57 protein-coding genes, 1 tRNA gene and 3 pseudogenes (2 of these 61 running past the window's edge) are annotated in these 57671 nt (G+C 42.4%); 35 read left to right on the forward strand and 26 right to left on the reverse strand.

Features of this window, described 5'->3' with window-relative positions:
- The 4 genes from NSQ91_RS12295 to NSQ91_RS12310 form a co-directional block, all read right to left on the reverse strand.
- Window positions 1-258, reverse strand: partial view of a threonine/serine exporter family protein gene (locus tag NSQ91_RS12295; protein ID WP_076129956.1) — the start only. 507 nt of this gene lie to the left of the window's left edge; 258 of the gene's 765 nt are visible here — the first part of the coding sequence; it begins with the start codon at window positions 256-258; its stop codon lies beyond the left edge, outside the window.
- A 157-nt stretch (window positions 259-415) separates the two neighbouring features.
- A complete protein-coding gene (locus NSQ91_RS12300) occupies window positions 416-1678 on the reverse strand; it encodes a DNA polymerase IV (RefSeq protein WP_076189810.1) in 1263 nt (420 codons plus the stop codon).
- Between the two features lie 81 nt (window positions 1679-1759).
- Window positions 1760-2362 (reverse strand): YitT family protein, encoded by a 603-nt coding sequence (locus tag NSQ91_RS12305; protein ID WP_038570150.1) that lies wholly within the window; start codon window positions 2360-2362, stop codon window positions 1760-1762.
- Window positions 2363-4335: 1973 nt separating this feature from the next.
- Complete coding sequence (locus tag NSQ91_RS12310) at window positions 4336-5202, reverse strand: helix-turn-helix transcriptional regulator (protein ID WP_076136035.1); 867 nt, start codon at window positions 5200-5202, stop codon at window positions 4336-4338.
- Window positions 5203-5364: 162 nt separating this feature from the next.
- Between NSQ91_RS12310 and NSQ91_RS12315 the strand changes: the two genes are divergently transcribed.
- From NSQ91_RS12315 to NSQ91_RS12325, 3 genes are all read left to right on the forward strand, one after another.
- Window positions 5365-7332 (forward strand): glycoside hydrolase family 127 protein, encoded by a 1968-nt coding sequence (locus tag NSQ91_RS12315; RefSeq protein WP_256716605.1) that lies wholly within the window; start codon window positions 5365-5367, stop codon window positions 7330-7332.
- Window positions 7333-7656: 324 nt separating this feature from the next.
- Window positions 7657-8292 (forward strand): pyridoxamine 5'-phosphate oxidase family protein, encoded by a 636-nt coding sequence (locus tag NSQ91_RS12320; protein ID WP_076212728.1) that lies wholly within the window; start codon window positions 7657-7659, stop codon window positions 8290-8292.
- 104 nt (window positions 8293-8396) lie between these two features.
- A complete protein-coding gene (locus tag NSQ91_RS12325) occupies window positions 8397-8705 on the forward strand; it encodes a hypothetical protein (RefSeq protein WP_076130570.1) in 309 nt (102 codons plus the stop codon).
- A 99-nt stretch (window positions 8706-8804) separates the two neighbouring features.
- On the opposite strand, the gene NSQ91_RS12330 is transcribed toward NSQ91_RS12325, so the two are convergent.
- Entirely contained in the window at window positions 8805-11240 is a 2436-nt protein-coding gene (locus tag NSQ91_RS12330) for a GH36-type glycosyl hydrolase domain-containing protein (protein WP_036685988.1), read from the reverse strand.
- 176 nt (window positions 11241-11416) lie between these two features.
- Window positions 11417-12472 carry a LacI family DNA-binding transcriptional regulator gene (locus tag NSQ91_RS12335; RefSeq protein WP_036685989.1) on the reverse strand — a complete coding sequence of 352 codons (1056 nt, stop codon included), beginning with the start codon at window positions 12470-12472 and terminating at the stop codon, window positions 11417-11419.
- Between the two features lie 288 nt (window positions 12473-12760).
- Between NSQ91_RS12335 and NSQ91_RS12340 the strand changes: the two genes are divergently transcribed.
- Window positions 12761-13783, forward strand: coding sequence for an ABC transporter substrate-binding protein (locus NSQ91_RS12340; protein WP_339190625.1), 1023 nt, complete (start codon window positions 12761-12763; stop codon window positions 13781-13783).
- Window positions 13784-13904: 121 nt separating this feature from the next.
- Window positions 13905-15497 carry a helix-turn-helix domain-containing protein gene (locus NSQ91_RS12345; protein WP_340917979.1) on the forward strand — a complete coding sequence of 531 codons (1593 nt, stop codon included), beginning with the start codon at window positions 13905-13907 and terminating at the stop codon, window positions 15495-15497.
- Window position 15498: 1 nt separating this feature from the next.
- Here the strand turns inward: NSQ91_RS12345 and NSQ91_RS12350 are convergent, their stop codons facing one another.
- The gene (locus NSQ91_RS12350; protein WP_076130567.1) at window positions 15499-15690 is read right to left on the reverse strand and encodes a DUF6199 family natural product biosynthesis protein; all 192 of its coding nucleotides are present in this window, start codon (window positions 15688-15690) and stop codon (window positions 15499-15501) included.
- A gap of 256 nt (window positions 15691-15946) precedes the next feature.
- Between NSQ91_RS12350 and NSQ91_RS12355 the strand changes: the two genes are divergently transcribed.
- Both NSQ91_RS12355 and NSQ91_RS12360 read left to right on the forward strand, forming a co-directional pair.
- Window positions 15947-16843, forward strand: a complete 897-nt coding sequence (locus NSQ91_RS12355; RefSeq protein ID WP_076141729.1) for an SDR family oxidoreductase — start codon at window positions 15947-15949, stop codon at window positions 16841-16843.
- Between the two features lie 257 nt (window positions 16844-17100).
- Complete coding sequence (locus NSQ91_RS12360; protein ID WP_340917982.1) at window positions 17101-17421, forward strand: hypothetical protein; 321 nt, start codon at window positions 17101-17103, stop codon at window positions 17419-17421.
- Here the strand turns inward: NSQ91_RS12360 and NSQ91_RS12365 are convergent.
- Window positions 17411-18088 (reverse strand): DUF1796 family putative cysteine peptidase, encoded by a 678-nt coding sequence (locus NSQ91_RS12365; protein WP_076189817.1) that lies wholly within the window; start codon window positions 18086-18088, stop codon window positions 17411-17413. The two genes, NSQ91_RS12360 and NSQ91_RS12365, sit on opposite strands and share 11 nt — an antisense overlap.
- A 133-nt stretch (window positions 18089-18221) precedes the next feature.
- The gene (locus tag NSQ91_RS12370; RefSeq protein ID WP_076136059.1) at window positions 18222-18470 is read right to left on the reverse strand and encodes a hypothetical protein; all 249 of its coding nucleotides are present in this window, start codon (window positions 18468-18470) and stop codon (window positions 18222-18224) included.
- 118 nt (window positions 18471-18588) lie between these two features.
- Here NSQ91_RS12370 and NSQ91_RS12375 point away from each other — a divergent pair, with 118 nt between their 5' ends.
- Complete coding sequence (locus NSQ91_RS12375) at window positions 18589-19230, forward strand: uridine kinase family protein (RefSeq protein ID WP_076189818.1); 642 nt, start codon at window positions 18589-18591, stop codon at window positions 19228-19230.
- A 12-nt stretch (window positions 19231-19242) separates the two neighbouring features.
- On the forward strand, window positions 19243-19668 hold the full coding sequence (locus NSQ91_RS12380; RefSeq protein WP_076189819.1) for a GNAT family N-acetyltransferase: 426 nt from the start codon (window positions 19243-19245) through the stop codon (window positions 19666-19668).
- A gap of 118 nt (window positions 19669-19786) precedes the next feature.
- Here NSQ91_RS12380 and NSQ91_RS12385 read toward each other — a convergent pair whose 3' ends face one another.
- Window positions 19787-22348, reverse strand: a complete 2562-nt coding sequence (locus NSQ91_RS12385) for an Ig-like domain-containing protein (RefSeq protein ID WP_081387710.1) — start codon at window positions 22346-22348, stop codon at window positions 19787-19789.
- Between the two features lie 248 nt (window positions 22349-22596).
- On the opposite strand from NSQ91_RS12385, the gene NSQ91_RS12390 reads away from it, so the two are divergent.
- The 3 genes from NSQ91_RS12390 to NSQ91_RS12400 all read left to right on the forward strand — a co-directional run bounded on the left by NSQ91_RS12390 (window position 22597) and on the right by NSQ91_RS12400 (window position 24826).
- A complete protein-coding gene (locus tag NSQ91_RS12390) occupies window positions 22597-23388 on the forward strand; it encodes an AraC family transcriptional regulator (protein ID WP_076189820.1) in 792 nt (263 codons plus the stop codon).
- 5 nt (window positions 23389-23393) lie between these two features.
- Window positions 23394-23984 carry a DJ-1/PfpI family protein gene (locus tag NSQ91_RS12395; protein ID WP_076305235.1) on the forward strand — a complete coding sequence of 197 codons (591 nt, stop codon included), beginning with the start codon at window positions 23394-23396 and terminating at the stop codon, window positions 23982-23984.
- Between the two features lie 407 nt (window positions 23985-24391).
- Window positions 24392-24826 (forward strand): hypothetical protein, encoded by a 435-nt coding sequence (locus tag NSQ91_RS12400; RefSeq protein WP_081386269.1) that lies wholly within the window; start codon window positions 24392-24394, stop codon window positions 24824-24826.
- 33 nt (window positions 24827-24859) lie between these two features.
- Here the strand turns inward: NSQ91_RS12400 and NSQ91_RS12405 are convergent, their stop codons facing one another.
- Entirely contained in the window at window positions 24860-25819 is a 960-nt protein-coding gene (locus NSQ91_RS12405; protein ID WP_081391948.1) for a hypothetical protein, read from the reverse strand.
- Window positions 25820-25953: 134 nt separating this feature from the next.
- On the opposite strand from NSQ91_RS12405, the gene NSQ91_RS12410 reads away from it, so the two are divergent.
- Window positions 25954-26193 carry a hypothetical protein gene (locus NSQ91_RS12410; RefSeq protein ID WP_076189823.1) on the forward strand — a complete coding sequence of 80 codons (240 nt, stop codon included), beginning with the start codon at window positions 25954-25956 and terminating at the stop codon, window positions 26191-26193.
- 67 nt (window positions 26194-26260) lie between these two features.
- Here the strand turns inward: NSQ91_RS12410 and NSQ91_RS12415 are convergent, their stop codons facing one another.
- The gene (locus tag NSQ91_RS12415; RefSeq protein WP_162636725.1) at window positions 26261-26434 is read right to left on the reverse strand and encodes a hypothetical protein; all 174 of its coding nucleotides are present in this window, start codon (window positions 26432-26434) and stop codon (window positions 26261-26263) included.
- Between the two features lie 178 nt (window positions 26435-26612).
- On the opposite strand from NSQ91_RS12415, the gene NSQ91_RS12420 reads away from it, so the two are divergent.
- Genes NSQ91_RS12420 through NSQ91_RS12430 form a run of 3 tightly spaced genes read left to right on the forward strand, consistent with a single transcriptional unit; the run spans window position 26613 to window position 27450 of the window.
- Window positions 26613-26810, forward strand: coding sequence for a hypothetical protein (locus NSQ91_RS12420; protein ID WP_282579736.1), 198 nt, complete (start codon window positions 26613-26615; stop codon window positions 26808-26810).
- The gene (locus tag NSQ91_RS12425) at window positions 26773-27111 is read left to right on the forward strand and encodes a hypothetical protein (protein ID WP_076130556.1); all 339 of its coding nucleotides are present in this window, start codon (window positions 26773-26775) and stop codon (window positions 27109-27111) included. Before NSQ91_RS12420 ends, NSQ91_RS12425 begins: the two co-directional genes overlap by 38 nt.
- Window positions 27112-27123: 12 nt before the next feature.
- On the forward strand, window positions 27124-27450 hold the full coding sequence (locus NSQ91_RS12430; protein ID WP_076279830.1) for a YolD-like family protein: 327 nt from the start codon (window positions 27124-27126) through the stop codon (window positions 27448-27450).
- A 162-nt stretch (window positions 27451-27612) separates the two neighbouring features.
- Here the strand turns inward: NSQ91_RS12430 and NSQ91_RS12435 are convergent, their stop codons facing one another.
- From NSQ91_RS12435 to NSQ91_RS12465, 7 genes are all read right to left on the reverse strand, one after another.
- Window positions 27613-28440, reverse strand: a complete 828-nt coding sequence (locus NSQ91_RS12435; RefSeq protein WP_076189826.1) for a hypothetical protein — start codon at window positions 28438-28440, stop codon at window positions 27613-27615.
- 515 nt (window positions 28441-28955) lie between these two features.
- Complete coding sequence (locus NSQ91_RS12440) at window positions 28956-29486, reverse strand: GNAT family N-acetyltransferase (RefSeq protein ID WP_076183325.1); 531 nt, start codon at window positions 29484-29486, stop codon at window positions 28956-28958.
- 572 nt (window positions 29487-30058) lie between these two features.
- Window positions 30059-30310: a DUF3951 domain-containing protein gene (locus tag NSQ91_RS12445; RefSeq protein ID WP_036686019.1), complete on the reverse strand. Its 252-nt coding sequence runs from the start codon at window positions 30308-30310 to the stop codon at window positions 30059-30061.
- 618 nt (window positions 30311-30928) lie between these two features.
- A complete protein-coding gene (locus NSQ91_RS12450; protein ID WP_340917995.1) occupies window positions 30929-32014 on the reverse strand; it encodes a hypothetical protein in 1086 nt (361 codons plus the stop codon).
- Window positions 32015-32825: 811 nt separating this feature from the next.
- Window positions 32826-33158 (reverse strand): hypothetical protein, encoded by a 333-nt coding sequence (locus NSQ91_RS12455; protein WP_076305221.1) that lies wholly within the window; start codon window positions 33156-33158, stop codon window positions 32826-32828.
- Window positions 33159-33290: 132 nt separating this feature from the next.
- The gene (locus tag NSQ91_RS12460; protein WP_076305220.1) at window positions 33291-33632 is read right to left on the reverse strand and encodes a hypothetical protein; all 342 of its coding nucleotides are present in this window, start codon (window positions 33630-33632) and stop codon (window positions 33291-33293) included.
- A gap of 239 nt (window positions 33633-33871) precedes the next feature.
- On the reverse strand, window positions 33872-34576 hold the full coding sequence (locus NSQ91_RS12465) for an ATP-dependent DNA ligase (protein WP_076305219.1): 705 nt from the start codon (window positions 34574-34576) through the stop codon (window positions 33872-33874).
- Window positions 34577-34754: 178 nt separating this feature from the next.
- Between NSQ91_RS12465 and NSQ91_RS12470 the strand changes: the two genes are divergently transcribed.
- Complete coding sequence (locus NSQ91_RS12470; protein ID WP_036686108.1) at window positions 34755-35057, forward strand: hypothetical protein; 303 nt, start codon at window positions 34755-34757, stop codon at window positions 35055-35057.
- A gap of 152 nt (window positions 35058-35209) precedes the next feature.
- Window positions 35210-35281 (forward strand) — tRNA-Val (locus NSQ91_RS12475).
- Window positions 35282-35644: 363 nt separating this feature from the next.
- On the opposite strand, the pseudogene NSQ91_RS12480 reads toward NSQ91_RS12475, so the two are convergent.
- The 3 genes and pseudogenes from NSQ91_RS12480 to NSQ91_RS12485 form a co-directional block, all read right to left on the reverse strand.
- Window positions 35645-35952: pseudogene (locus tag NSQ91_RS12480) on the reverse strand (group-specific protein).
- A 47-nt stretch (window positions 35953-35999) separates the two neighbouring features.
- Window positions 36000-36167: pseudogene (locus tag NSQ91_RS32035) on the reverse strand (hypothetical protein); the annotation flags it as partial.
- A gap of 15 nt (window positions 36168-36182) precedes the next feature.
- The gene (locus tag NSQ91_RS12485) at window positions 36183-36344 is read right to left on the reverse strand and encodes a YolD-like family protein (protein ID WP_143763934.1); all 162 of its coding nucleotides are present in this window, start codon (window positions 36342-36344) and stop codon (window positions 36183-36185) included.
- A 629-nt stretch (window positions 36345-36973) separates the two neighbouring features.
- Between NSQ91_RS12485 and NSQ91_RS12490 the strand changes: the two genes are divergently transcribed.
- From NSQ91_RS12490 to NSQ91_RS12500, 3 genes and pseudogenes are all read left to right on the forward strand, one after another.
- Window positions 36974-38125, forward strand: coding sequence for a hypothetical protein (locus tag NSQ91_RS12490; RefSeq protein ID WP_076305218.1), 1152 nt, complete (start codon window positions 36974-36976; stop codon window positions 38123-38125).
- 619 nt (window positions 38126-38744) lie between these two features.
- Window positions 38745-39800, forward strand: coding sequence for a cohesin domain-containing protein (locus tag NSQ91_RS12495; RefSeq protein ID WP_076305217.1), 1056 nt, complete (start codon window positions 38745-38747; stop codon window positions 39798-39800).
- Between the two features lie 73 nt (window positions 39801-39873).
- Window positions 39874-39993, forward strand: a pseudogene (locus NSQ91_RS12500) (ATP-dependent DNA ligase); the annotation flags it as partial.
- A 6-nt stretch (window positions 39994-39999) separates the two neighbouring features.
- Here the strand turns inward: NSQ91_RS12500 and NSQ91_RS12505 are convergent.
- Window positions 40000-41190 (reverse strand): copper amine oxidase N-terminal domain-containing protein, encoded by a 1191-nt coding sequence (locus tag NSQ91_RS12505; RefSeq protein WP_340012419.1) that lies wholly within the window; start codon window positions 41188-41190, stop codon window positions 40000-40002.
- Window positions 41191-41392: 202 nt separating this feature from the next.
- Between NSQ91_RS12505 and NSQ91_RS12510 the strand changes: the two genes are divergently transcribed.
- The 4 genes from NSQ91_RS12510 to NSQ91_RS12525 all read left to right on the forward strand — a co-directional run bounded on the left by NSQ91_RS12510 (window position 41393) and on the right by NSQ91_RS12525 (window position 43654).
- Window positions 41393-42466, forward strand: coding sequence for a site-2 protease family protein (locus NSQ91_RS12510; RefSeq protein ID WP_076219152.1), 1074 nt, complete (start codon window positions 41393-41395; stop codon window positions 42464-42466).
- Window positions 42467-42565: 99 nt separating this feature from the next.
- Entirely contained in the window at window positions 42566-42778 is a 213-nt protein-coding gene (locus NSQ91_RS12515) for a hypothetical protein (protein ID WP_076219148.1), read from the forward strand.
- Between the two features lie 107 nt (window positions 42779-42885).
- The gene (locus NSQ91_RS12520; protein ID WP_076136093.1) at window positions 42886-43329 is read left to right on the forward strand and encodes a GNAT family N-acetyltransferase; all 444 of its coding nucleotides are present in this window, start codon (window positions 42886-42888) and stop codon (window positions 43327-43329) included.
- An 85-nt stretch (window positions 43330-43414) separates the two neighbouring features.
- A complete protein-coding gene (locus NSQ91_RS12525; protein ID WP_036686113.1) occupies window positions 43415-43654 on the forward strand; it encodes a DUF3892 domain-containing protein in 240 nt (79 codons plus the stop codon).
- Between the two features lie 62 nt (window positions 43655-43716).
- Here the strand turns inward: NSQ91_RS12525 and NSQ91_RS12530 are convergent, their stop codons facing one another.
- Window positions 43717-44454, reverse strand: coding sequence for an MBL fold metallo-hydrolase (locus tag NSQ91_RS12530; protein ID WP_076305216.1), 738 nt, complete (start codon window positions 44452-44454; stop codon window positions 43717-43719).
- Window positions 44455-44618: 164 nt separating this feature from the next.
- Here NSQ91_RS12530 and NSQ91_RS12535 point away from each other — a divergent pair, with 164 nt between their 5' ends.
- Complete coding sequence (locus tag NSQ91_RS12535) at window positions 44619-45173, forward strand: copper amine oxidase (RefSeq protein WP_036686116.1); 555 nt, start codon at window positions 44619-44621, stop codon at window positions 45171-45173.
- Window positions 45174-45253: 80 nt separating this feature from the next.
- The gene (locus NSQ91_RS12540; RefSeq protein ID WP_036686118.1) at window positions 45254-45565 is read left to right on the forward strand and encodes a DUF1292 domain-containing protein; all 312 of its coding nucleotides are present in this window, start codon (window positions 45254-45256) and stop codon (window positions 45563-45565) included.
- Window positions 45566-45695: 130 nt separating this feature from the next.
- Here NSQ91_RS12540 and NSQ91_RS12545 read toward each other — a convergent pair whose 3' ends face one another.
- Window positions 45696-47171, reverse strand: coding sequence for an aminotransferase class I/II-fold pyridoxal phosphate-dependent enzyme (locus tag NSQ91_RS12545; protein ID WP_036686120.1), 1476 nt, complete (start codon window positions 47169-47171; stop codon window positions 45696-45698).
- Between the two features lie 97 nt (window positions 47172-47268).
- On the opposite strand from NSQ91_RS12545, the gene NSQ91_RS12550 reads away from it, so the two are divergent.
- The 4 genes from NSQ91_RS12550 (at window position 47269) to NSQ91_RS12565 (ending at window position 51900) form a co-directional block, all read left to right on the forward strand.
- Entirely contained in the window at window positions 47269-48558 is a 1290-nt protein-coding gene (locus NSQ91_RS12550) for an MFS transporter (protein ID WP_076129116.1), read from the forward strand.
- 377 nt (window positions 48559-48935) lie between these two features.
- A complete protein-coding gene (locus NSQ91_RS12555) occupies window positions 48936-49532 on the forward strand; it encodes a hypothetical protein (protein ID WP_036686566.1) in 597 nt (198 codons plus the stop codon).
- A gap of 259 nt (window positions 49533-49791) precedes the next feature.
- Window positions 49792-51207, forward strand: a complete 1416-nt coding sequence (gene gndA / locus NSQ91_RS12560; protein WP_038570246.1) for an NADP-dependent phosphogluconate dehydrogenase — start codon at window positions 49792-49794, stop codon at window positions 51205-51207.
- A 144-nt stretch (window positions 51208-51351) separates the two neighbouring features.
- Window positions 51352-51900 (forward strand): shikimate kinase, encoded by a 549-nt coding sequence (locus NSQ91_RS12565; RefSeq protein WP_235219530.1) that lies wholly within the window; start codon window positions 51352-51354, stop codon window positions 51898-51900.
- 4 nt (window positions 51901-51904) lie between these two features.
- Here NSQ91_RS12565 and NSQ91_RS12570 read toward each other — a convergent pair whose 3' ends face one another.
- Window positions 51905-52210: a rhodanese-like domain-containing protein gene (locus tag NSQ91_RS12570; RefSeq protein ID WP_036686126.1), complete on the reverse strand. Its 306-nt coding sequence runs from the start codon at window positions 52208-52210 to the stop codon at window positions 51905-51907.
- 110 nt (window positions 52211-52320) lie between these two features.
- Between NSQ91_RS12570 and aroA the strand changes: the two genes are divergently transcribed.
- From aroA to NSQ91_RS12590, 4 genes are all read left to right on the forward strand, one after another.
- On the forward strand, window positions 52321-53613 hold the full coding sequence (gene aroA / locus NSQ91_RS12575) for a 3-phosphoshikimate 1-carboxyvinyltransferase (protein ID WP_076305215.1): 1293 nt from the start codon (window positions 52321-52323) through the stop codon (window positions 53611-53613).
- Between the two features lie 75 nt (window positions 53614-53688).
- Window positions 53689-54123 (forward strand): CoA-binding protein, encoded by a 435-nt coding sequence (locus NSQ91_RS12580; RefSeq protein WP_076305214.1) that lies wholly within the window; start codon window positions 53689-53691, stop codon window positions 54121-54123.
- A gap of 684 nt (window positions 54124-54807) precedes the next feature.
- Window positions 54808-55476 carry a hypothetical protein gene (locus NSQ91_RS12585; RefSeq protein ID WP_076305213.1) on the forward strand — a complete coding sequence of 223 codons (669 nt, stop codon included), beginning with the start codon at window positions 54808-54810 and terminating at the stop codon, window positions 55474-55476.
- Window positions 55477-56264: 788 nt separating this feature from the next.
- Window positions 56265-57671 carry the 5' portion of a glucose PTS transporter subunit IIA gene (locus NSQ91_RS12590; RefSeq protein ID WP_036686132.1) on the forward strand. The gene runs 480 nt beyond the window's last position, so 1407 of the gene's 1887 nt are visible here — the first part of the coding sequence; its start codon is at window positions 56265-56267; its stop codon lies off the right edge, out of view.

Below are 57671 nucleotides of genomic sequence, written 5' to 3' on the forward strand. Positions count from 1 at the left end.
CGAGACTTTCTGCAGATCTGTTGTCCGCTCGGCAATCCGATATAACTTAACGGGCTCCGTTCTATTGGTGGTGAACATAATAACGGTTGGCGTCACATAACTGTGTGCCCCTGGAAAACCGAGAGAAGCAGCCATACGTGTCATTGTATCTTCTACTCTGTAGGTTTCTGCACCGTTTTGCAGCATGATCTTGCCAGCAAGAAGACAGAGATCAACGATTTCATAATAGGTAGTGTTAGTGTTGCTCGTGCTTTCCAACTTCTCCGGTCCTCCCCTGGAATGTTACATATCTATGTGTATATACTTATGATTGTCGCTTCATTGTGTGAAAATAACAACCTCAATATAGCATTATAAACGATATGGGATATATTTTAATATAGTTTCAGAAATAAAATGTATAAAGATGCACTGTTTATTTATAGTGCCCGCCAATCTTTCCGGATCTGTCCTTAAGTTGTCCGGCATCTGTGAACGATGCGGCGCGTCCGATGATCGATTCCCCGTATTTATTCTTCAGCGCATCAGTGGCCCGTTCGAGCTCGCGGTAGCGGGGGCGCGACTCAAATAAGGTTAGCTGATATTGGCTTTCGTCAGACAGATTGGACAGGCTTAGATGAATTCGGCGCACAGGCTGACCTTCCCAATGCTGTTTGAAAAGAGCGAGGGCGGCCTCGTATACCAGCTGGGTTGCATTCGTAGGATCGCTCATCGTAGTCTGTCTCGAGAAGCCGCTGGGGTCATCAAAGCTGGCGCCTTGGCAGCCAACAGACACGACTGCACCATGCACCTTCAGTTTGCGGCTGCGCCTGCACACCAGCTCTGACAGCTCCAAAATGATGGTCTTGATCTCTTGCAGTGTATAGTAATCCCGTGGCAGTGTCATTTGGTGCCCGACGCTCTTGGGTGCTACTTCATAGGTAGCGGGACTTACAGGGCTATCGTCGATGCCATTGGCAATTCGCCAATATAGCTCGGCATCGATATCGCATTTTTTATGGAATTTCTCCCGCATGCGCCATTTCAGCTCGCTTAGCGGCATCTGTGCCAAATGGCCAATCGTTGTGAGGCCCATGCTCTGGAAGTGCGCGGACATGCGGCGGCCTACCATAAACAACTCACTAATGGGCAGTGGCCAAAGTACATCTGGAAGCTCTTCCTGAGTGAGGGTAAATAGACCCTCCGGGTTCTTCTTGGCCCACAGGTCGCAAGCCATTTTGGCGGTAACCTTGGAATAACCTATACCGATACGTGCGCGCACACCTGTATTTCTGCGGATTAAGTCCTGAATGGTCGTAGCGATCTGTCTTGGGCTTCCGAATAAGCTGAGGCTGCCGGTGATATCAATAAACTGCTCATCGATGGAATAAGGTTCTACGAGGTCACTGAATTTGCGTAGAATGTCCGTGATTTGGGAGGAAACATCGATATATTGCTGCATATGTGGTCTGACGACGATTACTTCGGGGCATTTCGCGAGTGCTTCCTTCAAAGTCTCAGCGGTAGTAATGCCAAAAGATTTGGCTAACGGACAAGCGGCAAGTACAATCCCGCTTCGTCTAGCCGGATCTCCGGCGACAATAAGCGGTTTGTTGCTATATTGCGGATTAGAGGCCTTCTCCACGGAGGCGTAAAAGCTCTGACAATCGGATAACAAAATAACACGCTCTTTATTCATAGATTCACACTCTCCAGGTGAGGTAGAGATACGGTAGATGATTTTCTTATTATTATAATACGAACATATGATCGTGTATATTCATATTTTTTTCCATTTCTCTTCAGTCTCCAAGGTGCAGAGACCTGTGGCCACACCCCCAGCGATAATCGTGAGGATGGAGTGGAAGAAGGTTTCTTTGGAAATCAGGAGTCCCCCCGCGCCGATAATTATAAAATCTGTCAAAAAAATGATGAGTCCAAGGTTAAGCGGGAGATACCTTTTGATATATTGAGCAAGCAGATCCGTTCCGCCTGTACTGGCTTTGAACCGCAGCATAAGCCCAAGACCCGTTCCCATTAAAAAACCGCCAATAATGGCGCTGGAAATGGAGCCGAACTCAAAATAATACAGAAAGTGGTACTGCAAAGGACCGAGAAGCTCAATCAGAAACGATGAGGTCAATAAACCTAATACACTATTGAAAAAGATATCGCGTTCCTTCAGCCAGGCTAACAGGAAAATCGGAAAGCTGCAGAGAAGGACAGCTATACCGATTTTGGCATCGGATAAATAATTGATGATGAGGGCTATTCCTATTATTCCCCCATCTAGGATTTTATATGGGACTAGAAAAAAATTAGTTGCTGCTGCAATGAGCAAGCTTCCGATCAGGATGATCGCGTATCTTAATAATGACTGCATATTAACATCTCCACATTAAAGGCATGTCTTATAAATATGCTTGTCACTTCCAAAAAATTGCATTGAAGCAAAAAAACTGATTTCGGGCCTAATCATGCGGACCCAGGAGCCGCTATTAGGCAGATACAAGGTATTTTTTCGAGCTAACGGACCCAGTTGCAGCTATTCCCACAAATGTGGTCCGATTGCGAGCAAATTATGAGCAATAAGAGCTATACAGTCCGAAATTTCCGAAAAATGGGCCGAAAATCATAAATAGGTGCAATAGGGTCCGCAACGTTCAATAGATTTGAGTAACTCACCGCCCAGCCTCCATGCGGACCCAGGAGCCGCTATTAGGCAGATACAAGGTATTTTTTCGAGCTAACGGACCCAGTTGCAGCTATTCCCACAAATGTGGTCCGATTGCGAGCAAATTATGAGCAATAAGAGCTATACAGTCCGAAACTGCCGCAAAATGGGCCGAAAATCACAAATAGGTGTAAAAGGGTCCGTTACGATCAAGATCGAGCAAAAGGTAGCTGATTTCGAGACGTAGACAGCTAGGTTGTGCAACAGGTAACAAATTCTGCGCACGGAGTAGCTAGATTAAGCCATAGGTAGCTAATTACGCACACGGAGTAGATAGGTTGAGCTATAGGTAGCTAATTCTGCACAGTGTAGCTAGGTTGAGCCATAGGTAGCTAATTCCGCACACGGTATAGATAGGTCGAGCTATAGGTAGCTATTCCGCACAGTGTAGCTAGGTTGAGCCCCAGACAGTTAGTTTAACAATGGCTAGCACGTTTAGGAGCAAATTTGGCAGGCGGCGTTCTTTTCAGCAACTGTTCGGACTCAGTTGCTCTTATTTCCATGATTCCGCTCGTTTTGTCACACTATCGGACGCAGTTGCAGCTATTCCCACAAATGTAGCCTGATTCGGAGCAAATTATGAGTAATAAGCGCTATGCAGTCCGAAACCTTCGCAAAATGAACCCATATGCTGAAATAGCTGCAATACGGTCCGATACGATCAAGTTCTAGCAAAAGGTAGCAGATTTCGAGACGTAGGCGGCTAGTTTGAACAACAGGTAACTAATTTCTCGCAGAGTAGCTAGGTTGAGCCCCAGACAGCTAGTTTAAACAATGGCTAGCACGTTTAGGAGCAAATTTGGCAGGCGGCGTTCTTTTCAGCAACTGTTCGGACTCAGTTGCTCTTATTTCCATGATTCCGCTCGTTTTGTCACACTATCGGACTCAGTTGCAGTTATTCCCACAAATGTAGCCCGATTTGGAGCAAATTATGAGCAATAAGAGCTATGCAGTCCGAAACTGCTGCAAAATGGATCGAAAATCACAAATAGCTGCAATCCGGTCCGCAACGGGGAATGCTATGAATGGATGATTAAGTAGACGCGTCTCCGGGGGATACAGAGAGTAGTGTGATGGCTATACGGTAAGTTACTTGCTGATAAGCTTTGGAGGGTCGAGCCGCATGATCGCCGTTGATCTATGATAAGTATGAGTGCGCCACGCCTAGGAAGGTAAACTGGTAAAATTATTGCAAGAAGCAAGAAGCAAGAAGCAAGAAGCAAGAAGCAAGAAGCAAGAAGCAAGAAGCAAGAAGCAAGAAGCAAGAAGCAAGAAGCAAGAAGCAAGAAGCAAGAAGCAAGGAGCAAGGAGCAAGAAGCAAGAAGCAAGGAGCAAGGAGCAAGAAGCAAGGAGCAAGGAGCAAGAAGCAGCAGAAGGATTTAGGACGGATCACGGGTACACAATAAATGTGCCAAGCGGAGTACTGCTCCATCATAATAGTTACTTAAGTTTCTCCGAGCTAGAGGAGCAACTCGCAACTCGCAACTCGCATCTCGCATCTCGCGTCCAATTAATCCATAGTTGATCACGTAAGCCAGCAGCACACAAGAAAGCTACAGCAGCGCATCGCATTAACAACGAAAACAGCACGCCTCCAATTATGAGGCATGCTGTTTTTGCCGTTATCGGGAATACCGCTTGCGGAAGCGAAGCGGAGAGATTCCGATCTGCTGAGTAAAGCGACGCGAGAAGTAGGCGGTGCTCTCGAAACCGATACGTTCTGCGATCGCAGCTATAGGCATCTCTGTTTTAAGCAGAAGCAGCTTGGCCTGTTCCAAACGGTAATCCGTTAAATACTCCATCGGAGTCAGTCCATATACGCGTTTCATGCAGCGGGCAAGGTAGTTATAATGAAAATGCAGCGCATCCGCTAAAGAGGCATTGGAGAGAGGCTCCGCATAATGATTGCGGATATAAGTCTCTGTCCTCTCGGCGATCTCTACCGCATGACTTTCTGAAGTATCATGCTGCGCTAGATCCATCATCCGCAGCATTTCTTCAAAAATCCTTTGCTGCTCCCAAACTGCACTGGAACGTCTTCCAGTGGACAGCTGTAAAAGCTTCTCAGCTTGTCCACTCCGTTTAAAGGGATCAGGAAGGGGACCAAACTGCGGGATGCGAATGGTATATGGATGAGTAAGAAACTGCCGGAAATGTGTCTCTCGGTTGATATACACAGGCTCGCCTTCAGAGCTTGACCAATCTGCGAGGGTATGAAAATGAATCCAGATAAACGAAGTCAGCTCCTCGCAAGACTTAACGGAATAATGATAGCGGTCAGGCAGCAGAAGCAGCGTATGCCCAGCCGCAACCTCCCATTGATTATGCTCTTCACCGATAAATAGACAACCTTGCTCTACAATAATCAGATCAAATAAGCCGATATGGCTTCTATTTGGATGCTGCTCTCCGGGTTGATAAACAGTGTGATTGCATTCCAGAAAATATGGAAAAGGTGGCGCTGCGAAATGTACATAGGAAGGACTCACTGTGTTCTACCTCTCTTTTTATCGTAGTCCGAGCTCAAATTGTCCTTGGAATTAGGAGTGTGAAATAGTACAAAAAAGGGGTTGCTTCTGATTATATTTTTTATCTATTGTACGCTCTATAATTGTAATTAGCGAGTATAAAATAAGGCTAAGGGGAAGATGATGATGAATAAAACGATCCAGGATCAGCAAGTTGTAAAAGATCAATCCGTTAGCATTAAAGATGATTTCTGGGGAAGTTATATAAAGCTGGTTCAGGATGTTGTAATCCCGTATCAATACGAGGCATTGCACGATAAAGCAGCGGGAGCTGAGCCCAGTCATGCCATTGCTAACTTTGAGATTGCTGCGGGCCGGAAGAACGGTGAATTTTACGGCTGGGTATTTCAAGACAGTGATGTAGCCAAGTGGCTGGAGGCCGTAGGTTATTCCTTAAGCATCAAACGTGACCCTGAGCTGGAGCGTCAAGCGGATGAAGTGATTGACCTCGTTGGAGAAGCGCAGCAGGAAGACGGGTACTTAAATACTTATTTTACGATAAAAGAACCCGGCAAACGCTGGACTAATCTGAACGATTGCCACGAGCTTTACTGTGCTGGGCATTTCATTGAGGCAGCCGTTTCTTATTACGAGGCTACAGGCAAAAGAAAACTGCTCAACATCATGTGCCGAATGGTTGATCATATCGATTCTGTGTTTGGTCCGGAAGAAGGAAAAATGCGGGGATATGATGGCCATCAGGAGATTGAGCTTGCGCTCGTGAAGCTGTATCGGCTCACAGGTGAGGAGCGGTATTTGAAGCTCAGCAGCTTTTTTATTAATGAGCGAGGTCAACAGCCGAATTTCTTAAAGCAACAATGGGATAGTCTGGGGAGTATCAATTTTTTCACAGGTCAGAAGGAGAATTTAGATTTAAAATATTACCAAAGTCATCTTCCGGTAAGAGAACAGGAAGTGGCTGTAGGACACGCTGTGCGTGCGGTTTATATGTATACTGCTATGTCTGATCTAGCCGCACTTACGGGAGATGATACCCTTCGCGAAGCATGCGAGAGACTGTGGAATAACATCACTACTAAGCAAATGTACATTACTGGCGGGATCGGATCTACGCATCGGGGTGAGGCTTTCACCTTCGATTATGATCTGCCTAACGATTCGGTGTACGCAGAGACTTGTGCATCTATTGGGTTGATCTTTTTTGCACAGCGAATGCTGAGAATATCGCCGGATGCACGTTATGCCGACGTGATGGAGCGGGCGCTTTATAACAATGTGTTGGGTTCAATGGCACAGGATGGTAAGCACTATTTTTATGTGAATCCACTAGAAGTATGGCCTAAGGCATGCAGCTGCAATCCAGATAAACATCATGTGAAGTCCGAGCGCCAAGGTTGGTTTGGCTGCGCTTGCTGTCCTCCGAATGTGGCGCGTCTGCTGACTTCGCTTAATCAATATATCTATACGATCCATGGTGATACGCTCTATACGAATTTGTATATTGGCAGTGAGCTGACAACAAAGCTGGGTGGAACAGATATTGCGATTCAGCAAGAGAGTAACTATCCATGGGAAGGTAAAGTCTCGTTGAAGATTAATCCCGCAGCGGAAGCAGAGTTTGGGATTGCCTTACGGATTCCATCTTGGAGCCAAGGAATGGAGATCAGAGTCAACGGTGAAGCAATGAATACTGCTGAGAACATCGAGCAGGGATACCTCGTTATCCGGAGACTGTGGAGAGCAGGAGATGTAATCGAAGTGCATGACCCTATGGAGGCACATCGTATCTACGCACATCCAAGTTTGCGTGCTGATGCTCAAAAAGTAACGATTCAGCGTGGACCTCTTGTGTATTGTCTTGAAAGTATCGATAATGGTGAGCCGTTAAGCTCGATTTCTTTAAAAGAAGGCAGTGAACTTACTGCGGCTTTTGATGAGACATTGCTCGGCGGCGCTGTTGTTGTCAAGGCAGAGGGGCTACGTGTAGATAAAGAGGGCTGGAGTGGTGAGCTTTACAGCAGAGTCAAAGCACCAGTTCAAACCGTAAAGGTTAAGGCGGTTCCGTATTACTTATGGGGAAATCGTGGCAGTGGTGAAATGAAGGTATGGATTCCGGAAGCCAGCGTTTAAGTTATAGGTAGACATAGATCTCGGGAATGGCTGTAGTTTATCAACATTTACCGATGAGGACAGCTGTAATTTACAGTCTGTCCTTTTCTTTTTGCAAAAAGGAGAACACACGCGAAATGGCGAAATTAGAAAAAACATAGAAATATTCTTAAATCCTATAACAGTGGAGGCGGGCTATATTTATAATCATGCTCCAGAGGGTTATACTTGTCCCTTTTGTTTGTTGGTTTCGGGCATTGAAAATGAAGATGTGCATTCTAAGCAAGCGGATATTTGAGCAAAAATAAGAATATTGGGGCTTATTAAGTTGAGAGAGGGAGAAGTATGAAGTCAAACTTTTTCGAAAAAGTTATAGAGTCAGAAGAAGAGCTAAGGTCTTTATTTGGGTACCCAAGCGAATTGGTTAACAACAAAACCATAACTGTTATAGATCATCATTGCCGTGATTATATCTCAAAATCTCCAATGCTTTTTATGGCTACAAGCGGTTCGTCCGGTGCTTGTGATGTCTCTCCGCGCGGGGACGCAGAAGGTTTTGTTCACGTGTTGGATGATAAACATTTAGTGATCCCTGAACGCCCTGGGAATAGACGGTTTGATTCTTTGCGGAATATACTTGAGAACCCAAAAGTCGGATTGATATTCATCATCCCCGGACTTGAAGAAACATTAAGAATAAATGGGCACGCGAGTATAGTTAAGGATGAAGATATATTGAAACCTATGGAAGCGCATGGTAAAGTCCCGATCATTGGAATTGGCGTGGAAGTTGAAGAATGTTATATGCATTGTGCAAAAGCCTTTAAGCGGTCACATTTGTGGGATGACGATCATTGGCTTGCGAAAGAAGTCTTGCCTAATCCATCAAAAATACTGGCGCAGCATGCCCGTAAACTTGGAGTTACTCCAGAGGATATCTCAAAATCACTAAAAGAAAGCTATGAAAAACGGTTATATTAACATTTTTGAATTAGAAATGGAATGGGATTTGCCCTTCATTGTATGCTATATTTGATCTGGATAAGGCAACTGATCATTTTACAGATAATAATGGAGGCATCACAATGAGTAAACGTTATCGGATGACAAGAGCAATGCAGAATGCTGGAGATTCAGCAACAACCCTATCTTTAGAAGAGTGTAAGCAATATTTCGCATCCAAACCTGATTTCACCTATACATCAGTTTTTACAGTAACAGGTGCCACTACCATGTCCATTGAGGGAGATTTCTTTATGTGGAGCTATGGTGATACAACAATCCCATTTAGACATTATCAGGGCGATATTTATGTTTCTGGCGCCAATGAAGCCGTGATTCCTAGAATGCTTGAGGTTGCGAGTGATTTAAGAGCAGATATTGTGGAAGGGTAAAAAAAAGATGCCCCCTGAATCCTTCAGGGGGCATCTACTGTTAATTTTAGATCCGCTCCGCTCAATCGTTCAAACGAACGGTTGAGCGGATTTTTTATATTAACCCAGTTCTACAACTACTTGGTGTACAGCACCGTCTCCAACAGGAGTGATGATGTTACCTTCTACAGCTGCGCCATCCAAGGTAAGACTAGCTACACCTTTGGATACATGGTTCGGGTTCTTGATTTGAATCACATAAGTATCTCCACGGAAGACACGGGTGATTTCAAAGCTGTCCCACTCTGTAGGAATACAAGGATCGATCTTCAGACCATTGAAGTCCGCTTGAATACCAAGGATAGATTGTGTAATCGCTACATAGTTCCAAGCAGCAGTACCAGTTAACCAGGAGTTTTTAGCTTCCCCGTGGCGAACGGCATCTTTACCTGCGATCATTTGCGAGTATACATAAGGTTCAGTACGGTGAATTTCGCTGATGTCCTCCAAGTAAGCAGGAGCAATTTTAGCGTAAATTTCAAACGCTCTGTCGCCATGTCCAAGTACAGTTTCAGCGATCATGATCCAAGGGTTATTGTGGCAGAAAATACCAGCATTTTCTTTGTAGCCCGGAGGGTACGTAGAAATTTCACCCAGGTTCAGATAGTACTTGGAATATGGTGGCTGTTGCAATACGATACCGTATTTAGTATCCAAATGCTCTTGCACGGAAGTCAGAGCTTTTTCAGCTTGACCATCTTCCACACCGATACCGGCCATAACACAGATACCTTGTGGTTCGATGAAGATTTTACCTTCTTCGTTTTCTTTGGAACCGATCTTGTCGCCATAGTGGTCATAAGCGCGCAGGAACCAGTCACCATCGAAACCGTGAGTGAGTGTGATTTCACGCATGTTGTCAATCTTAGCTTCTGCATCCGTAGCTACGTCATTAAGTCCGCGCATCCGGCAGATTTCTGCATAGTCCGGTCCAACGAAGACGAACAGACCCGCGATAAATACGGATTCCGCTACGCGGCCTTCGATGTTGGCAGTAGTTTGGAAAGATTCGCCTGGTTCTGTAGAGAAGCAGTTCAGGTTCAAGCAGTCATTCCAGTCTGCACGACCGATCAGCGGCAAGCCGTGAGGTCCGAGATTGTTAGTTACATGCTCGAAGGAGCGTTTCAAGTGCTCAAACAGAGTAGCTGTGTTATCCGGATTGCTGTCAAAAGGAACCTGCTCATCAAGAATCGATGTGTCGCCAGTTTCTTTGATGTAAGCAGCTGTGCCAAGGATCAACCAAAGCGGGTCATCATTAAAGCCAGTACCGACTTCATTGTTACCTTTTTTGGTGAGCGGCTGGTATTGGTGATAGGCACTGCCGTCTTCAAATTGTGTAGCGGCGATATCGAGAATACGTTCTTTAGCACGTTCAGGAATTTGGTGCACAAATCCGAGCAAGTCTTGGTTAGAATCGCGGAAGCCCATACCACGGCCAATACCGGATTCAAAGTAAGAAGCGGAACGGGACATGTTGAAGGTAACCATACATTGATATGGATTCCAGATGTTAACCATACGGTTCAACTTGTCGTCGCCACTTTGGATTTGATATTTGGACAACAGGTTATCCCAGTGTGCAGCCAGTGCAGCCAAAGCAGCATCCACTTGAGCGTCTGTAGCAAATTGCTCGATCATAGCCTCTGCTGGTTTTTTGTTGATTACGTTCAGAGATTCCCATTTGTCTTCTTCTGGGTTTTCAATGTAACCAAGGACAAAGATGAAGCTTTGCTCTTCGCCCGGCTCCAGAGTAATGTTCAGGGCGTGCGATCCGATAGGGGACCAGCCGCTCGCTACCGAGTTAGTTGGTTCACCTGCAGCAACAGCTTGCGGGCTTTCCAGACCATTGTACATCCCTACGAAAGCTTCGCGGTCAGTATCAAAGCCGGCGATTTCTTTGTTAACAGAGTAGAAAGCGTAGTGGTTTCTGCGCTCACGGTATTCTGTTTTGTGATAGATAACAGAACCCTTCACTTCAACCTCACCAGTGCTGAGATTGCGTTGGAAGTTAGTCATATCATCTTGTGCATTCCAAAGACAGAACTCTGCAAAAGAGAACAGTTTAACGGATTTCTTCGCGGAACCCGTGTTTTTCACTACAAGACGATGTACTTCAGCGTTATGACCCATAGGTACAAAAGCAAGCTGGTTTACAGAGATACCGTTGCGTTCACCAGTAATGGAGGTGTAGCCAAGACCGTGACGGCATTCGTAGAAGTCCAGATCACGTTTTACTGGCATCCAGCCTGGAGTCCAGAAATCACCATCATCATAAAGATAGTAGTAACGGCCGCCAGCATCCATTGGGATATTGTTGTAACGGTAACGGGTCAATCTTCTGAGACGAGCGTCTCTATAGAAGGTATAGCCACCAGCAGTATTAGAAATAAGTCCGAAAAATTGTTCATTACCAAGGTAGTTAATCCAAGGGTAAGGTGTTTTTGGTGTGTTAATTACATACTCTTTACGAGTGTCGTCAAAGGTACCGAATTTCATGTGAGAAAGTCTCCTTTCGATTGTGAACGCGCGTTTATAAGTTTCAGGAAAAATTCCCTCGAGGGAAGGGATTCTTTCCGTTGTTTCTAAAAGATAGTATTAGGCAGTGATTTCGAGACCCAATGATAGCAGCTCCACAGAAAAATATGTATTCTTCAGTGAAGGATGAATCTGTGCTACTTCTTCGGCGGTTGACAGGAATCTCTCTCCACTAAACGAGCTGGAAAGCTGATCGTGCTGAAAGTCGGCTGCTGTGAATCACACAGCTCGATTACTTTTTCCACTGCAGCCTTGGACATTTCATAAATCGGCAAGCGTACAGAGGTCAGCTTAGGCTGAATACGGGATGCCAGCTGAATGTCATCGAAACCCGCAATGGAGATATCCTCAGGGACAATGATTCCATGTTCGGAGAACGCTTCCATCGCTGAAATAGCCATGTCATCGTTGGAAGAGAAAAAGGCAGTCGGCAAAGGTTCACCAGAAGCAAGCAGCTTCTTGACCTCTTCATAAGCCGTCTCTTTCAGAAAATCACCCTTAAGAATAAACTTTTCATTCATAGGCAGACCATGTTTTTTCAGCGTGTCCTCATAGGCCGTGTAGCGTTCTCGACCAGAGTACGTATTCATTTGCCCACAGATGATGCCGATCTCTTGATGGCCTAAGGAGATTAAATGTTCAATCACTTCTGTGGTGCCCTCGTAATCTTTGGAATTCACAATGGCCAAATGATTGCGGTCAAGATGCTCCGACATAATCTCTGAGATATCATAATCAATCAGTACTAGCGGAGAATCGAGTCCCACCATTTCGCGGACGATATTAATATCCTTCTGAGTGCCGACAATTATACCACCGTCAATCCGTTTTTGCAGAAAAGCTTGTTTTACCTTCAGAAAATCGTCCGGAGAGTATACCGTATGAATCAGAACGTAACATCCGCGGGCATTCGACGTGTCGACTACGGCATCGACGAATGGTGCAAAGTAATTGTTCTGATAAATTCGGGTAGTGTTCTCTTTCTCGTTCATACTGATGGCGAACAATCCGATGGTATCGGTTTTCTTACCGGCCAGAGCCCGTGCAAAGCTGTTCGGTTCGTACTGATGTTGCTCAATCACCCGCAGCACTTTGGCCCGGGTTTCTTCAGGAACATTGGAATAGTTGTTGATCACGCGGGATACCGTACTTCGGGAAACCCCGGCCAACTTAGCAATATCTTCGCTGCGCATGTTTCCCCTCTTTTCATAAACGCGCGTTTATGAGTTTATTGTAAGCGAAAGCATCGTATAAATCAATCGTAAAATAAGAAATTTTGCGATTAAATTAATAAAGGATGACATATTTTTAATAGAAGAAGAATCCTACCGAATAATGATAGAGCAGAACAACTAGAAATAGTTTGTATAAGTTTTTTGCGGAGAAAGTGCATTGAAAGCTATGAAAGTCATGCTACTATTGTGATAAAGGTTATTGAGAATGATAATCAATGACAATAAAGCATAGGAGTGAAGGGATCAATGGCAAGATGGGGTCAGAAGTTTTTATGGGCAGCGGTACTTATAATGGCAATAACTGCGCTGGCAGCATGCGGAACGAATAACAATACTGCGAAAGAAAACGTTGCTAAGACACAGAATGCAGAGGAATCTACCTCAGCGAGCACTAGCGCACCAACTGAAGGAAATGGAAATGCCGCAGAAGAGGGTGCAACTCGGACGATTGCCGGGGAATTCGGGGATGTTGAAATTCCAGTTAAACCGCAACGGGTAGCCGGGATCTATGTTGAAGATTATTTGAAGGCATTGGGCATTACCCCGGTGGTGCAGTGGTATCATCCAAGCTGGGGCAAACAGGATTATTTAAATCTTGATGTACCAGAATTTGATATTACCGGTAGTATGGAAGTGTTGTTGGAAAAAGACCCTGACTTGATTATTGTGGATGGAGGTGCGGATGCGGCGAAATATGAACAATATTCCAAGATAGCACCAACCTATCGTCTACCTGAGGCGGTGTTGCAAGACTCAAGACAAGTGCTTACGGCTATTGCAGATGCGCTCGGTATTCCGGAGAAGGCGGAATCTGTCCTTGCAGCGTACGATCAGAAAGTGGCAGAGGGGAAAGCTAAGCTGCAACAGGCCCTAGGTCAGGAAAAAGTAGCAGTGATCCGGCTCAACGTAGCGGATAAAACCTTTGCTCTATTCGGTGTTAAAAACCGTTTCACCGGTGTAATTTATTCTCAATTTGGCCTGACACCTGTGCCTATGGCGGCAGAAATGACCGAATATCAATCTATTATCTCCGAAGAGCTTATCCCTCAGCTCGAAGCGGATCATATCATTGTGTTCCCTGACAACGGGGGCTGGGATACTGAAGGGAATCAGGAAGCGACTCAAATCCTTGATGGCCCGTTGTGGAAGAGCTTGCCGGCGGTGAAGAACGGGAATGTTTATAGAATGGAACGTTCCCACTGGCAGACTGGTGCCATCACAGCCAATTCGATGAAGCTTGATGACTTGCTGAAAGCTATGGTGAAATAAAACGGCAGCCGTCGTAAGGAATAGCATAAAGAAGGTCTATCAGCATAGTTGATAGACCTTCTTTTTTATTCTAAACTATAGTAAAGTGAATGAAAATGGTTCTCAATTGGAGGGCGCTAGAATGGCAGAAGATTTACAAGACAGCAATAAAAAGAGGCTATTCTATTTGATTAACATAGAAGCCCAATCCTTATCGGTGAACGGACAGACCTTAGTGTTTCAAAATCATACCCTGATCATTGTATCGGAAGGACAGGGATGGTTAAAAGCCGAGGAGAAGCGTTTTCCTCTGGAAAAAGGTGTCGGGTTCTTGTTCGAACCTGGGCTAATAAGCAAAATCAATGCCGAGGAGCGAGGACTTAGCTTCTATAGGCTTACGTTTGAAGTCATCGAAACGGGGGGAAGCAGGCAGAGTGGAATGGAAAAGGGGACTAAAGAAGGAATTCTCCAGTCCGGCCCGCTAAGCTGCAGACCTTTTTCACAATGTGCATTACTGCTGGAGGCTATCTATCATAGTCGCAGAAGTACGGAAGAGATTGAATGGTTCGCAGGCCATACCCGCTTTCAAGAGTTACTGCTGCTGATCATGCGGGCAAATTCCTCTGTCATCCAGATGAAAGGAGCCCATGAGGCGGTACAGCGTTCCATCCGCTATATGCAGGAACACTACAATCACGCCATAACCGTCGATCAATTAGCTGAAGTGGCAGGCATTACACGTGCACGCTACACACAGATTTTTAAAGAAGTGACAGGGCGGATTCCCTTAGAGCATTTGAACGGACTTCGTATTGAAAGGGCGCAGCAGCAGTTGCTGCTTACGAATGACCGTATGCATGATATCGCGTTATCTGTAGGGTATAGCAATGAGTATTATTTTAACCGGCGTTTCAAAAGATCGGTGGGCGTTACGCCCGGCCAATACAGAAGCTTCCATCAGGAAGGGCTGCGGGTGTTCGCTCCTTTTCTGGAAGACTACCTGCTGGCTCTGGATATTACACCAGTGGCGCAATATTCTCACGCTCAGTGGGGGAAGCAAGAGTATCTGTCCCTCCTCGATGTGCCTGCGGTTGATATTTCGACTGGCGATTGGCAGGAGCTCTCCCAGTACATGCCCGAACTGATCCTGCTGGATGATGGCTTTCAGCGTTGGCACCTGGATGAGTGCAGCCAAATTGCTCCGTTGTTCAAGCTGCCTTTTCATCAAGAGGATTGGCGGGCCACGTTATTTTCCGCAGCAGCCGTCTTTGGCAGAACGGATCGTGTCCAGGAAGTGATCGGCAATTATGAGCATCGGGCGCAGCAAGCTAGACGAGAGCTAAACCGTTCTGTCCAAGGGCAGACTGTAGCATGCCTTAGAATATCTTCCTACGGAATCAATCTCTACGGATGCGGGCAATTGGGTTATACAGGTAGCGTACTCCATCATGATTTAGGTTTGCAGCCCCATGCCTTGGTTCCGAAGTTGACTCGTGGACAGAAGCGGGTGAGCCTAACAAGAGAAGAGCTTGCGAGCCTCACTGCAGATCATTTGTTCATTACCTTTGATCGACAGGAAGGAGAAGGACGGGAGCTGTTGGATACACCGCTTTGGCGCAATCTGCCCGCTGTTCGTAATCGCTGTGTATATGAGGTGGATTTTATGGCCTGGATGAATTATGGGGTATTGTCGCATCAGCGCAAGATTGAAGATGTGCTAAGAGCGTTAGGGTAAATCAGAAACTAGTCCAGATAAAAAAGAGGATAATAAGTGCCACTATACTGCTGATGCGAGTCATTAATAAATAGGCATCACTGGGCTCTACATCACCTTTCATCATCCAGCCATAGCGCATGTACCATCCCAAATGAGGAAAGAAGATATTAAGCAATGCTAACAGTACAAAGAGGAATATAAAAAAGCCCATGATTTATCACTCCTTTATCTAATGTATACGCCAGACTATACGGGGCGTTCCCTAACTAACAAGCGAGCTTCCATATATTTATTTTTAGGCGGGGGATACCCTAGCCACCTTGACAGGTGGTTGGGGTATTTTTGCGGCACTATTTAAGGCTGTGTTATCGAAGGTGAATGTTTAGAGGCGTGCTTGTTGTGTTTACATAACAAAGAGTTCGGAAAATATAAAAATGTATTTCTAAAAATAAAGGAGGAATTGATCGATGTCTAACCAATATACGATGCAAGATCCTACCACTCAGTACACTAAGGCTGGACCGGAATTTCAGCAGCAACAAGAGGAGCCGGGTCTGCAGAAGAAAATGAATCCAGTACCTGATACAGGAGAAGATACCTATAAAGGAACTGGGCGTCTGACCGGACGTAAAGCGTTAGTTACGGGAGCCGACAGCGGTATAGGCCGTGCTGTTGCTATTGCTTTTGCTCGTGAGGGGGCAGATATTGTTCTATCTTATATGCCCGAGGAAGAGGAAGATGCAAAGCAGGTGGTCAAGCTAGTGCAGGAAGCGGGTCGTACTGCAATCGCCATTCCAGGCGATCTGAAGGATGAGACATACTGCGAACAACTCGTCGATACTGCGGTTAAAGAGCTAGGTGGAATTGATATTTTAGCCAATATCGCGGGCAAACAGCAATTCGTTCCAGACATCGCTGATCTCACTACGAAGCATTTTGACGACACATTTAAGACGAACGTGTATGCTATGTTCTGGCTGTGCAAAGCTGCGGTGAAGCATATGCAACCGGGCAGCACCATTATTAACACTTCTTCTATTCAAGCTTATAATCCCTCACCGATCCTTTTGGACTACGCGACCACCAAGGCTGCTATTAATACATTCAGTAAGTCTCTCGCTCAGCAAGTAGCTGATAAGGGGATTCGCGTCAATGTAGTAGCACCTGGTCCCGTATGGACACCTCTTCAAGTTGTGGGTGGGCAACCGGAGGAAGTGCTGAAGGAGTTCGGGTCGAGCACACCACTAGGTCGTCCGGGACAGCCTGCGGAGATGGCTCCGGCATATGTATTCCTGGCTAGCCAGGAATCTAGCTATATCAGTGGCGAAACACTGAATGCGAACGGCGGAACTCCAACTCCATAAACCGCTCAGCGGAATGTTGATATTGTAAATACGGCGAAGTATCCAAAAGTACCCTGCTAATTTTAGCTGTGGGGTGCTTTTGTTTTTATATATAGAAAGGAGTATTATAGAATTCGAGACTTTTTCTCCCATTATTTTCATGGAATATGATCTATACTGATCAAGATTGTCGAATACATAGTTTTCCTGCGATTACCCAAGAAATAATTTGAACGGCTCTAAGTTATAGGGGAGACCCAGAAAGAATTAGGAGATGTATGATGCGAAAAAAGAAACTAGCGATCCTCACCATTTGCTGTGTCTTATTCATGGCGTGTTTTCAATCGGGATCTGTCCTTGCGGATAAAGGAAACGGAACAGTAGTAGATAGTGGAACCAAGGAAAGGCTGATGGAGAAGTATGATCTTGTAGAGCCTGAACCCGCAAATCCAGCAGCGCATGGGAGTCAATACGATTTTGGAATTAGTAACCCTATTGCTTTATTGGTCAGCATCAGTAGGCTGTATTTGTATCCATATGTTTTTGCAGCAGAGGAAATAATTAATCATATGATCGATCAAAGCGAAATTAGTTATTAGTTACGTGTATGTCTTTCAAAATATAATCCCAGCTATCATAATCGTTCATATCCTCAGGAACTTCTAACACACAAATATCACTTATGTTCCAATTTAATTCTTGTACCGAGATTGATTCACGAACGGGAATAAGAATAAGAATAATAAATTCGTTCGGTTTTAATAAATCAGACAAAATTGACTGTAGCTCTACAGCCTGTTCATATGAGGCAAACCATCTAATGAATAAAGTTTTTTTACTGTGGATTAACTTGTCCCAAAATCTATTAATTCGTAATTCCAGCTTCGCTTTATACGAAGGATAGGTTATAGACCAGTGTTTACCTTGGTGGATTGGAAAATCATGAACTGAGATAATGTTATATAAAGTATCCTGAATAAAATAGGATTTCACTAGTGCATTTTTATTCCCATTAGGATAGACTGGTAATCCATCCTCCAGAAAAAAATGTGTTTCATCAAGAATTTGCAGATTTATTAATTCCATGAAATTTTGAAATCTATTCTTATAAAGTCTATTTACATCAGCCAATGAATAAGAAACCATCCAGTCGAGCGGCATGGAGAATTTCCTCAAGCTATTTCTTTGCAGATTTATAGCAGGAGCACAAGACATCCCTAAGCTTACTATTAAATCATAGCTTTTTTTCACAGCTTGTAATTTCATGGACTCACCCATTTTCAATCAGATTCAGTTTCTAATAAATTATACACACCATTTTCTAGGATTGATTGGACTTTAAGTGCAATGAGATACACAGGAAAAAGAGAGCAGCAATTTTCACTGCCCCCTAAACCTATTAGTTACGTTGTAACAAAATATATCCGCTAATGCTTGAAGTTTTTTTACGAAAGACCACTTTAAAACCAACATCGTTGTCTAATAAGCAAGCCAAAGCGGTGTTAAGCAATCCGTTGGGTCTCAAGCTAGGTCTGCACGGCACGGCATTTCCAATAACACGGGCGGCAATAATCCTACGTGCTGATCCAGCAACCAAAGGATTTCTGCTCCAACTGATCAATACTAAATCTGGCTGACGAGTAGCCATGGAAGATCTACCCCTTTCTATTAAGTTTCTTTATATAAAATGCACCATTGATTTTAATGTGCTAAACCATAGCGGAGTAAGGAATACATAGGATCGAGTAGGGAGAGGGGCGAATAATATGGACAAGGTGTTACATAAGATAGCTAATTTGATTAGCGGTGAGGCTAATAGAATCATCATTGGGATTTCGGGTCATGGTGCATCTGGAAAAACAACGTTTGCTAATAATCTTTTAAAGCTTTTGCAGCAGGATGATGTGAATTATATTAATACAGACCCCTATATTGTTGAATCTAGTCTTAGAAAATACACTTCTATCGACTATGAATATAAGAATGTACATTATCACGATAAAGTGACAGCTTGTCATCCTGCTGCTCATCATATATTTGCTTTAGAGAGAGACATTCATATGTTGAGGGATGGGTTGGATTTTTACACAATTGGCACAGACTATACAAAAAGTATGTTCATATCTTCACAAAACAAGGTAAATATTGTAGAAGGCATGAGCGTTGCCTTTACTGATCCGAATTTGTATGATCTGAAAATCTACTTATACACGGATGGAGAAACCGAGTTGATGAGAAGGAGTATACGTGATGTTTCTGAAAGAGGAACAGATATTAATTATTTAAGAAAATCCCATGAACAGCGCAGGATGCAATATGAGTTGTTTATGCATTCTTATCATCATAAATTTGATATCGTTTTAAAAAATTCCAATGAAGAGTATGTCCTTGAAAAGGAAACGTTGTAGAGGGGGAAGAGAATGCTTCCAAATGTTAGGCTAGCAACGATATGTGACGCGGATGCTTTGTCTAGGTTAAATCTTGAGTTCAATGGTGGAGTAAAACGTCCTGTGCCGGAGATCATCAAGTGTTTGAACAGCAATAATGAAGTGGTGGCCGTGGCTACTTTAAGGGATGAAGTAGTTGGTTTTGGCTGTGCTCAAAGTCTGAAATCATTTTGTTATAATGAAGCATATGGTGAAATTACTGAAATGTATGTAAAAGAGTCAGCTCGTAGAAATGGTGTCGCTACTGCACTAATTTCTTTTCTGGAAAGTCAGCTTTATTCTCGTGGAGTCAAAACAGTTAAGATTTTAACAGGAGAAGATAATCGTGTAGCCATTAAAGCGTATGAATTGAGCGGGTATGTTAAGGATGATGAAGTAATGTTAAAGAAAAAACTTTAAAGCCATATTGAACAGTGAATCAGGCAATTTATTGTGCTGGTCCAATTGGATAGCAATAAAAGGACGGAAGCCGCTTTACTGGCTTCCGTCTTTTTGGAACTGTGGAGATGAACAGACGCTATTTATTTATCGCTGAGTCACCTATTGGAGTGAATGTATTCTCCACAGTAAGGTTAGAGAACTTAGCATAGTTCAGTTGCTCAATCTTATTGGCGACATCATTGCTGTCAACGGCGAATCCGACATATACCGAACCCTCCATAACAATAGTTCGCTCGCCAATTAGCTTCCAGTCTTTTCCGTCCGTTGATCCGTAAGCATAGAAAACATCTCCCTTACGGCCAAGCTTGAGCCAATACCCTTGCTCCACACCATTAATTTTAAATGGAATATCTGAAACAAGTTGAATGCTAGCTTTTTCAGCAGCAGATACGCTGTCTAAAGTTTCAGTTAATTCATCAAATCCTCCGCCCTTAATATTTCTGCCCGTCAGATAAGATGACCAGCTGGTTTCTTTGGACAACTTCACATAGGAGATACCAAGGGCCGCCGCGGCACTGTCTTTATTCAAGTCATCGCGGATCATTAGCCCGGTGAAGGCATGGTTGTCAACGGCCCCGATTTCTTCGAGCTTCGCGGTAAATTCCATATCTCCGTTCATTTCTTTATACACGAAGTGGAAGTCATCTTTGGTTGCATTGTTTGCTTCGGATCCTTCTGTGCCACCTTCACTTTTTCCAAGCTTTCCGTTGCCTTTAACGGTAAGCACATCATTTGTAATACTTCCGGAACCCTTAATGTTCGGATCACCGATATCTGCTGTAGTCCAACCCTTTCCAGTCAGGGAAGAGGTAGCAGCATTGATATGGATATTAGTGGCTGTGGTCTGGGTCTCATTTCCTTGGGTATCGGTCACTCTTGCAGAAATATAGTAGGAAGCATCCGTTAAATTCTTGAGGGTGTATGTGTATGTGTTGCCTTTTTTGACTGCTTCCCCAAGATATTTAGAACCATTATATACAGCAACTTTTTTTATTTTGTTTCCGGATCTAGGGGAAGCATTGATTTTAACTACGACCTCTTTCCCGGTAACAAATTGTGCATTGTTTTCTGGCGCTAAAAGCTTAGCATCAGGGTTTTCGGCGACGTGTTTCATATCAACTAGGCCGTTAATATAAAGCTCAAGCCAGGTGTAACCATTTTTAGTAACCGTTTTGTATGCATCCTTGCTGCCCCAGATTTTATTTTTCTTTTCCCACTTGTCGTCTATTCCATTTTTATTAGTGTCAAATTGCTTATCATATTGTGCCTCAATGACGCCAAAGTCTGAAATGTAACCCCCGACTTCATGTTCAGTGTTGATATATCTTCCCGAGTTCTGCTCGACTTCTGCCACAATTCTTGCATCGATAGCATCGCGACGTGGATAGGTAGCGCCCGCTTGTTGCAGAATGCTTTTTAATAGTGATTCATTCGCTTGCTTTACGCCGGACTTAACATAATTATCAAATGCTTTATTGGTAATACCATGGTTAACTCCAGTACTGTCCGCGGAAAGATATGGTGTGGCTGCAAGGGTCGTCTTTTGTTCACCACTCTGCACGCCAGAAAATTTCACATAATCTGAAGAATCATTCAGTAAGCCTGTGAGCTTGCCGTTAATTCTGTTTCCAGCGATATAGAAACCGCCCAGTTTGGTAGCTTCACCGGCATCAATCACTCGGTTAGTTACATTATCTCTTGTACCTGGGCCGGCAATCTCGATATTGTTCATAAAGTTAGTAAAAGTAAAACCTCCGCCATAAGTGCCGTTAAAGCCCCAATTGTAAATTACATTGTTCGAGAACTGAACAACCGCCACATGATCAGCATCTGCAGCACCTGCGTAACCGCCGCCTAGTCTTGGGTTTCGCGAGGTATGGTTCGCATACAGATTGTGATGGAATGTTGTTTTGTCTCCGCCTGAAATACCGCCGTAGCCATGTCTTCCTTTGGAATGCCCGGATAGAGTCAGACTTTCGGAAATAATGGACCACTGGATCGTGCCATTTTCGCCTCTATATAAAGATAGAGTTTCATCTGTGTTCCAACTGAAGGAACAATGGTCAATGAGGAAGTAGTTGTTGTCTCTCCCCCAAAGCGCATCCATTGAATCACTGCCATTATACACATTAGTGGCACCCGGACGGAAAGCGGTGTACCGAATAATGATATTCTCTGAATTGCTGATATTGGTATCCCAACCTGCAATGGTAATTCCGTTGCCTGGAGCGGTTTGCCCAGCGATGGTCAGGTTTTTAATATTATTGAGACTTAACGTGCTCTTCAGTTCAATCGTTCCGGAAACATGAAAAACAATGGTACGACCCTCTTTAGGCGTAGATAAAATCCCGTAGCGAAGGGACCCTGCAATCGGTTTGTCTTTTACAGCGTAATCTTCAAGGGTAGTTACGATGTATACATCGCCCCCTCGACCACCGCTTGTATAGGCGCCGCCACCTTCCGCGCCAGGAAAAGCAAGAATAGAGGCACCCGCAAAACTTTTGTCTCCGTCTGCCTGCCCTGAAGCTGCAAGTGTGTGACCTCCTAAAAATGAAAACGCTACCGAAAAACTCAATAAGACACCTATAACCTTACCTGATTTTTTACTCTTCCATTTCATCTTTTTGACGTATAACATGGATACAGTCTTATCGCTGAATGCTGTTCCTGTTATACTTCCTCCTCTCAGTGAAATGATACTGGTCTGCGACAAGCAGCTTACTGGTAATACTTTAAAACTTTTAGGGCGTATTTACCTGCCAAAAAAATCTTTTTTTGTGCCAACTATTGCTCTTTGGTTCTTGCGTAAACGAACAAATTCATATTATGTTCTTAGTATTACAGCAGCTATAGTGCTTGGCATTCCATGACGACAGGGAGAAAAACATGAATATTAAATATCAGCATCGTGACCAGGCGTTTCACTCCTTTATTTCTACCAATAACACTTATCCTCTTCATCTACACAAAAATGTAGAGATAACAATGGTTTTGTCCGGCAAAATCAATATCAACATCAATGGAAAAGAGTATGATTTGTCTGAAGGAGACATAGCGATTATTTTTTCCAATCAACCTCACAGCTACAAAACTCTAGAGAAAAGCCAGATCCTGCTGTTCTTTTTTGACGCCACTTTTCCGGGGGATTTTGCAGGGGATTTGCTTAATCATGTTCCGGATAACCCTATAGTTACGAAACAAAAGGTGCTTCAAGATCTGTTGGCAACCTTGTATAAACTATATAAAGAACAATGTGATGTTCGTCTGCTCAAGGCTTATACCTCTGTAGTATTAGGGCACGCGCTGCCGTTACTGCTAATGAAAAAAGTAGACTATAAAAAAGAAATGGATCTCGTCCCCAAAATCCTAGCTTACATCGACATGCATTTTTTAGATCACATAAATCTGAATACGCTTTCAAGAGAGCTTGGCATTAGTAAATTTATCATTTCCCGAATCTTTTCTGAGCAGTTTCACATTTCATTTCGTGATTACATCAATGGCCAACGGGTAGCCTTTGCTCATATGCTGCTGTTATCCACTACCCATCCGGTCACGGATATCGCGTTTGATTCCGGATTCAACAGTTTGCGTTCTTTCTATCGTGTTTTTAAAAATGAATACGGGATCACCCCCAATGAATTTCGCCGAAAAGCATCGAAGGAGTGTGTAGAATGAAAATGATGAGGATGGCTTATATTCTATTTGATGGGATGACCACGTTAGATTTTGTTGGTTTTTATGATGCGGTTACCCGGATGGGAGTTCTAAAGGCGATAGAAAATGTATCGTGGGATTTTTGTTCCAACAAGGAAGAAGTCACGGATGATCGAGGATTGACGTTGAAAATAAACCAGGTTTCCCCTGATCTGTCAGCCTATGATTTGATATTTATCCCTGGAGGGTTATCGACTCGACAACTTAGATTCGATACTAATTTTATAACATGGATTCAGACTGCCCGAGAGGTTGAATACAAGGTGTCAGTGTGTACAGGAGCTTTGATTTTGGGAGCTGCCGGTTTCTTAAATCAGAAGAAGGCGACTACCAATCCTTCTGCATATGAACTATTAGCACCTTATTGTTCCGAAGTAGTTAAGGAACGGTTCGTAAGGGATGGAAATGTTTTTACTGGGGGAGGAGTAGCAGCTTCGATTGATCTGGGTTTATATTTCATAGAATCGCTTACTAATGAAAATGTAGTTCGAGAAGTTCAAGAGAAGATGGATTACCCATATTACAAGACAATTAACCCTTCCAAAGGGAAATCATAACTATAATATATGGGAATTAATGATATAATATCCAAAGTGAAATAATTAAGGCGATGAATAGAGGTGTAAGGTAATAGATATGAACTATCGTAAAGTATTCTCACTACTTCCCATGATCATTTTTTGTTTATTATATGGTACTTTTTGATGGCAGGGACTTCAGCTGTTGTTAATGTAGTGTCAGTAAATAAAAGAGAAATAGTAATACAAAATATGAGCGGTGATCAAAATACAGTCACAATCCCAAAAGGAATATATAAGTTAATAGATGTAAATGAGGAGTACTTTATTTCATATAATAGTAGAATAGGGCAAAAGCCATTCTTAACCTCAATAAAACCAAGTGCGAAATGATGATTTGAAAAATCGGCTGTAAGTATAAAAAGCATAAAGATGGTGGGATTGTTTTGCGTGCAGTTAAGCCTATAATGTTATGGTTTATTTCGACGATTTTATTCACCCTGGCAGCCTTTGGATTGGAGCTTTGGGAAGGAACTAAAATAAGTACAACAGAATATTACGGTTTTCAAAACATTGGGTTTGCTTTTATTTTTCTGGTGTTCCTCTTTTCAGTTCTTCTTTACCCGGTTATACTGCTTCCTTTATCATGGGTTATTCGAAAGATAGTTAATCCTTTAGTAAACCGCATAATGATATTCTTATTGAGTGGTATTGCGGGATATGGTTTCTTTTACGAGGTGTACGATGAACGCTTTATACGGGAATACCATTTGAATAGTAGTACAGCTATTATTTTTTTCGGTATTGCTGGTTTCATCTATGCGCTGGTGGATTACTATTTTGAGTCGCAAGCCATTAAAGCCGAACAAAATCCCTGCTAACCGTGGCGGCCGGCAGGGACGTTATTTTTTAATCTAAGTATTAGGTAATTTGTTAACCTCATCAGTAAAGGCTTCCAAGTACTGGGTGAATATTCCTGTATCTATTTTGGTGGTTGCATCATTTGCAATAGGAGGCGTATCTTGGATTTGTTTGTACATACGATCCATCTCACTTGAGAGCTTAGCCCAGATGCTTTTAATTGAATCATATTTTGCATCAAGGTTGTTGATATAATTATCGTACTCCATTTTTTGGTTCATCGCTTTTCCTAATTGCTCGATTGTAAAATCTATATCTATTGTTTGACCCGTAGAGCCAGTTCCAGAACCTGCATACCAGCTGATATCAACAAATCCATCATTCCAAATATCTGAAACGACAAAATTACTGATTTCTTTAAGCATCGCTTCAGGAGACTGTTCAGTTGTACCTGCATTACCTGAATCTGAAGTATTAATTACAGGTTCCTTGAAGAGTTTCCTCACTTCGTTAAATGCATCCTTATCTTTGTCATTAGACGAATACCCCCAACCAACTTTGTCATCTTTAATAAAAATGATAAGTTCGCTATTGGAGGAAGACTTCTCACCTTGGATAAGCACGAGTTTATCTTTTCCGCCATCTTTGTCCGTATAATCAGCTGTTTCAATTACTGTAGGGTTCTTAAGTTTATTATTCTCGGGTGTCTCAGTAGATTCAGCCATTTGGAAAATGGGTTGTACATCTGGAAGTATATTTTCGGATACGAATTTCTTTTTCGCTTCGATATCTGAACCATTGAGGAAAATCTCCACATAGTTGAGAGCCAGTTTCTCGGAAGCTGTAAGTTTCTTTTTTGGCTCAGGAGTGGGCTCTGAAGGGCTGGCTGTTGCTTCGGACGGTGTAACTCCTGTAGACGTTGTGTTTTTTTTCTCTGAATTTGTTGTGGAACTACCACATCCTGAAAGGATTACAATAGTTGCCACGATACATAAAAAAGCTTTTTTGTTCAATCTGATATCCCCCTAAATCTGCTAATAATTGCTAGTTAATTCTACCAGATATAGGAATAGTAATCTATGAATTATAATTTATGGCGGAACCAATATATTAGATTAGCGTGTTTTATTTGTCGGAGGTGAGCATTTTGCTGAAAGTACTAAGAGTGTGCGGTATTTTATTCAGTGCAGCAACAATCATTCTGGGAATCACATTTTTCCGCGGCCAGGATCAAGTGATAGTGTCTTGGACTATGCTGGGGATGTGCGGAGCTTTAATATTTAATGGAGCGGCATTGTATTTGAAAACGAAAGATAAAATGGCTGTGCTATCCTCGATTGTTGGGATTGTATTGTTAATAGTCTCGCTTACTCAGTTTCCTTTTTAAAAATTAAAAACAGCCTCGTCAACCTTAATGGGTCGGCGGGGTGTTTTTACGTTTTTTCCCTTTATATTTATTTCTTTTTTTTCTTAGTGGGTCCGATCTGACGTCTTACCTTATCGTTCTCATCTACCTCAATAATATAAATCTCCTTCACTGTACCGGAGAGAGTAAACCATTCACGCATAGCTTCAGCCTCAGTCATCGGTCCTAATATTCGTTTCCCCCTATAACATATAAAAAACACTCATACTCCTTAGTTTGTTTGCGGAAATGCAATAAATGCTTATAGAACAAATTATAAACCTGAGCGATGACTTTGTATGTAATAATTCATGCCTGACGGGATATTTTTACATTGATTAACGAACGTACGTTTGGTTATAATACAAACAAATGTTCTTATCCTTGGAAGGTGAGTAATTATGCAAATAAGCATCGGTCAAACCATTGAAATAGTGTATCAAGATAAATCAGGTAAGATATCTCAACGGAAAATTGATGTGAAAGGGATTCGTGGGGGATATATTCGCGCAACTTGCTTATCAACCGGAGCTCCGCGCGTATTTCTGGAGGCTAATATTCTTGCTTGGCAGCCTGTGCAAAAAAAGCGCTATGCTTAGTGACACCGCACGAAAGCTACTAATGATCATGCGCCACTCTGCCGTGCATCATGCTCATATGCCAACTCTACAGGAGTTAGAGATCAAGAGTGGACGGACACCAGATAAGATCATTAGTGGGCTTAGGGAATTAGTTAACGAAAAATATATAGAATGGACCCCACACACTCCACCCGAGAGCGCCCGAATTATTGAAGGCTGGGAAAGGATTGACCCTAGGTTTAAAAAGAGAAAGTCAGAGCCACAAGAACTCCAGTGGGGGATAGATGGTAGTAAAACGAATTACTGGACGGATTATTAGGAGGGCAGCTTCATGATGAAAAAATTAGAGAACGTATGGGAGTGTAGCAGAATGATATTGCCCGAACATAAAAACCGGATTATAGATGACAATAATGAGCAGGAACGTCGTGAAAAACCCACTCTAGATCTACAGGAGATAGAGCGCTTTGAAATATTGTTATATCGTTCGATGGAAGAGCACAGCCCGATTACACTCACTCTGTTTGATCCCATGGAGAATATATTAAAACGAGGTATTGTGATGAAGCTGGATAAACAACAGGGAATTAAACTCCGCTGGTCGGAGGAGGAGTGGGATTGGTTCAAGATGGAGGATGTTATTGCAATAACTACATAATGCACTTCATAAAAAACAGGTTAGGAGCAATCTCCTAACCCGCGCTGTACTTCTGATGTTAATGTTCTGCTCCGTGGAATAAGACCACTGGTGAGGTACTTGGCAGTGCTGGCGCAATGCTGACGATAGTGAGGACCAACAATAAAGAGACGGCAAATTTTTTCACAGAGACTCAACCCTTTCTTTGAAATTTATTATTTTCTCTTCAAAATCTTTAATCTGAGTAGCATCAGCACATGAACGTAATGATTCGAAGTATACTACTGCTTGTTTAAAGATTTTATCAGAGTTTGTGACCTCTGCAGAATCTAATAATTTCATGCTATATTTGATAGCTGTATTATAATCTTGAATTTTTGTTTTATATCTGATCATATTAATAAAAAAAGTTTCTTGGTAGGAATTTATTATAATTTCATCAGCAGCGGTATCCTCAAATTTTGAAATACTATTAGAGAAAAGTTCTAAATGAGATTCAATGTTTAAATTGAAATTAGTAGCTGTTTTTAACAAAGTTATCAGTCCCGGTAGAACTTCTTTAGTGTTGGATAAAAGGAAAGAAACATAACGATCTATGAATTGAATATTTCCGGAAAGCACTTCTACTTCTAAGAGATTTGGCTCTGATATGTACTTATAATAGGCTACCTCATTTAATCCTTCAGCATCTAATCCCTTGAACCAACTCAAATCACTGTAAGCTTTAATGTAAGTTCGAGCTTTATCATAATTTTCGATTTCTTTGTGGGCTAGTCCCAACATAAGCAAGCTGTATCCATAATAATAAATTAAAGGTCGTTGGTGTTTTAGTTCCAGTTCATTATTGTGTGTGTAATTATTATAAATTTGAGTTATTCGGTTGAAAAAGGTATCTGCTAGTTTTAGAAGATTGGGCCAGCTTTCAAAAGAATATATCATTTTAAGAACTTTTACGGCTGGATCAAGATCTAGAAGATTTATATCTAAATCTAAATCGATATTTCCATCCAACGGCCTCACCTGCCTTTATTTTACATAATATACCTGTATTATACAATGTAATCAATAGATGGTCAATTAAGTGCTCCATATAAAAAATAGATGATTAATAGGGACCAATAGAGTAAATCTATCCATTATTGCGCCATGATGTGTGCCTGGGAAAGCTTTGGTAGTAGTAGATTACCGCTCTAGATGGCCACATAAAAAGTCATATAGATTATGTAATGCCTCAAGAATAGCAGCAGCTACGACATAAACTAAAAGGTTGCTATTGATTAAATCATTTACCGTATTATGTTTTGTGAGTACAAACTGGAAGAATGTGTACATCGTTTGGAGGATGTGACAACAGTTACTCTACTTAATACACAGTACGAAGATACAGTTCATTAGACGAGTAGGAGTATCCCTCTTCTCCCAAAGGCTATGACGAAGTAGCCGCAAACTATTCATTTAGTTGAGTTGAGCAACGTGAAGTAAATAAAAAGCCTACACCATAAAAATGTAGGCCCACCCATTAAAAGTTACTCTGTTACTAATTTTGAGAAAATGCTTAAATCAATAAACTTTCCTTTGGACTTTTCGCACTTTCTCATTGTTCCTTCGAATGTATAGTTTAACTTTTGCAAAACTCTGATGGAATTATTGTTTTCGGGTTCGACTTTTGCTTCTATCCTGTTGAAATTTAAAGTGTTGAACGCATAATCCATCAGAGATTGAATGGCCTCAGGAGCATATCCCTTGCCCCAATAATCTTTACTAATATCGTATCCGATCTCTGCTTTAGCGTTTGAAGAATCTATAGAATTATAACCGCAGGAACCAATTATGCGATTTGATTCTAACTCAATTATGGAATAACGAATAGCTTTGCTTTCCAAAGACAGGTTATTAAGAATTTTAATCATTTCTACTGCTTGGCTTTCCTCAGTGAAACTATTGATATTCATAAACTTTGTAACCTCAGGATCAGACCAAATGTTAAACAAACTAGCAGAGTCAGATAATTTCATTTTTCTTAATATTAGTCTTTTGGTTTGTATTTCTGTAATCAATATATTACCTCCATTATCTATTTGTTTTGGGGTTAAGATATCGATATCTGCGCATAGTTCAGTCCCTTCAATATTTAATTCAACATTATTATAACGTAAGAGTTTTTTTATGTCACAGTACGATGATACAGAACATTAAAGGAGTAGGAGTGTCCCTCCAAAGGTCATGACGAAGTAGACGCATATTGCGAAGTATAGAGGCTATCTAGCGGTAATGCAGCCTATTTCTCTTTTGGCAGAAGTAATGTTCTTATAAAAGCGCCAATACAACCAGAAAGAATAATAATCATTACAACATTTAGTGATCTAATAAGTACCGAAGATGAAAAAATTAATTGAAGGCTTTTTTGTACGATGATAATTCCAAATACCAAAGACATGGTGATTAAGAATGTTTGGATAGATATTTTCAAATCATTAATTCCTCTCTAAACAAATTACCAAAATCTAAATTTAGTTTAACAAAAAATGATTGAGTGAAACGTAGTGCGAAGATACATGACATTAAGGGATAGAGGAAGTTACAGAAATCCTCTCCCAAAGGCTATGAAGAAGTAGCAGCCTATTGCGCATCAGGGAAGAGAAGGTCGTCGTTTTGATAATGAAATGATGTTTTTGTCCTTATCATCACCATGGTCTGCATTTTCTTCTATCTCTTTTTTCTCATCGTGAAACTCAACAGGAGATTGGGCCGTGATGTAGTCAAATGGAGTGTAATTATTATTTGGTAATTTTCTTGTAAGGATTACCTTTACAATGATGATTCCTAATGAGAGATAGAAAATCGCGCCTACTCCAGCCAACATGAACAGTACTAATCTCATTGTTAACACCGCCTTTGTTTGATTTTATAATCAAATGTTAATATTTACAAGATTCAGGCTGCTGAGTACTATTCATTCGACTGAGATTTGATGCACAGTAGGAAATGCTTGGGCCACTAGATTTTACAAATGGTGGAACCTTCGAACATACGAATGAAGTGTAGCACAATAGTCATACCTACACATGAAGTGGTTTGACAGTTATAAATATTAATTACTTTAAAGCATCACAGAAAGGTTGTTTTACAGACACCATACTCATATGGATATCCGATCTCATCTTTAAATGTAACCTCTGCACCATATCGACAGATACTGCTCTTAGAGACAGAACCTTTAATGTTGTGTATTTCATCTACTGTGCTTCTTGGTAATAAGATAGGTTTTTAGATATATCTGTTTCTAACGGTAAGACCAATTTTTATGTAGTTACTACATTGAATAATAATGGAAAGTTAAGTTTCAAACAAAAGCATCAGCTACCCCTCAGAAGGCAGATCAACCTGAATCAGAACCATCTGGTGATCGCGTAATACTCACAATTACATTAATAACTGGTCTTGAAAAAGTCAGTGTGGCGGCGGTGCCCCGACTGCTGTATTTCTGTAACGTTTCCGCTTAATTGGCTTTGTCAGAAGCTTCATAGATTAGGCAGCGAAGGGTCTGATCGGGATAGCGGAACTCCGCGGTATAGCTACTTCCATCTTCCAGCAACAGTTTAACATCCACCATCCCGCGTTTGTTGTTAAACTCGGTATCGGTTAGATAAGCTTTGACAATGGTTCTTGTTTCTCCCTGCTTGTCCGTGATGACCTGCACGGCTTTATGAATCCAACTGGCATCCTTCTGGATGGTGCCGGCTGCGTCGTCGTCGATGGGAGTTCTCTTCAGTGCCAAATTAATGGCTGTCGTATCCTCTACGGCACCGGTTGTTGCATTAATCAACACATCATATTCCCAGAATACCTCGCCTGATCCGAGCAGGGTAAGCGTCTTGTAAGGAGCAAAATGAACTGTCCAGGTTGGACGTTTGGTTAATCCCAGCTCAATCAGCATTCCCGATGTTTTTAGCTTGGACACGTCGGCATCGAACAGCTTGCGCACACTGTCAGAAGCCAGTGCCTCAGCTTCAACCTGGCTGATTTTCTGAGGCTGAAGCTGAGGTACAGTCGGATTTCGTTTGGACACGAAGTAATTCAGCCGGTAGTACCAGTCAATCAGCTGTAACAGTTCCTCATCAGTCATACTCCTCTCCGGGTAGGTGTACGTATTGGTTTCTAAATCTAGATACAAATCTGCTTGTCCAGCCTTTAACGGCAGCTGCTGCTTGGGGCGGAGGCCGTCATACACATACTTATCGTCCAACACTTGTCTGCGGTTGATTTCGGATTCGGTTTCTTCCCGACCTGAAGTATGGGGATCTTCTGCCTTGTCTATAAAGTCATAGATTTGCTGGATTTGCGCCGCTGTCATCTGTTGATACAGGTCTTGTTGTATGGTGGATACTGGCGCCGGCGCCTCCACCTTCAGCACGGGTATCGTGCTTTCACTCAAAGCCAGCCGGTTACTGCCCTGAATTGACGAACTGTTCTTGGCGAAAACTACGGAATTCATCAGGCTGGGGACGAGCAGCGCACTGGCTGCAAGCACACCAGCTGAAAACAGGATAACAACTAATGTAGCGGACCGCTTTTTCTTGTTCAATCGGATTACCTCCATTGGGATCTAAGATGATGAATCTTTATACATCTTAACACCAGGTTATTATAGAATTAGGAGGATAGTTGTTATGGAGTTGTAAAAAGATCGGATACTTCCCCTTCACCAAGGACAGTCAGGAGTTAATCTCAATTTTGTCCACGTTTTTCTTCAAGAGCAACAGCTACAATGCAAGAAGTGTCTTTACAATAAAGATGTGCCAGAAGCGGGAAGTGTTTACTTAGTGTCGTATTTACATCGATGTGATTAGTCATAACTTTTCACCTAATTGGAAGTATGATTCGTGGGATAATTACATGAACAACAATAAAGTTATTAAGATGGACTTTAAAGCAGAAAAAAGATTGGTTGCGAAGAAATAGATAGTTCGGAGAACAAGGAGTTTTTGTACTGATGAACAATAAAGATTTTCAATACAGAGAGACATACTTTATTGTGGGGAATCCAGCAACTCTATGGATCACTATATTTGGTTTGGTGCTACTAGGATTTATTTTGTTTTATTTGATTAAGAAATATCGAAAGAAGAGAAAGTGAGAAGACATGAGTAATACAACAAAGTCTTAGAGAGCGATGCTGAATTCCTGACAGCGGCTCTTTCTCAATCAAAGGTATCCGTATAATTTCGGCTGGAACCAGATCCAATAGGTCATCTTATGGATTATGGCGGAATTGTAGAGGGGTATACACCGGAATCAATTAGGATCAAAGGAACTCGTTTTATTCGTGAAGGTTCGAGTTTAAAGTGCGCATAAATAAGCCCTCCCTATAGTAAATGGAGGGCTTATTTTGATTATTACTTAACAAGAACTATATAATACATTGTATTTCCATTTCCGAAATCTGCGGCTACAGTGCTTGCCCCCGGAGACAAAGCTGTAATCAATCCATCTTGCCTTACTTCAATACTTCCATCCGTATGGATGTACCAAAAGTCATACCCTGTTACCCACATTGCTTCCCCGACTTTAAGATTAAGAATAGCCTGATAATATTCTCCCGCAGCAACTACCTCGTTTGCGGAAGGTGACGAATTCGGAACTGTAGAAGTACTGGACGCAAAAGAGGTCGACCCTAACGAAAAACAGGTAGCAACAGTTAATAGACCAGCTAAAATTTTCTTTTTCATAACTTAACCTACTTTCCTTATTTTGGAGTATATTCCAATTATCGAGTTTTTATATACAAATGTAAACATATTTAGTGAATTAGCCCGCTAACCTTACACTGGTTGGCGGGCTTTTTTTTTATAATATTTTTATTAATTTCTATCTACTAGAATTGTAAATGACTTTATGTTTCCTAATGCATCATAGGCAAATATATTTGCAGCTCCGTATTGAACGGCACTAACCCATCCATTTTCATGTAAAATAATGGCTCCATCATTATAAATTAGTTCACGGAGGACACCAGGGATGTATCTCTGTTCTCCTGAATCCATGTAAATAATAATTTGTTCAAAAGTAGGTCCACTCGTTACATTAGATACTGGAGTTGGGTCAGGAGTTGTGATTGGAGCAGTTGCTGCGAATGAGGTCGATCCTGCAGCGAAACACGAAGCAACAGCGAAGAGCCCTACAAGCAATTTCTTTTTCAACATTAGTTAATCCTCCCAATTAAAAAATATAGTAACAAGGAAAATTATAATTAAATTTGATTAAAATGTATATATGCACTAAGTATGAATAAAATATATATATAATGTATTATTTTGTATAAAAATGATGAAAATAGTGAACATTGGATTTTAATAGTAAGTATGTCCTAAGACTAATTGAGTGCCATAATCCCTAAAGCAAAACGCCCGTCAACCTTAAATAGTCGGCGGGCGTTTATTATTTATACTATGAACTCCGTAAACACTGGACTCCGGAGCATGCCGGATTTAGACCAGTTCCTCATTCGCACCTTTGCTCTTAACCGTGGTTCTAAATGAACTAACTCCTTATCCTCACCTTTAATTAGTTGCGGTGCTACAACTCTGAATGCCTGTTTATGAATTGGTGAAGCGCCGAGTTCAATAATCCCAGCTGGACGTAGTTTTCTGGATGTACTGGATGGAACAGCAGCCAGCCAACCAAATTCTTGTTTGCGATATTCGGTTATGAAAACATCAGCATAGGTCCAATTGATGACCTTTTGCCACGCGTGAGAACGGCGGCCAGTCTCATATACGCTATTTTTACGTTTACCCACTATGCCTTCCTTACCGCGAGTTTCGATCTGCTCAAACAATGCCTCTCCAGCACCTTCAACGTGAGGCGCTACTCCAAAGCTATCAGACGGTAGAGTTAACCCCGCCAGTATCTCCTTACGGCTCATCAGGGGCAATCCACGCAGATCCTGATCTTTGTACATTAAGATATCAAAGATGGCGTAATACGCTGGGAGTGTCCCGGTGAGTTGAGTTATTTTATCAGCTCGTCTCGCTTGAAAACGACTCATAACAGATTCGAAATCTGATACTCCGGTTGTAGGATCAACACAAGCTACTTCACCGTCTAAAACAACATCGTCCGCAAATGGGAGATGTAATAACTCCAAGAATAATACTGATTAGAAAGTACAGCACAAGCATGTGTATTGATTAAAGAACTAATCGAATCCTCCTCAGTGATTATCCCTGAAAATTAACCTTCCTACATATAGGCAAACGCCGTGAACGTTGTAGGCAAAGGACCATAGACTGTTATCAGGATTGAAACATTCGAGGAGGATATCCATGGAATCAAATACAAATTTTCATCAACAGGTCGCTTGGAATTGCATGAATAAATATGTAGGTATAGTAACGACTGATGGTCAATCCTTTGACGGCTTCATCGCTCACGTGGATCAGAACTATATCACCCTCGCGGTTCCCAGCAATGAAATGGTCGATCGTATGAATGGAATGCCTGCTGAGCAGTCGAACTATAGACAATTCGGGTTCCAGCCCGGCTTTTACCCAAGACGCCGCTTCTATCCACGCCGTATCCCTTTTTTCGGAATAAGCAGTCTATTTCTACTCCCGTTTTTTATCTGACTCGGTGCAGGGGGATGAAGGGTCATCCCCTTTCTAGCTATTTAACTACTTAATCGGAGAAAATTAAGAAGTAAATACAACTCTACATCTATATTGATTATAAAAAAGAATTGCCATCCTACTCTATCGTATGGTATTATAAATTTCGTCGCAGGACGGTAGCTCAGCGGGAGAGCACTATCTTGACAGGGTAGGGGTCATGGGTTCGAACCCCATCCGTCCTATATCGAAAAAGCCTTATTATATAAGGCTTTTTCTTTTTTTTTGATCATCGATGCCGCTCTATAAATTTGTGAATCTTGCTCTAGGGGACGGATTGGGGACGAAATTTTTCTTCTCATAAAAAAATGGCTATCTTTTTCACAACTCAGGCAGCCCTCTCAATTACTTTAATAAATGTTATCTGGAGAAGCCAACTTCAAAAAGTGTACAGTCAGTATTATGGTAAATCTGTTAGTTGAAGAGAAAAAATAAAAGCTGCACTCTTAACATTTTAGCAACCAGAATTATCACCAATGACCAGCATATAAGCCCCACCATTAACTGATGGTGCTTATTCATATGTTTCATCGTACCTCTTCTTCAAACTATTCCCAATCAATAATTATTTGCTTTTGTTCACTTAGCCACTTTTCCAAAAAGGTACGTGTCTCTTTAACCGGATCATACCATTTCCCACCGATTTTATATTTTGGAAATCTATCGTCAAAGAAAAATGTATCTTGAATTGAATTGTATTCCAACTCATACAAGTTCGTTTTTCAGGCTCTGTTGTATCCCAAAATACGTACTCATTATCTAATTCATCAAGTAATTTCTCTATTTTTTCTCGGCAAATTAATAATATTTCCGATTTATCTATATCAATAGTAACTAAATTCTTACCATCACTCATCTCACAAACTCCTTAGATCTTCATATAAACGGTACATCAAAGTTTTATTACGAACTCGCTCCAATAATGTCCTCTATTTTAATCCAATCCCAATTCTCGCCATAACGAAACTTAATCTGTCTAAGGTGCTGATCTACTCTCATGACTATTCCATGAATGGATCTGTCCTCATATTCCCCAAACAATGTAATCGTGATGGGACTACAATCCTCTAAAGATTGAGCTAGTACCTATGAGATTTCAGCTAATTCTTGGGGATCTAAATCAGGCTTTGATCGCACCTCTTCATTTAGCGGATCGTCCAGAATCCTATTTTTATGTTCAGGCATTAACATCCGACTTCCCTCCCAAAGACCATTACCTTCAAGTTTCTTACGCTGTTGTGATTTCATTGTCTTCGTCGACTCCCTTAATAACTCTCAATGCTCGTGGCATGTTACCTCTCTGTATTTACCCCTTACTCTTCAAGCGCTCCATGTACGCATGTATTACCACTGTAGATGACACCCCTACCTCCCTGGCAAGTTCACGTAATTGGCGGATAGTGAATTATTTTGATCATCTTAATTAATGATCTGAGCATTTCTTTCTCTTTATCCGTTAATGGCTTCATGCAATTGCTCCTTTATCACTTGGCTGCCAAGCTAATATATTTACCATTAGAAACAATCTTGGCGCTCCTGTATTTAAGCATGGTGCACGAATCTTTCCGTCCTTTATACCTTTAACTTCAATTTTGCGCTGAGTAATTTTGCCAACTTTATCTTAGTAAACAATTTCAACGGTTTACCAATCCGCATATGCACGTTGATAGCCCCCTAAAAATAGAACATATTTTTTTATGATAAAAAGACGTACATTCTTAAAACAACAAGAAACTTATTCACTAATTGGTATAAAGAACAAACTATCATTATTCATTCACTTCATTACATATATAGGAATTTATGTTTAGACAAGTTTGTTATCATATCTATATAATAAGGATAAAAGAACAAAATAAGGGGTGTTAGTAATTATTATGAAAAAGTTAAATTTTTTACTTGTTTTATTTTTATTATTTACTGCGGTACCTGTACATATCGCTTCCGCAAGCACGGAGCCGCGGGTGGTTTATGTTGACCTCGGGGTTGATGGGCAACAAACAAGCAAAATAAGTTTAATAGGTACCGGAACAGGCCATGATTTGAAATTTTACGGTACAGATAAAGCCCTGCTGTTCCACTCCCCAGACTCTGCTTTGAAATTGACTGGAACTTATAAGAATGAAAATACATATAAAAAAATTCGTATGGTTGAAATCACGTTAGATGAAGGCGCAGAATTAACAGGAGCGATCTGGTATGATGATAACAACCCAAGACCAGTAAATAATGTTACCTCCATTAATCCGTTGACAGTCCCCATCCCTTCTGAATTTGGTGAAGATTCCTTACTCGCAGGTAAATTATTTACTAGCGGACAAGGTGCAACTTACCAACTTACTGACGGTGATGATTCTACTAACAAAGTAATTAGCAATACAATTAGATATATTTACCATCATACATTTAGTGAACCTGTATTTGCAGATAAACTATTTGTTAGAAAACAAGGTGACTGGCTTACAGCAACGATTATGTTTGAAGATAACACTCGCATAACTTTCACTCCAGTTGAAGCATTTGCAAAGACTTCTTATTATTACGACATACCTACTCAAAAAAAAGTAAAAGAAATAACGTTTTCTGCGGGACAACTGGGTTCTACTCTAATTGATACAGATTTACGCAAAGCCGAAGTGCCTGAACCAACACCAATACCTACTATTACTCCTGAACCAACAGCTTCTCCATCTCCGACCAGTACACCGGAGCCAACACCGACTACTACGCCTAGCGCTACACCAACAGTGACGCCAAAACCTACAGCAACTCCAGAACAGCCAACAGGCCATCGAGCTATTCTTACTATAACTCTGGTGAATGGAACAGAAAAAGAATATGACCTACCAAATGCTGAAGTGGATGCATTTTTGAACTGGTACGATGCTCGTGATGCAGGCAGAGGTGCAGGATCATATGCTATTGATAAGCATTCAAACAATAAAGGTCCGTTCAGCAAACGTAAAGACTATGTTGTATTCGATAAGATACTTACCTTTGAAGTTAGTGAGTATATTACAACCGAATAAATAGAAAAAATCCCCGCCAATCACTTTAGGTTGACGAGGATTTTTTTATTTTCGCAAAATTTAATTATGTTACCGGCAGGACCAATATTCGCTTCCCTTATATCAGAACAACCTATAGACACTATCTCGACTGCTCAGCTACGCCTGCAAGGATAATCCAAGTAGATATTAATCCTCTAAAGAATTGTCTTTAACTCTTCTTTGGAAGTATTAATCCAAATGAATTTCTGCCTTATAACAAAGCGTGAAACTATCATAAAGTATGTACGCATCATACCGAACACACGATTGCTTAACAAACACGAGTTTTTTCGTAATTGGAATGATTATGTATAAATGGTGAATTTAATATATTTATACCATATATACAAAAAATGTTTGGACGAAACCCATTTATTGTAATAATCTTATCGAGCTTGTATTGTTATTGGGTTCTCATTCTAAGAAGAAAGGAGAAGTATTATTTTATAAACTTAGTACATAAAATGCTCATTTGATTTATGGAATCCGAAACATTTGATTCGTCGCAGTTCCAACATATATTGAACTAATAAAATCTACAGGAAATTAAGAACTAAAGACATTTTCCTGTCGATAAAAATTATTCAAGGGGTGTATAATGAAAAAACTTTTCTTTCTTACGTTTCTATTAACTTTACTTTTGCCTATAAGTAAGATTCATGCAGAAAGTGTGCCGGAGGACGTATACGATTATCTATCAGGAAAACCATTTGTAATTGCAAATAGCACTATTGAAAATCTTAGTTTTACCGACAATAATAATACCACAGGCACCCAAATGTACAATCATTATACTATTTCCTTTGAGAATCCTATCGATATTTCGGGTTATTCATCTTACTCAGTAGGTGGAATTTATGGGTCAGGTGTTGCAATAATTTTCAATTATGACAATGGAACAAGTAATACTACTGTCGCTGGAGGAAGTGGAGGTTACACAACTTTAGACTTAAAAGGAGTTAAAAAAATAACTCTTGCACGAACTGGTACAGAAGGAAGCCCAGGCTTTTTATATGATTTAAAAGTTTTTGTAAAAAAGACACCAACACCAGTCCTGAATCCTACACTTGATGTGACGATCGAAAAAGAAAAGGTAGGAGTAGGTCAAGAGTTCACAGCAGGAGTTTCACTCAAAAATGTAAAAGATATTTATGCCGAAGACTTTGAAATAAAGTATGACAATCAACACCTACAGTATCTTGGATTTGAAGAGGTTGCTGGCTATAAAGTATACAACACACCAACCGACTTAAACGGTACTCTACGCTTTATCGTAGCCAGCAAAGGTGAAGACTACGGGATTAATAAAGACACAGTTATTCTGAAATTGAAGTTCAAGGCGAAAGCCATAGGAACAGCAGTAGTCGATTCCACAAAAGCTAGGATTGCTGATACGGAGCAGGAATATGATCTTGAGAAAGAAAACTGTTTAGAGGACAGCATCATAATTGAAGCAACAGATGTCAACAAATCAGGAGAATTCACCTTGGTTGATCTAGCGATTGACGCCAGATATTTCAAGTATTTGGCGGCGGATGTTGATCCGGTAAAATACAACGCTCAGCAAGCTGGTGATGAGTACGTCAATGACGATGACCTTCTTTATATTGTGGATCAAATATTAAGTAACTCAAACTATTTGCCTAACAGCTAATAAAATAGCCTCCCAACTCTTACCTCCTCTATCCTTAGTAGCCAAGAGCTATAATTGGATGGAGGAGTTTTGTATGTTTATAACACCTACACTTATGTTATTACAAACTGCTACCGGACCATTCAGTCACAGCGATTTTATATATGAACCAAAGATAGATGGGCATCGTCTTATTTATTCTCAAGAGTCCGGAAACTAATTAGGAATGAGCTTCAATGGAGTAGATAACTTCTTTTTTGCCAGTAAGCGGGGAGTCATTTATAAAATACAATTTGTCACCGCTCCGTTTTACGAATTTCAAAGTATCTCCTTTAAAAGGAACATCGTTATTTTCCGCATATTCCTGATCCTTTGCTGTGAGTAGCTCCTTATACAAAAGGGTTCGCTCGCCTGTTTGGCGGTCGATTAAGGTTAGCAATCCATTCTGATTTCCACGAAGCAGTATGATTTCTTTATCAATGCTTTCTACATAGTAAGCATCTTCCTCGCCACCCAGCTTTACAAGATCAAGAGTATCTATTACATTGCCTGTGCCGTCTTGGATGAAACGTAAGGTATTACCATCATGCAAGATGAGGTTGCCATCATAAGGTTTGAAATCTGCATCTCCTCTGAACTGGTAAGCGAATGTGGCCTTGCGTAGTAATGCACCATTTTTGAATATGAGTGTGATTTCGCGTGTATTAATATGAGGCTCTCCATAGGAATCAATAATCTTAATTACTAGCAGACCCCCCGCCGTTTTCTCGATCTTCATTCCTGCCCAGTCAAAGTTTGTTTGGAGTGAAGTGAGTTTTATCACCGTATCCTTGCCTTGTGAGACATATAAATCACCATTAGCTTTGACCAGCGTATAGGTACGCCCTCCAAAGGATTCTGTGAAAACATTGTAGGTCTTCAGATCATCTGCTAAAAGTGTGTTCGTTGTGGAGTCCAGACGGAGATGGCTGCCTTCGAAAGCCTTAACGATAAAACGGGCCGGCACATATATCCCATCTTCTTTGGATTTAAAAGGTATTCCTCCTAGATCTACCGCTTTCCCGTCAAGCACGCCAGTTTGACTCCCGATTCGAACAGCAAAACTTTTAGTCCAGCCTTTGAACAGAGCACGTTTGCCGGATTTATCCCATTCCATTTTTAAGCCAGCTTGTTCAGCGATCCCCCGAACATCTACGTAGATTACACCATTTTTGAGCAGCGCAGGTCCGCCTATGTTTCCACCAGGAATGCCAAATTGGTAGTATACTTGCGAAGTACTAGCAGAGGAAGCTTGGGCAAGCGCAGAGGACTCCGATACAGTTAATGAAGAGCTTGCTGACATGGTGGCAGGGAGTAAAAGTGTTGAGAGCATTAAGACGGATAACCAAGCTTTGGAGTGAAAAGAGAGCATATTAACCAACCCTTTCTTTATCTGGCAGTAAAATTTATCCAAGATAGTTGGTTTGACGCTGAAACGTTTCTAAAAGTTGCGTCGTATACTTTCCGAAGGGCTCACTGTAGAAATATATTTAATGCTTCTATGATAAGATAGATGGAACTGTACAGTAGTTTCTTAAAATTGAAAGATAAAGGAGCTTGTGATCTTGCCGCAAATGCAAAATGAGCAGAAAAAGAATACTTCTACTCCGCTGAAATGGTTGGGGGGCGGAGCCGCCATGCTCCTGTTAAAAGGAAAGGCGATTTTGTCTCTGCTGAAAATAGGTAAAATTGCCGGGCCGTTAATTTCCATGATGGTTTCGATAGGGGCATATGCTTTGATTTATCCGTGGGGGTTTGCTATAGGTATCGTCCTGCTTTTGCTTGTTCATGAATTGGGACATGTCATAGCCGCTAAGCGGATCGGGTTACCCGTCAGCGCTCCGTTATTTATTCCTTTTTTAGGCGCGTTAATTACTATGAAAAAACATCCGCTGGATGCGAAGACAGAAGCGTATGTTGCTTTTGGCGGACCGATTCTGGGTACTATTGGGGCTACTGCTGTGTTTGGAGCGGCATATTATATGGATAGTCCACTTCTTTATTCCCTGGCTTATATAGGCTTATTGCTTAATTTGATTAACCTGCTGCCAATCCATCCGCTAGACGGTGGACGTATTGCTACCGCAGTTACGCGCTGGCTGTGGCTTGTGGGTCTGGTGGGTGGCTTAGCTATAATCGTTTACTTGCGTTCGATTTTGTTCTTTATCATCTGGGCAATGTTTGCTTACGATCTGTATAATAAATATGTGAAAAGACGTAACAACAACCGGCCGCAGTCTGTCACTAAGGGGTTCTTAATTCCCGTGGAGCCCTTGCGAGAGGCGGGTTACATGATTCCAGGAGCTGAGCATCGCCGGGATTTACCTTTTACTACCTACAGTGATCTAGAGAGACAGCAGTATGTTGTGGTCAGATGGGACCAGCTGAATTATTATGGCAAAGCTACACTGCCACAGCAATGTATTATTGAAAAGGTAAGAATTTCGCAGCTGGAGCAAGTAACGTTAGAGAATGGTCTTCATTTAAAAATGCAATGTGACATCAGCTGTACCGTGCACGATAATGATAAGTATTACGATGTGCCAGCCAGTACACGCTGGAAATATGGAACAGCTTATTTTGTTTTAGCAGGCTTTTTGGTTGGGATGATGTATCTAGTCCATTTGGTTGGAAACGTCAATCTCTAAGAGGGCAACTGGAATGAATAGCTCCTATTGTTTATAAAGCTCCTGAATCGTCAAAGCTGTAGTGAGTATAACTGCAGCTGCGATGAAAGGAGCTTTTTTATGTCTAAAATTGTGAAATGGGAAGTCGGCGTTTGCCTAGTGTTACTGCTGGGTGTAGTGGGGTGCTCTACGGTGAAACCCGCAAAAGTTATCGAAATCAATGAGATGACCAATCTGGATGGCAAATCTAAAAGTCAGTATCCTCCGTTGTCACCTGTGATGCAAGACGTATATAACCGTTCAATCCCTGAAGAAGTATATTCTGTGGATTAGTCTACTGAGAGGTTACGGATTCCATGTGTAGGCTTTTCTTTCTTGTCATTATTTTATATAATAGACAACTATCGTTGGCTACATAGAGAGAGGAGTTTGCAACTAACATGGCGGCAGAAATCTTACGGGTAACTACAGAGGAACAGCTTCAGATGGGACTGGATATCCGTACTAAAGTATTTGTTGAGGAACAAAAGGTACCGGCCGAGGAAGAAATTGACGAATATGATGCCATCAGTCCGAATGCGCACCATATTCTGATTATAGATGAAGGGATACCTGTAGCAACGGGTAGATTGATCTATTACAAAGCAGGTACTGCTAAAATGCAGCGCATCGCCGTATTGAAAGACTATCGGGTCAAAGGATACGGACGTGTCTTGTTACTGGCGATGGAAGAGCTTGCTCGGGAGCTTGGACTGGAAGCTTCAATTCTAGATGCTCAGTGTCAGGCAGAGAATTTCTATAAGAAACTCGGCTATGAAGTTATTTCTACAGAACCATTTTATGATGCAGGTATATTACATGTACGTATGCAAAAAATGCTTTAAAGATGGCGCACATAATTATTGGACGCTCTACGCAAGCTAGGATGTGCCGAATGATGGCAAATCCAAGTGCAAGGGGCGAACTTAAGTGCCAAATAACGAACGTGAATCTTTCGTAGCTGTTCAAAAAAATGGGGATGGCGATTTAACAAGCTTCCAGACCTCTACAGGACGTGTGCTGGCGTATGACCAAGCCCTGCAAGAAGTACAGGCCGGAAATATTGCCGGAGTGAACGCTTTTAAAGGTAAGGATGGAGAAACTTATATTCGCGGAGATGCGGATGGAGATCCAACTAACAATCTGGATAATTTGCCGACATTTTCATAGTTCAACACGAAAAGCCGTGCATACGTCTACAGACGTTTATGTACGGCTTTTTTTTGTAAAGATCAGAGTTTATAGTTCACATGCTGCTCTAAAAATTCCATCTCTCCTGTAAGTCCGACGAAATCTGGTTGTTCATCGCTATAATGCATGAGCTTGATCCGCTCGCGAACATCTTTAGGCAGAGACATCAGCTCTTCCAGCGTAGTGTGAACAACGCCTGTTCCACCTAGTTGGCAGTCATGCAGGATGATCCGGATCCCGCGCTCCCGCACAAGGCTAATCAGTAGATCCGGCTGAAAGGTCATGTCCGCACTATAAAAAATCTCGTTGTTTATTAGAAGGGAATAACTGTTTTTCCCGGGAATATGCGGTGTTTGTATGATCTCTAATGAAAGAGTAGGAGAGAGCTTGTAGGTATTTTCAGGCTGCATGGGCTTAACATCGAAGATATCAGATAAGGAAGATACAGCATCTTCTTGGTATAAACCTCCCTTTAACGTATTGTTCCACAAGGGCTCTATAAGTGTCTCCGGAAGAAGTAAGGTCATTTTTTTACAGTGCACATGCTTTAAGGTTAGCGCAAGCTCTTCCAGCCCTCCAACATGATCTGCATGAATATGTGTAATGAGCGTAGCATTTACGTCACTGAAGGATTTTTCAAGTCTATGCATGGCAAGCGGGGCTGTTATCCCGCAATCAATCAGCAGGGTGTAATTTTCATCTAGCAGCAAGCCATTGTTGTTAAAATATTTTTTCGCAAAAGCATTGCCTGTTCCTAGCATTTGTAGGCTTAGACTCATAAGAAAGAACCCTCCTGAAATCGGTTATAGCTAATGTTTCTACTTCGAATAAGACCATAATATCATTTTTCGCAAGATCAATGAAATATTTACCTGAAATCAGCGCAACTTGCTGAAACAAAGTAAGTATATATTAACAGCATGAATTATCTGGAGGGTCTCAAATGAATAGATGGAAAAAAATCACTTTGTGCGTGTTTGCTTTTTCCTTAATGGGTGGCTCATTATTATTCGCCGATTCCGTTAATCAGAAAATTAGAGTATGGAGCAACGGAAAAGAAATTGTAGACGGCGGTTATCTAATTGATGGAAAAACGTACATTCCTGCTAGAGAAACAGGCGGGGTTGTTACTTGGGACGGTTCTGGGAAAGTTACGATCCTTAAACCTAATGTCCATATTGTACTTTTTAAAGGGGATACGGTTTTTGGCAATGTCAATGTAGGCAAGCTGAAAATAAAGATATTAACTCAGGTAGATAGTCTGACCGAAGAGATTTCAGCTGTGAAAGTGGCCATGACAGATCCGTCTGGAAACGTTAAGGATATTCAGTCACAGGTGCTTGAAGGCTCGCAGAAGGATAATTTCTGGTTTCCAACCTCGGAGTTTACTTATGATTTTAAAGAAGCGGGCAAATATCGGGTAGGCTTCTATATTAAGCCCTCCAAAAATGCCGATTACGTACTTGTGTCGGAGAAGGTAATAACAGCGTTAAATTAGGTGTTCTAAATTGACCTGAACTAATCTAACGTGGTACGATACCAGATGTAGGATAATACAATTCAAAGTGAGGTATTACAATGAGCGATCACAAACATGAGCATGGTGAAGCATGCGGTTGCGGGCATGATCACGACCATGAGCACGAGGAGTTTGTGCTGACCTTGACGAACGAGCAGGGCGAAGATGTGGAAATGGTGCTTGTAGAAACGTTCGACATAGGCGAGAAATTATATGCTCTGTTGTTAGAGCGCGAGAATCCAGAAGCAGACGGCATTATTCTGCGTATGGAAGAAGAAGACGAAGAAATGGTATTGTATAATATCGAAGATGAAGAAGAATGGAAAGCTGTTGAAGAAGCTTACAACAATCTGCTTGCTCAGCAAGAATAGATTCTAGCGACTAAACTTAAGCTGTTCTATGTGAATGGAACAGTTGATGCTTATATACAGAAACCCGATACTCATTATGGTATCGGGTTTTTGTATAAATGATTTAAGTTTTTAAGGGAAAAGATAGATCTTAGGATATAGGATCGGCTTCAACAATCACCTTAACATTAGTGATGCTGCGGTCCTCAGGCCCTTTAACCGGCAGGCCGATTTCGACGTGGTCGATAATGTAGTCGATATTATCCTGAGTAATGACTTCGCCAGGGAGGAGAATCGGTATCCCCGGTGGATATACATAGATAAACTCTGCAATGATGTATCCAGCAGATTCGCGGAACGGAACTAACTGAGTGTCAGCATAAAAAGCATCTCTTGGAATTAAAGCAAGCTGCGGGATTTCTGGAACCTGAACCTTCAGTTCATAGATTTCACCCTTGCTATAATGGATAGCGGATAGCACCCGTAAAGCAGCTAATAATTTATCTACTGATTCTTGAGTATCACCTGGGGTAATAAGGCAAAGAATATTATACATGTCACTCAGTTCAACTTCGATGTTGTATTTCTCACGCAGCCAGTTTTCGGTTTCGTAACCAGTGATCCCTAAATGGCGAACGTGAATGTTAAGTTTGGTTGGATCTAGATCGAAAGTTGCTTCTGTTCCAAGTATTTCTTTACCAAAGCTGTACAAGCCTTCGATAGTGTTAATGGTCTCGCGTGCGTAGTTGGACAATTGGATGGTTCTTTCCGCCATTTCATGTCCGTTCAGCGCGAGATTGCGTCTAGATGTATCGAGAGACGCTAATAAAATATATGAGGTTGATGTTGTAGTCAGCATGCTCATAATGGTCTGCACCCGTTGTGGGTTAATCAGCCCAGTCTTCGCATTTAGATTCAGTACCGAGCTTTGCGTCATGGAACCACCAAGCTTATGCACACTAGTGGCAGCTATGTCCGCACCGGCCTGCATGGCCGAAACCGGCAGATCCTCATGAAAATGAATCAGTACTCCATGTGCCTCGTCCACCAGAACGGGTACCCCGTAACGGTGAGCCAGGTCGACAATCGAACGCAGGTCGGCACATACGCCGAAGTACGTTGGATTGATAACTAGAACTCCTTTAGCGTCTGGATGACGCTTTAACGCTCGTTCCAGCGCACTGGTGGTTATGCCGTGATCTATCCCGAGATTCTCATCCTGTACAGGCGAGACGAACACAGGCTTGGCTCCGGAGAAGATAATGGCCGACATTACGGATTTATGAATGTTACGCGGCACAATTATTTTTTCACCCGGTGAGCAGACAGAGAGGATCATCGTCATGATGGCATTGCTCGTGCCCTGTACGCTAAAATACGTATAGTCGGCGCCGAAAGCCTTCGCAGCCAGCTTTTGAGCCTCCTGGATTACGCCAGTTGGCTGATGTAGATCATCAAGCGGTGCGATGTTGATTAGATCTATGGATAGAGCGTTATCGCCGATAAACTCACGGAATTCGGCATCGGTTCCTAGCCCCTTCTTATGCCCGGGAATATGAAATTGAACTGGATTGCCGGCGGCATGCTTTTTTAGAGCTGTGAAGAGGGGAGTACGGTGTTGATTCATTTAATGCTGTCACAACCTTTCGCGAATAGTTAATTTTTAAGGCAAGCATCAGTATAACAAAACAATCTTCAGAATACTAGGATTTGGATGTGATAGAATGTCCACGAAAGCTGAACAACGGATGAATATTAGTTTAGCATCACCATTTATTATTGAGATGTGGGTAATTATTTTTTTAGTTGAATTTGTTAAAGGTTCGCTGCTTGTTGCTTTATTGCCAGTGTATATGGAGAATATACTGGGGCTGTCGGTGACAGTAGTGGGATTCGCTTTTGCCCTACAGTATTTGGGGGACAACGTCTTCCGCAGCCCTTCAGGCTGGGTTATGGAGCGCATAGGGTTCCGCTGGACGATGACAAGTGCATTGCTGCTGATTTTAGTAGCCATTGGTTTGATCATCTATGCCAAAACGGCCGTTGCGTTATCCATCGCCTGTCTCATTCTTGGGATCGGGACATCTCCGCTTTGGCCATGTGTGATGACCGGGATTACCGAGCTGGCCGGATCAACCAAAAGCGGCAGCAGTGGTGCGGCCATGGGCGCTGTTGAGATGGCTTCTCTCGCAGGAACAGGAATCGGTCCAATTGTTGTGAATTTTTTAATGGATCAGGGTGGACAAAGCTATCACGTGGCTTTTCTAGTCTTGTTAGGTTGTGCTGCCGCTGTAGTTGTAGTAGCCCTTTTCTTACCTAAACGAATCTCTTCTAGCGGGTCTCATGCTGTCGTGAGGGACATGCATGGACTTGGCGGAGCAATGGAACGTAAAAAACTTAGTCCGTTAGAAAGTATAAAAAGAACGCTGCATCAGGTGAGAACTACCCTGAAAGTCAGCAGATGGCTGTACCCGGCGTTGTTCCTACAGGCCTTCGCCATTGGCTTGATGACACCTGTAGTTACCTTGTTCGCACGTACAGAGCTGCATGTTAGTCCCAATCAATTCAGTTTGCTCCTCATTGCAGGGGGAGGGATTACAGTTCTTGCACTTATTCCCGCAGGTAAGCTGGTGGACCGTATAGGGACAACGGTGTTTCTGAATATAGGTTTTTTGTTAGCTGCCTTTTCGCTGGCCTTTTTCTCTCAGGTTCGCTGGCTGCCACTTGCCTTTATCGCGGTGGCACTGGTCGGTATAAGTTACGCGCTTATCCTCCCGGCATGGAATGCCTTTCTGGCTAAACAAGTACCTAAGGGAGAACGAGGGACGGTCTGGGGGCTGTTCCTGACACTCCAAGGCTCAGGAATGGTAGCGGGGCCAGTATTATCAGGTAGATTATGGGATCATGTAGGACATGGTGTCCCATTCCTGGCAAGTGCTATTGTAATGCTGATGCTCTTCGGGCTGCATCTGCTTATCGTGCATAGAACGAAACAGAAATTTAAGACTAGCTGAGGAAAAAAAGCCGCTGATAACCGGAGAATGATCCGGTATATCAGCGGCTTTTTAGAAAATTAGAAGGATATACGATATAACGGAAGTAAGTTTCGAAGGTCTTCTGTATGACACTGTGCAGCTGAAGGACTAGAACGTTTATGCTCCAAAAGGACTAAAAGGCATTAAAATTCTCGATCAGCGTTTGGAGAAAGGCTGTTGCGGGTAAAAATAGTCAATAAACCAAGTTACCGCTACATAAACTGAAGTATAAAATAAGATTAAGACGAACGCAAAAAGGAAGTTAACTCAAGAAGAGGTCCGGCAGCCATGATTACTCTGGAATTGAACTAATGAAGGTTGGCTTTACAGATGTGAAGCTGTTAGGGGGGAGTGCCGTGAACAAAAACGACGAGGTGGAATATTGTAACCTGGAACTGCGGTTCGACAGACAGCATATCCAGGACCTGATCAAGGATTTGATTCAAGAAGGTTATTCCCTATATTGGAGCGAGAATGAACAAGTCTTTGTGATTTCGGTCCGTACGGGTCGTAAGTTAGTGAAATTGCGGTTTCAAAGGATTAAAGACGGCTATAAGCTTGTGGGCGATTATATGATCCGTGATGCTCGCTTGTCAGAGTGGATGGAGAAATTAATTGGGGATATGCGCGGGCATGCAATCGTTAAACGTTTCCGGGATCGGCAGATTATTATTGAAAATATTTTGTTTGGCGAAGTGATTCGCCTAGTTGAAATTTCTGGTTATCAGCAGCGCGTGTTATATCAGAAGGGACCTATGCTCACAGATGAGGAGCTGACAAGACTCTTTTATTCTATTGAAGGGGAAGAACGGGTTCGCCAGCGGAGAATTGAAGTAGATGAACAGTTGGATCGGTTAAATGATGCCCTAAAGGCTGGAGATACGGTTCGCGCGGACAAATGTCGAGCTGAGCTTGCCTTTTTGACCAAGGAATTGTTTATGTTAGAATGGTAAGCAAGTGCCGCAAATGTTCTTTCAAGGCACCCCGTTCATCGGGGTGTCTTATATTTGTATTGGAACTTGCAGACAGGGGTTCACTTCTGACGTTAAAAACGTTAAAATAGTCATTGTGATCATTTCTTAGACTGAATTTGTCAATGAAATTGATCTCTATTCGCAGGGCAGGCTTTGCTGTCTCTGATAAAGGGTGGTATTCTTATACTGCGAGAAATGGATTTCACAAAAATATAGGGTGCAAAGGGTGGAGGACCAGATGGCAAAACAACAAATCGGCGTTATTGGCTTGGCGGTAATGGGCAAGAATTTGGCTCTAAATATCGAAAGCAAAGGTTTTTCCGTATCCGTATTCAACCGCTCCCCGGAGAAGACACATGATCTTCTTGCTGAAGCGGAAGGTAAAAACCTCGTAGGCACATTTTCCGTTGAGGAATTTGTAGCTTCGCTGGAAACACCGCGCAAAATTCTGATCATGGTTCAAGCTGGTAAAGCTACTGATGCTACCATCGAGCAACTGCTGCCGCATCTTGATCAAGGCGACATCATTATCGACGGAGGGAATGCTTACTTCCCTGATACAGTTCGTCGTAGTAAAGAGCTGGAAGAAAAAGGTTTCCGTTTTATCGGTACTGGAGTTTCTGGTGGTGAAGAAGGTGCTCTTAAAGGTCCTTCGATTATGCCAGGTGGTCAAGAAAGTGCGTATAAACTTGTAGAGCCTATCCTAACGGCAATCTCAGCCAAAGTGGACGGAGAGCCTTGCTGTACATATATCGGACCTGACGGTGCAGGACACTATGTTAAAATGGTGCACAATGGTATCGAATATGGTGATATGCAATTGATCTGTGAAGCTTATCAGTTGTTGAAAGATGTTCTAGGTCTGGATGCAAAAGAACTTCACAATATTTTCAAAGAGTGGAACAGCGGCGAGCTCGACAGCTACTTGATCGAGATCACTACTGATATCTTTGCTCAATACGACGAAGAAACCGGCAAACCTATGGTTGACGTTATCCTTGATTCCGCTGGCCAAAAGGGTACTGGTAAATGGACAAGCCAAAGCTCACTAGATCTTGGTGTACCTCTGTCCATGATTACCGAATCCGTATTCTCCCGCTTCCTGTCTGCTATGAAGGATGAGCGCGTAGAAGCAAGCAAAGTGCTTAACGGACCAGAAGCAACAACATTTGAAGGTGACAAAGCCGAATTCATTGAGAACGTGCGTAAAGCATTGTTCGCGAGCAAAATCGTATCCTACGCGCAAGGTTTCGCTCAACTTCGCGTAGCTTCCGACGAATATGGTTGGGATCTGAAATATGGCGAGCTGGCTAAAATCTGGCGCGGCGGCTGCATTATCCGTTCCCGTTTCCTACAAAATATCACAGATGCTTATGAGAACAATGCAGAGCTTAAGAATCTGCTTCTTGATCCTTTCTTCAAGAATGTTATGGACAATTACCAATCTGCATGGCGTAAAGTCATTGCTTCTGCGGTAACTTTGGGTGTTCCAGTTCCTGGATTCTCCAGCGCATTGGCTTACTATGACAGCTACCGTACAGAACGTTTGCCTGCTAACTTGCTTCAGGCTCAACGTGATTACTTTGGCGCTCACACCTTCAAACGTGTGGACAAAGAAGGCGTCTTCCACCACAACTGGATGGCAGCGGAATAATCTAATTGACGGTATGACAAGCGGCCCGGACGGCTTCACCAGAAATGGGGAGCCTTTCGGGTCTTTTTTTACTGGAAGAAGCGGATTGTCTAATGTTTTGACCCTGTGTTATGATATGACAAATATCGCGGTTGGAGGATAGTCATGGCTGGGGATACAGAAGAACTAAAAACGATGAGTCAGGAAGATAAGAACAAAAACATTATTTTAGTAGGGATGATGGCGACTGGTAAGTCAACTGTTGGTGCTATTTTGGCCGAGGAGCTGGGCTATGAGCTGGTTGATTTGGATCATGTCATTATTGAGACTGAAGGCAGAAGCATTGCAGAAATCTTCGCAGAAGATGGTGAGGAATACTTTCGAAGCGTAGAAACTGCGGTTCTAAAGCAAATGCTAGAGTCTGAGAATAAATTAATATCCACTGGTGGAGGCGCGGTATTGGCGCCGGGGAATACAGCCTTAATGCTGAGTAAAGGGCATGTAGTTGCGCTAACGGCAACTGAGGAAGAGATTATTGCACGTGTTAGCGGGGATGAGAATCGTCCGCTGCTCGCCGGCAATGCAGAAGAACGGGTCAGACGAATCATGGAAGATCGCCAGGATGCATACCTATTCGCGCATTACACGGTCGATACAACGGGACTGACTGCGGCAGAAGTGTCGCAACATATTTTAATGCATTACCGCGGTTGAGCTTTTAAGAGAGTGTCTCATTCCATTCAATCATACCGCCGCTAAGGTTCGCAGCGTTATAACCAAATTGCTGTAGATATTCGCAGACACGTTGGCTGCGGGCACCGGAACGGCAAATGAAGATCACTTTGGCATCGCTTGGAATATCTTCAGTACGGTGCGGAATTTCTCCCATAGGGATATGTTGTGCACCGGGAATCATCCCAAAGGCCACCTCTTCGTCTTCGCGAACATCGATGAGTACAAGGTCTTCACCTGTCTCTATACACTGCCGTAATTCTTGCGGTGTGATTTGTGGTACATTATGCATGGGTTTGACCTCTTTTCATCAGAAGAATGGTTTAATGATAACACAAGAACAGAATACCCTGTCAAACGAGCATTACATACCCACTACATCTACTAAGGAGAGTTTATATTATGGACGTTATTGTTAGGCCAACGCCATCTCTGCAAGGAGAATTTGGAGCCCTCTCTTCCAAAAACTATACGACACGTTATCTGCTGGTTGCGGCATTGTCTGAAGGAGTAAGTACGATTTATCATCCTGCACATAGTGAGGATAGCGACGCGATCCGCCGCTGCATAGCAGATTTGGGTGCTGTGCTTACAGAAGATGAGGAAAAGATTGTGATTCAAGGCTTCGGACGTCACCCAAAAGACGTTAAAGAACTTAATGTAGGAAATGCCGGAGCAGTGCTGCGTTTTCTTATGGCTGTGGCCGCGTTAAGTCCTGAGGTTACTTTTGTAAATACGTATCCAGACTCATTGGGCAAACGTCCGCATGACGACTTGATTGTGTCGTTGGAACAGCTAGGTGTTCAGGTGGAGCATAATGAAGGGAAACTGCCGATCACGATCCGTGGGGGTAAACCGGTTGGAGGCAGAATTACTGTCTCTGGTGCAGTAAGCTCCCAGTTCTTAAGTGCTCTACTGTTTCTGACACCATTGCTTGAAGAAGATAGTGAAATTATTGTCCTCGATGATTTGAAATCGAAGGTTGTCGTGGGCCAAACCTTGGAAGTGTTGGAGCAGGCAGGTATTGTGGTGCACGCCGCGGATGATTACATGTCCTTTAAAGTTCCAGGTCGTCAAGCTTATGCAGCTAAATCATATACTGTTCAAGGTGACTACCCAGGCTCTGCGGCAATCCTTGCGGCGGCTGCCGTTACAAAGTCGGATGTGAAAATTCACCGTCTTGCAGAACAAAGTAAACAAGGTGAAAGAGCCATTGTTGATGTACTGCGGATGATGGAAGTTCCTCTTACACATGAAGAGGGTACAGTACATGTCCAAGGGAACGGTATCCTAAAAGCTGTTGAATTCGATGGAGATGCTGCAACAGATGCGGTACTGGCCATGGTGGCTGCTGCAGTATTTGCAGAAGGTACCTCCCGATTCTACAATGTTGAGAATTTGCGCTATAAGGAATGTGATCGCATTACCGATTACTTGGCAGAGTTAACCCGTGCCGGAGCCAAGGTAGAAGAACGACGCGATGAGATTATTATTCACGGCATGCCCGAAGGTGTCGAAGGCGGAGTCACCATTAATGCGCATTATGATCACCGCGTAATTATGGCACTATCCGTAGTAGGCTTGCGTGCGCGTCAACCTCTTTTGATTAAGGATGCACATCATGTGGCAAAATCTTATCCGCAATATTTTGATCACTTGCGTGCGCTTGGTGCGAATGTGGAGTGGGTACAATAGGAATAAGGGAGCTAGCATATCTAGCTACAATTAAACAAGGATCATTAAGTGTAACTATGGAAAGGGGCACAACTTATGAGCTTTGAGAATCCAAGTCGGGAGCAGATTGGAGATATTCTTGCTTCCGCAGGTAACATTGCTGTTGTTGGCTTATCAGACAAAACAGATCGTACCTCTTATATGGTCGCGGGCGCCATGCAAAGCCGGGGATATCAGATCATTCCCGTTAACCCAACGGTGGACGGAGAAATCCTGGGAGAAAAGTGTTATCACACTTTAGCAGAAATTCCAGAGCCAGTGGACATCGTCAATGTATTCCGTCGAAGCGAACACTGCGCAAAGGTCGCGCAGGAGGCAGCTGACATTGGCGCACGTGTGCTGTGGCTCCAGCAGGGTATAGTTAGCGCGGAAGCCGCTGAAATCGCCGCTGAGCACGGTATGATCGCCATTATGGACCGCTGCATCAAGGTCGAAGAAGCGATCACAATGCATGGGCGTAGCCGGCAGTAGGTTCGGTTATATAACTGTTAAACTAAACACTGAGTTAAATGTGTAGTGATTATAGTTAGCGTTGACCAACGGACGTAACAAGGAACTGACGAAGAACGAGCAAACTGGCGAAGAATGAGCAAACTGGCGAGAACGAACTAACTGGTGAAGAATGAGCAAGCTGGCGAAGAACGAACTAACTGGTTAAGAACGAACTAGCTGGCGAAGAATGAACGGGCTGGTGATGAACGAACTAGCTGGCGAAGAATGAACGGGCTGGTGATGAACGAACTAACTGGTGAAGAATGAGCAAACTGGCGAGAACGAACTAGCTGGCGAGAAATGAGCAAACTGGCGAAGAACAAACTAGCTAGTGAAGAACGGACTAACTGGTGAAGAACGAACTAACTGGTGAAGAATGAACTAGCTGGTGAAGAACGGACTAACTGGTGAAGAACGGACTAACTGGTGAAGAACGAGCAAAAGTGGAATAAACTAACTAGGTTTAAATTTATGATGCTGTGGCTAATGCAAACTTAGATGATGAAGTTTAGCCAAAATAAGTGGTATTGTGTAACGCAAGGTGCGATTTCTAATGTAAAACGCCTGTTGAGCTAGTTATAATAAGATTAGACGAAGAACGTCCTTTAAACCGCTTTTTGCGGTGAAGGGCGTTTTTTTATTTTGTAGGGGAGGCTATAGGTTATGGAGTTTGAAGAAGCGCATGGTTTGTTTATCGACCAGCATATGAAATCAAGAACAGGTGAAAGAAGAGGGAGGCTGGTTAGAGGACATAATTTTGCGGAAAAGCTATTTTTGCAGAATGTATGGTGGCCTATGTTTGAGTCCCTAGACGATTTGCATCCAGAATACGAAGTATATGACTGGAATCGCAAATCACAATTTCTGGACTTTGCTTATCTTCCACAGACGGGCAGCAGCTTTGGGATCGAGTGTGATGGATATCAAAGCCATGTGAAAGATATGGACCGCGAGAAATTCAACTATTCAGTAAATCGGGACACTTTTTTGACTGGGATGGGCTGGAGGATGATTCATTTTTCTTTTGATGATATCCAGCAACGTCCCGAGGTCTGCCGGATGCTGTTACAACTGGTGCTGGCGCCTTACTTGGCGCGTAAATCTGCTAGCGTAGCTATTTTATCTGAGGAAAAAGAGGTTCTGCGTTTCGCTTGGCGTCTGGGGAGACCGGTACGTCCAAAGGATGTGGCCACGCATTTCTGCATTAATTTCCGTACGGCGCGTCGATTGCTGCAATCATTAAGTGAGAAGGGGGTGCTGAAGCCGGTTAATCAGGGAGAAAGAATTCGGTATTATGAGGTGAAGGCTCTCAGACCAGATCAAATGTGGTAAGAAGATCTTTAGGAGGTTGGGAAAGGGAATAAGTGCACTTTATACAACTAAAACGCTAAAATAGCCATCTAAATGCGAAATAGTTGTACTTTGTACACTTAGAACGCATCAAAGATTAGGTTAAGTGGGAAATCACTAAAAATAGTTGTATGAAGTGCAGTTAAAAAAGTGCTCAGAGTAACGCCGATATAAATAGTTGTACAAAGTACACTTAAACTCAGGTGGAATTCCTAACTGTGAGTTTAGGGTGTTAGAGCTAGTTAGTGTGGGAGAAAAGTTCGATGTTATGAAGCGAATGCTCTGAGATCAGATTAGTTCAGACCAGACCAGACCAAATCAAATCAAATCAGATCAGATCAAATCAGACCAGGTATGCTAGGGACATCTATAGGACAGCTGCGCAAGGGAATAATTGCACTTTATACAACTAAAACGCTAAAATAGCCATCTAAATGCGAAATAGTTGTACTTTGTACACTTAAAACGCCTCAAAGATTAGATGAAGTGGAAAATCACTAAAAATAGTTGTATGAAGTGCAGTTAAAAAGGTGCTCAGAGTAACGCCGATATAAATAGTTGCACAAAGTACACTTAAACTCGATTCTAACTCTGTAGTATCGATAGCCTCACGTAAATACCAGCCGTTCTATGGATACTAATGAATAAATGTTTAGTGGAATGTGAGAATATTTGTTTTAAAAATGTAACGTGATGATCTCATGAGTTTCTTTTGACAAAAATCCCCGCAGCGCTTACCATTCAATATAGAAAGAAAGGAGAGGGTAGCCTTGAATTGGCTCGGATCATTGCAGCAATTGGGCAGAGCCATAATGCTTCCTACCATGGTACTGCCGGCGGCAGCCATTTTGCTGAGTTTGGGCAGCTTACCTTGGTCTGCATGGGGACTTTCTTCGGTGTCTGAAGTGGCTACTTACGCGGGGCAGGCAATATTTTATTATATGCCTTATTTGTTCGCTGTAGGTGTAGCATGGGGGTTATCCAATCAAGCCGGAACAGCGGGTCTTGCAGCGCTGGCTGGGATGTTCACTTACGACCGAATTGTCACCCAAATGGGAGACGGGCTTGTACAACCTGCAACACTAATCGGAATTTTGCTGGGGATCGTTGCCGGTGTCGCGCAAAACCGGTTTAAAAATATTAAGCTTCCAGAGGCGATCCAGTTTTTTGGAGGGTCGCGTTTTGTTTTGCTGTTCATGGGCTTGTTTTCTGCCGGGTTCGCATGGGTAATGTTAGGAATATCTCCGCTGCTGCAGATAGGGCTGGATAATCTTTTTCAGGGAATATTGCAGACGGGCGGGTTTGGTGTTTTTATCTATGGGGTCCTATATAGGGTTCTGACCGCTTTTGGACTACATCATATTCTTAATAATGTGTTTTGGTTTCAATTTGGGAATTTTACGACTCCTGATGGCAGTGCTGTGGTTCAGGGGGATTTGCCGCGTTTTTTTGCAGGTGATCCTACGGCGGGGATTTTTATGGCGGGGTTGTTTCCGATTATGATGTTTGCGCTGCCTGCCATTGCTTTTGCAATTATTCAGGAAGCGCGCGAGGATTTGAAGCCCAAGATTAAAAAGACTTTTGTACGGGCGGCGTTGGTTTGTTTTCTGACCGGGGTTTCGGAGCAGATCGAATTTGCATTTTTATTTGCTTCTCCGTATTTATTCGCGGTACATACTGTAATGTCCGGTCTCGCTATGGTGTTGACCTACATGCTGGGAATCCATCACGGGTTCTCCTATTCGGCTGGAGCCATCGATTTCTTCTTGAACATGCATTTGTCACAGAGGGCTTGGCTGCTGATTCCGATTGGTATCGGCTACGGGATTGTATACTATAATTTATTTCGCTGGGCGATTCGCCGTTTTCAAATCCCGACACCGGGGCGTGAAGAAGGTTCAGAGCTTGGGGATTGGGCCGGCAATATCCCTTATCAGGCACCGCTGATCTTAGAGGCGCTTGGAGGGAAGGAGAATATTGTACAAGTGCAGTCCTGTATCACCCGTCTGCGGCTTACCGTTCATAATGACCGATATATAGATACTGGAGCGCTTAAAGGTTTAGGTTCTGCTGGGATTATCAAGCTAGGCGGCGGAAATGTCCAGGTAGTATTTGGCACGTATTCAGAACTGATCCGCGAGGAGATTAATAAGCTTATGCTTCGTGATTTACCGCAG

The sequence above is a fragment of the Paenibacillus sp. FSL R7-0048 genome, from assembly GCF_038004505.1.
GTDB lineage: Bacteria > Bacillota > Bacilli > Paenibacillales > Paenibacillaceae > Paenibacillus_AQ > Paenibacillus_AQ odorifer.

Bases quoted from the DNA above. Each gene is read 5' to 3' on its own strand.
- NSQ91_RS12300 (WP_076189810.1), bottom strand. From the start codon at position 1,678: ATGAATAAAGAGCGTGTTATTTTGTTATCCGATTGTCAGAGCTTTTAC.
- NSQ91_RS12305 (WP_038570150.1), bottom strand. From the start codon at position 2,362: ATGCAGTCATTATTAAGATACGCGATCATCCTGATCGGAAGCTTGCTC.
- NSQ91_RS12315 (WP_256716605.1), top strand. From the start codon at position 5,365: ATGATGAATAAAACGATCCAGGATCAGCAAGTTGTAAAAGATCAATCC.
- NSQ91_RS12320 (WP_076212728.1), top strand. From the start codon at position 7,657: ATGAAGTCAAACTTTTTCGAAAAAGTTATAGAGTCAGAAGAAGAGCTA.
- NSQ91_RS12325 (WP_076130570.1), top strand. From the start codon at position 8,397: ATGAGTAAACGTTATCGGATGACAAGAGCAATGCAGAATGCTGGAGAT.
- NSQ91_RS12330 (WP_036685988.1), bottom strand. From the start codon at position 11,240: ATGAAATTCGGTACCTTTGACGACACTCGTAAAGAGTATGTAATTAAC.
- NSQ91_RS12335 (WP_036685989.1), bottom strand. From the start codon at position 12,472: ATGCGCAGCGAAGATATTGCTAAGTTGGCCGGGGTTTCCCGAAGTACG.
- NSQ91_RS12340 (WP_339190625.1), top strand. From the start codon at position 12,761: ATGGCAAGATGGGGTCAGAAGTTTTTATGGGCAGCGGTACTTATAATG.
- NSQ91_RS12345 (WP_340917979.1), top strand. From the start codon at position 13,905: ATGGCAGAAGATTTACAAGACAGCAATAAAAAGAGGCTATTCTATTTG.
- NSQ91_RS12350 (WP_076130567.1), bottom strand. From the start codon at position 15,690: ATGGGCTTTTTTATATTCCTCTTTGTACTGTTAGCATTGCTTAATATC.
- NSQ91_RS12355 (WP_076141729.1), top strand. From the start codon at position 15,947: ATGTCTAACCAATATACGATGCAAGATCCTACCACTCAGTACACTAAG.
- NSQ91_RS12360 (WP_340917982.1), top strand. From the start codon at position 17,101: ATGATGCGAAAAAAGAAACTAGCGATCCTCACCATTTGCTGTGTCTTA.
- NSQ91_RS12365 (WP_076189817.1), bottom strand. From the start codon at position 18,088: ATGAAATTACAAGCTGTGAAAAAAAGCTATGATTTAATAGTAAGCTTA.
- NSQ91_RS12370 (WP_076136059.1), bottom strand. From the start codon at position 18,470: ATGGCTACTCGTCAGCCAGATTTAGTATTGATCAGTTGGAGCAGAAAT.
- NSQ91_RS12375 (WP_076189818.1), top strand. From the start codon at position 18,589: ATGGACAAGGTGTTACATAAGATAGCTAATTTGATTAGCGGTGAGGCT.
- NSQ91_RS12380 (WP_076189819.1), top strand. From the start codon at position 19,243: ATGCTTCCAAATGTTAGGCTAGCAACGATATGTGACGCGGATGCTTTG.
- NSQ91_RS12385 (WP_081387710.1), bottom strand. From the start codon at position 22,348: ATGTTATACGTCAAAAAGATGAAATGGAAGAGTAAAAAATCAGGTAAG.
- NSQ91_RS12390 (WP_076189820.1), top strand. From the start codon at position 22,597: ATGAATATTAAATATCAGCATCGTGACCAGGCGTTTCACTCCTTTATT.
- NSQ91_RS12395 (WP_076305235.1), top strand. From the start codon at position 23,394: ATGAGGATGGCTTATATTCTATTTGATGGGATGACCACGTTAGATTTT.
- NSQ91_RS12420 (WP_282579736.1), top strand. From the start codon at position 26,613: ATGCAAATAAGCATCGGTCAAACCATTGAAATAGTGTATCAAGATAAA.
- NSQ91_RS12430 (WP_076279830.1), top strand. From the start codon at position 27,124: ATGATGAAAAAATTAGAGAACGTATGGGAGTGTAGCAGAATGATATTG.
- NSQ91_RS12445 (WP_036686019.1), bottom strand. From the start codon at position 30,310: ATGAGATTAGTACTGTTCATGTTGGCTGGAGTAGGCGCGATTTTCTAT.
- NSQ91_RS12455 (WP_076305221.1), bottom strand. From the start codon at position 33,158: ATGAAAAAGAAAATTTTAGCTGGTCTATTAACTGTTGCTACCTGTTTT.
- NSQ91_RS12460 (WP_076305220.1), bottom strand. From the start codon at position 33,632: ATGTTGAAAAAGAAATTGCTTGTAGGGCTCTTCGCTGTTGCTTCGTGT.
- NSQ91_RS12470 (WP_036686108.1), top strand. From the start codon at position 34,755: ATGGAATCAAATACAAATTTTCATCAACAGGTCGCTTGGAATTGCATG.
- NSQ91_RS12485 (WP_143763934.1), bottom strand. From the start codon at position 36,344: ATGAAATCACAACAGCGTAAGAAACTTGAAGGTAATGGTCTTTGGGAG.
- NSQ91_RS12490 (WP_076305218.1), top strand. From the start codon at position 36,974: ATGAAAAAGTTAAATTTTTTACTTGTTTTATTTTTATTATTTACTGCG.
- NSQ91_RS12495 (WP_076305217.1), top strand. From the start codon at position 38,745: ATGAAAAAACTTTTCTTTCTTACGTTTCTATTAACTTTACTTTTGCCT.
- NSQ91_RS12505 (WP_340012419.1), bottom strand. From the start codon at position 41,190: ATGCTCTCTTTTCACTCCAAAGCTTGGTTATCCGTCTTAATGCTCTCA.
- NSQ91_RS12510 (WP_076219152.1), top strand. From the start codon at position 41,393: ATGCAAAATGAGCAGAAAAAGAATACTTCTACTCCGCTGAAATGGTTG.
- NSQ91_RS12515 (WP_076219148.1), top strand. From the start codon at position 42,566: ATGTCTAAAATTGTGAAATGGGAAGTCGGCGTTTGCCTAGTGTTACTG.
- NSQ91_RS12520 (WP_076136093.1), top strand. From the start codon at position 42,886: ATGGCGGCAGAAATCTTACGGGTAACTACAGAGGAACAGCTTCAGATG.
- NSQ91_RS12530 (WP_076305216.1), bottom strand. From the start codon at position 44,454: ATGAGTCTAAGCCTACAAATGCTAGGAACAGGCAATGCTTTTGCGAAA.
- NSQ91_RS12535 (WP_036686116.1), top strand. From the start codon at position 44,619: ATGAATAGATGGAAAAAAATCACTTTGTGCGTGTTTGCTTTTTCCTTA.
- NSQ91_RS12540 (WP_036686118.1), top strand. From the start codon at position 45,254: ATGAGCGATCACAAACATGAGCATGGTGAAGCATGCGGTTGCGGGCAT.
- NSQ91_RS12545 (WP_036686120.1), bottom strand. From the start codon at position 47,171: ATGAATCAACACCGTACTCCCCTCTTCACAGCTCTAAAAAAGCATGCC.
- NSQ91_RS12550 (WP_076129116.1), top strand. From the start codon at position 47,269: ATGTCCACGAAAGCTGAACAACGGATGAATATTAGTTTAGCATCACCA.
- gndA (WP_038570246.1), top strand. From the start codon at position 49,792: ATGGCAAAACAACAAATCGGCGTTATTGGCTTGGCGGTAATGGGCAAG.
- NSQ91_RS12565 (WP_235219530.1), top strand. From the start codon at position 51,352: ATGGCTGGGGATACAGAAGAACTAAAAACGATGAGTCAGGAAGATAAG.
- NSQ91_RS12570 (WP_036686126.1), bottom strand. From the start codon at position 52,210: ATGCATAATGTACCACAAATCACACCGCAAGAATTACGGCAGTGTATA.
- aroA (WP_076305215.1), top strand. From the start codon at position 52,321: ATGGACGTTATTGTTAGGCCAACGCCATCTCTGCAAGGAGAATTTGGA.
- NSQ91_RS12580 (WP_076305214.1), top strand. From the start codon at position 53,689: ATGAGCTTTGAGAATCCAAGTCGGGAGCAGATTGGAGATATTCTTGCT.
- NSQ91_RS12585 (WP_076305213.1), top strand. From the start codon at position 54,808: ATGGAGTTTGAAGAAGCGCATGGTTTGTTTATCGACCAGCATATGAAA.